The following is a 57,671-nucleotide window of genomic DNA, read 5'->3' on the forward strand; positions in this document are numbered from 1 at the left end:
AGTTTCTTTTGAAGGAACTATTTGTTCCTTTGGATGAAACTTATTCGTTGCCGCCGTGGACCGCAACCCCGCGCAAACCCTTGCCGCCTCCTGGCGATCAGGCATGATCGAAAGCGTTTCCGGCCTTTCACACGACACGACACCGCCCCATGCCGCCATCCCTTGCCAGCGCTGCCCCGGACCACACCCCTGCACGGCAGGACGAAGCGAACTCGGTCTCCGATCGCTCCCTGGCCGTGCTCGATTTCGTGACCCAGGCCGAGGCCCCGCCGGGCCTCATGGACATCGCAGCCGCGCTCAACCTGCCCAAGGCCACGGCCTCGCGCCTGTGCTCCCACCTGGAGGCGCGGCAATGGCTGCTGCGCCATGAGGGTGACCGCAGCTTCTCCCCGGGCCCCAAGCTGCTGAGCCTGGCCGTGCGCGCCCTGCAAGCCGACCCGCGGCAGGCCCTGCGCCATGAGCTGCTGTCCCAGCTGGTGGCCCGTCTGGGCGAGACCTGCAACCTCACCGTGCTGGACGGCACGCGCGTGCGCTACCTGGACCGTGTCGAGACCCACTGGCCGCTGCGCATCCAGCTGGAGGCCGGATCGATGGTGCCCATCCACGCCACGGCCAGCGGCAAGCTGTTCCTGGCCCATATGCCTGCGGCCCGGCGCGCCGCCATTCTGGACAGCGTGGAACTCACCGCCTGCACGGCCAACACGCTGACCACGCCCGAGGCGCTGTCACATGAGTGCGCGCGCATCGTGCGCGAAGGCCACTCCTGCGACCGCGAGGAATTCATGCGCGGCATGATCGCCGTGGCCGTGCCCGTGCGCGATGCCAAGGGCCAGTGCCGCGCCACGCTGGCCGTGCATGCGCCCGAGGCGCGCATGCCGCTGGCGCAGGCGCTGGAGGGCCTGCCGCACCTGAAGGAAACGGCCCAGCGCATGGCCGGCCTGCTCTTCTGAGGCGCTGGGCACCCCGGAAAAAAGGCCCCCACGCTACCCTTGCTGCGCAAGGTCCGCTGCCCACCAGGGGGGCGCTTTATGCCTTGGGGCGGCCAGGCGGCAAAAAAAAGGGCCTCACTCGGAGGCCCTTTTCGTCACTGGAAGCCCAGCGTATGCGGCAACCAGGTGGACAGCGCGGGGATGAAGGTCAGCAGGCACAGCACCACGAAGTGCGCCAGCAGGAACAGCGGCATCTCGCGCGTGAGATCGGTGATGGACACGCGCGTGGCCACCGAGGTCACGAACAGCAGCCCGCCAACGGGCGGCGTGATCATGCCCAGCGTCAGGTTCACGATCACCACCATGGCGAAGTGCGTGGGATCGATGCCCAGGCTGAACGCAATGGGCGCCAGGATGGGCACCAGGATCATCACGCCGGGCAGTGGCTCCATGAAGATGCCGAACACCAGCAGCAGGATGTTCACCGCGATCAGGAACAGGGTGGGCGACAGCTCCCAGCTCACGATCAGCTCGGACAGGTACTGCGGAATGCCCTCCACCGTCAGCACCCAGGCAAAGGCCGCCGAAGTCGCCATCACCAGCAGCACCGAGGCCGTCAGCATGGCCGAGCGCGCCGCAATGCCCGGCAGCGCCGACCACTGCAGTGTGCGGTACACCCACTTGCCGCAGACCAGGGCGTAGAACACGGCCACCACCGAAGCCTCGGTGGGCGTGAAGATGCCGAAGCGGATGCCCACCACGATGAGCACGATCAGCATCAGCGCGGGAATCGCCTTGAAGCTGTTGATCCACATCGTGCGGCCGTCGGGGCGCGGCTCGGTGGAGCGGTAGTCGCGCTTCTTGCACACCCACCAGTTCACGGCGGCCATGGCCAGCGCGATCAGGATGCCGGGGATGAAGCCGGCCATGAACAGCCCGCCCACCGACACGTTCTCATCCTGCAGCGCGTAGATGATCATGCTCACCGACGGCGGAATGATGGGTCCCACGATGGCCGTGCTGGCCGTCAGCGCCGCCGCGTAGGAGCGCGCGTAGCCGGCCTTGTCCATCATCTTGACCATCATCGAGCCGGGGCCGGCCGCATCGGCCAGGGCCGAGCCCGAAATGCCCGAGAACAGCGTCAGCGACAGCACATTGGCATAGCCCAGGCCGCCGCGCAGATGGCCCACGAACTGCGCGGCAAAGCGCAGCAGCACATGCGTGAGCGCCCCGCCCGACATCAGCTCGGCCGCCAGGATGAAGAAGGGCACGGCCATCAGCGGAAAGCTGTCTATGCCCGTGAACATCTCCTTGAACACGATGAGCTGCGGATAGCGGCCCCCCACGAAGACGGCCAGCGCGGCGGAGATCGCCAGCGCGAAGGCCACCGGAAAGCCCAGCGTGAGCAGGACGATGATGGCGATGAAAAGCGTGATACCCATGATGTGCGTTCGAATCAGTTATTCATGGCAGAGCGATGGAACTGACACGCTCCAAGGCAGGAGACACCAAGCAAGGGCCTGGGCCGGCCGCGCCGCCCCGCAGCGAGGGTGTCGTCCCCTGGGGGAAGGCGCGCAGCGACTGCAGCGACTCAGGGGGGTCATATGGATGCGGCTGCGTCGGCATCCATCTCGTCGGATTCGGCGAACGAGCCGTCTGCGATATAGCCGCGCGCAATGAACAGCAGATGCACCAGCATCAGCACGAAGCCCACGGGCATGGCCGCGTAGACGAAGGAGATGGGAATGTCCGTGGCCGCCGTGGTCTGGAAGCGCGTGGCCCAGACGTACTGCGACGAGGCCACCGCCATCACCGCGCAGAACAGGCCCACGCCCAGCACCACGAGGCGGCGCAGCCACTGCGCCTTGCGCGTGCCCACCGAGCGGTGCAGGTTGTCGATGGCCACATGGCCACCGAAGCGCAGGACCAGGCCCGCGCCCAGGAAGGTGACCCAGATCATCATGTGCCGGGCCACTTCCTCGGCCCAGACAATGGAGTCGCCCGTGGTGTAGCGCAGCACCACATTGGCAAACACGATGCAGGCCATGGCCAGCAGCAGCACGATCAGCAGCCAGCGGTTGCAGGCCACAAGGGCGCGTTCGATTCGGTTGAGCATAGGAGTGGGCGAGGGCAGGAGGGCAGGGGCGAAAAAGCCGCAAGAGCCGCGATAGCGGCAAGGGCCGGGCTGCCGCCGGAGGTCAGATCATCGGCGCGGGCGCCGTGCGGGGCCACAGGTGTTGCCCGCAGCAGGTCGCCCTGCATTGCGGGCCGCAGCCCGCAATGCCTCAGGGGATTACTTGGCGTTGGCGATGGTGTCCAGCGTCTTCTGGCCGAACTTCTTCGCGTATTCCTTGTAGGCGGGCTCCAGCGCCGTGCGGAAGGCGGCCTGGTCCACCTTCTCCACCACCTGCATGCCGTGGCTCTTGGCTTCTTCCACGCCCTTCTTCTCCACCGTGTCCACGAACACGCGCGAAGCGATGGCGCCCGACTTGGCGCCCTGCGTGAAGGCCGCCTTCTGGCTGTCGTTCAGCGTGCCCCAGAACGAGGGCGACACCAGCAGGGCCATGGGCGCGTACACGTGGGCGGTCAGCGTCAGGTGCTTTTGCACCTGCCACAGCTTGGCCGAGGCCAGCACCGAGATCGGGTTCTCCTGGCCGTCGATCGTGCCCTGCTGCAGCGCACCGATCACTTCGGGCCAGGACATGGGCGTGGGCGATGCGCCCAGCGTGCGGAAGGCCGTGATGTGCACGGGGTTCTCGGTCACGCGGATCTTCAGGCCCTTGAGATCGGCCACGCCGTTGACGGCGTGCTTGTTGTTGGACAGGTGGCGAAAGCCCTGCTCGCCCCAGGCCAGCGCGACCAGGCCGCGCTTGCTGAACTTGGCCAGCAGCTCCTGGCCGAAGGCGCCGTCCAGCACGGCGCGCGCATGCTGCGTGTCGCGGAACAGGAAGGGAATGTCCACCACGCCCACATCGGGCACGAAGTTGCTGATGGCGCCCGTGGAGACGATGGCCGCCTCCACCGTGCCCAGCTGCAGGCCCTCGATCAGCTCGCGTTCGCCGCCCAGGGCGGACGCGGGGAACTGCTTGAACTTGTAGGCGCCGTTCGTGCCCTTTTCCACCGCATCGGCCCAGGCCTGGGCAGCCGCGCCGTAGTGCGAATTCACGGCCAGGGCGTAGCCCACCTTGACCTCCTTGGTCTGGGCCAGTACGGCGCCAGCCGAGGCAGCCGCCATGGCGGCCACGCAGGTCGAAAGAAGGGTGCGGCGGATCATTTGCATAGCGGCAGTCTCACTTGTTGTGTGTTGGAAAAATGGCCCCCACGCTCTCCTTGCAGGGCAAGGTCCGCGGTCCCCCGCAGGGGGCCGCTTTTCATCCTGGGGCGGCCCGGCGATGAAAAAAGAGCCCCTGGATTGTAGTGACCACTCCCCTTGTGGCGACCACGTACAAAGCGCTCGTCATGTGCGTTGAGGTGCATCTGATTTGGCGATGTCATAGGTGCTGAAATGACAAACGCCCGATGCGCGCAAGCGTCATCGGGCGTCGGGTTCAGGCGGAGCGGGTCAGCTCATTGCCACTCAGCGTGCCCCGATCCGCTCGAACTCGTTCTCCACCGCCGCATGCGCCTTCAGGATGCTTTGCGAAGGCGCAGGGCCCATGCGGCTGACGACCACCGTGGCCAGCCAGGCCAGGATGAAGCCGGGGATGATCTCGTACAGGCCCAGCCAACCGAACTGCTTCCACACCAGCACCGTCACGGCGCCGGTGATGATGCCGGCCAGCGCGCCGCCGCGCGTCATGCGGCTCCAGAACAGCGACAGGATGATCACCGGGCCGAAGGCGGCGCCGAAGCCGGCCCAGGCGTAGCTGACCATGCCCAGCACCTTGGAGTCGGGGTTGCTGGCGATGGCGATGGCGATCAAGGCCACCAGCAGCACCATGGCACGGCCGATCCAGACCAGTTCGATCTGGCTGGCGTTCTTGCGCAGGAAGGTGCGGTAGATGTCTTCGGTCAGCGCGCTGGAGCACACCAGCAGCTGGCACGACAGCGTGCTCATCACGGCCGCCAGGATGGCCGCCAGCAGTGCGCCCGAGATCCAGGGGTTGAACAGCTGCTTGGTGATCTCCATGAACACCGTCTCGGCATTGGCGTTCACGGCGGCCGCGCCAGCGGGGTTGGCCGCGAAGTAGGGGATGCCGATGAAGCCCACGGCCACGGCGCCGGCCAGGCACAGGATCATCCAGGTCATGCTGATGCGGCGGGCCGAGGGAATGGTCTGCACCGACGATGCCGCCATGAAGCGCACCAGGATGTGCGGCTGGCCGAAGTAGCCCAGGCCCCAGGCCAGCAGCGAGACCACGCCCACGAAGCTGGCGCCACGGAACAGGTCGAACTTCTCTGCCGCCACGATGGCGTGCAGGTCCTGGCCCGGCTGCAGATGGCCCTGCACGGCCAGCCAGGCGATCACGGGCGCCAGGATCAGGGCCGTGATCATCAACGATGCCTGGATGGTGTCCGTCCAGCTCACGGCCAGGAAGCCGCCGATGAACACATAGGCGATGGTGCACAGCGCGCCCACCCACAGGGCCGTGCTGTAGGGCATGCCGAACATGTTCTCGAACAGGCGCGCGCCCGCCACCACGCCCGAGGCGCAGTACAGCGTGAAGAACACCAGGATCACCACGGCCGTCACGATGCGCAGCACGCTGGAGTGGTCCTCGAAACGGTTGGCCAGGTAGTCGGGCAGCGTCAGCGCATTGCCGGCACGCTCGGTGTACAGGCGCAGCCGCGCCGCCACCAGGCGCCAGTTCAGGTAGGCGCCCAGGATCAGGCCGATGGCGATCCAGGCTTCCGACAGGCCGGACAGGTAGATGGCTCCGGGCAGGCCCATCAGCAGCCAGCCACTCATGTCCGAGGCACCGGCCGACAGCGCCGTCACGAAGCTGCCCAGGCTGCGGCCGCCCAGGATGTAGTCGGAAAGATTCTTGGTGCTGAAGTAGCCGATGGCGCCGATGCCGAGCATGGCGACCAGGTAGATGGCGAACATGATCGCCGTCGGGTCGTTCCAGTTGAATTGCATTGAAGTGTCCTGCGTTGGTCGTGTTTTTTCGGGTGGTGCGGGGCGCTTGCCAGGGGCCGGTTGTGCCGGCCCCGGCGGTTCAAGCCATGGTCATCAGTTGAGCGTTTCCGCCTGCGGCAGCGGTATTGGTGCTGATGGATTGCTCGTGGAACAGCGCGGCCAGGTCATAGCCGCGGCCCGCGTGCAGCTCGTCGCTGTTGCGGCTTTCCACGCGCACCAGGGCGCCGTCGCGCGCGGCGACCTGGGCGCAGACCTGCAGCAGGGCGTCGCCATCGCCCTCGAACAGCAAGGCCGCCATGGGCGCTGCCGAATCGCCCAGGGAGTCGGCGCTGGCGCTGTGCAGCCATGGCACACCGGCATCGCCCGCAGCGGCGCGCAGCGCCTGCCAGGTGGCGGCGCAGCCGCTGTCGGAGCCTGTTCCGTTGTCGGGCAGTACCGCATGGCAGGCGTTGCCGCTGGCCAGGGCTGCTGCCACCTGGGCCACCAGGCCCAGCGGCGTGCGCGGCAGTGCCCAGACGGGGCCGCGCGGCAGCAGGCGGTAGCGGTTGGATTCGCCCGTGGGGCCGGGCAGCGGCATGGCCGCGTCCAGGCGCGATGCGGAGGCTGCCGCGTCGCAGGCGGCCAGGGCCTGCACCTGCTCGTCGGCGGACATGGCATCCGGCGGCGCCTTGGACAGTGTCTCGCGCAGCAGGCCCAGCAGCTGCAGCGGCGCCTGGGCAGGCGACTCCGCCCGTGCGAAGACCGACAGCGCCGCGCTGGCAGGCCCCTGCACCAAGCGGTGCAGATACAGCGGGCCGCCGGCCTTGGGGCCCGTGCCCGACAGGCCCATGCCGCCAAAGGGCTGCACGCCCACCATGGCGCCGATCACATTGCGGTTCACATAGATGTTGCCCGCATGCACGCGCTGGGTGAGGTGGGCAATGGTCTCGTCGATGCGGCTGTGCACGCCGAAGGTCAGGCCGTAGCCGGTGGCGTTGATGCCATCGACCAGCGCGTCCAGCTGCTCACGCCTGAAGCGGATCACGTGCAGCACGGGGCCGAAGACCTCGCGCTGCAGGCGCTCCGTGCTGTCGATCTCGATGAGGGCAGGTGCCACATAGTGTCCGTTGAGCACGCCGTCCTTGCGCTCCACGCGGGTGACCTTCTGGCCCGCTGCGGCCATCTGCTCTATGTGCTCCTCGATCTGGCGGCGTGCCGCGTCGTCGATCACGGGGCCCACATCGGTGCTCAGGCGGTCGGGGTTGCCCAGCGTCCACTCCTGCAGCGCATCGCGCAGCATGGTCAGCGTGCGGTCGGCCACCTCTTCCTGCAGGCACAGCAGACGCAGGGCAGAGCAGCGCTGGCCGGCCGAATCGAAGGCCGAGGCCAGCACATCGGCCACCACCTGCTCGGCCAGGGCCGAGGAGTCCACCACCATGGCGTTCTGGCCGCCGGTCTCGGCAACCAGCGCAATGGGGCGGCCTGCGGGCGACAGGCGGCGCGACAGCTGGCGCGCAATCAGGCGTGACACCTCGGTGGAGCCCGTGAACATCACGCCGGCCACCAGCGGATGCGCCACCAGGGCGGCGCCCACGGTCTCGCCCGCACCGGGCACCAGCTGCAGCGCATCGCGCGGCACGCCGGCCTCGTGCAGCAGGGCCACCATGGCGGCGGCCGTCAGCGGGGTCTGCTCGGCGGGCTTGGCCAGCACGGTATTGCCGGCAGCCAGGGCTGCGGCCACCTGTCCGCAGAAGATGGCCAGCGGAAAATTCCAGGGGCTGATGGCCAGCACCACGCCCAGCGGGCGCTGCGTGGCGTTGTCGAAATGCGCAGCCACCTGGGCGCCGTAATAGCGCAGGAAGTCCACCGCCTCGCGGATCTCGGCCACCGCGTTGGGCAGGGTCTTGCCGGCCTCTCGCATGATCAGGCCCATCAGCGGCTGGCTGCGCTGCTCCAGCAGGTCGGCGGCGCGGGCCAGCGCATCGGCGCGGGCGGCGGCAGGCGTGCCGGCCCAGATCGGCGCGGCCTGGGCGGCGCGGGTGGCGCAGGCCTCGGCCTCGGCAGCGGTGGCCTCGCGCACCCAGCCCACGATGTCGGACAGCTCGGCCGGATTGCGCATGGCCTGCCAGCCCTCGGCACGCGCCGGGTCGGCAGGCAGGTCGGCCTCTGCGGGCGCGGCCAGATAGGTCTGGCGCGTGCTGTGCAGCAGTGCGGCGGCCAATGAGGCCAGCTGCTGCTCGTGCGCCAGATTCAGGCCCTGGGAATTGGCGCGGGCCTGCGCGTCTTTCTCGCCCTGCCGTGCAAACAGGTCGGCCGGCAGTGCAATGCGCGGGTGCGGCGCACCCAGCCGGCCTTCAACACGGGCGATCTTCATCACCTCGTCCACCGGGTCGGCCACCAGCTCGGAGACCGGCACGGAGGCGTCGCCGATGCGGTTCACGAACGAGGTGTTGGCACCGTTTTCCAGCAGGCGGCGCACCAGATAGGCCAGCAGCGTCTCATGGCTGCCCACGGGCGCATAGATGCGGCAGGGGCGGGCCAGCTTGCCTTCGGAGGCCGGGCCCGTCACCTGTGCGTACAGCGGCTCGCCCATGCCGTGCAGGCACTGGAACTCGTACTGGCCGCTGTAGTAGCTGCCGCCCACAGCCTGGGCCATGTGGTAGATGCTGGCCAGCGTCTGCGCGTTGTGCGTGGCGAACTGGGGGTAGACGGCGTCGGGCGCATCCAGCAGCTTGCGCGCGCAGGCCAGGTAGCTCACGTCCGTATAGACCTTGCGCGTATAGACGGGGTAACCGGCCTGGCCGCCTTCCTGGGCGCGCTTGATCTCGCTGTCCCAATAGGCGCCCTTGACCAGCCGCACCATCAGGCGGCGGCGGCTGCGGCGGGCCAGGTCCACCAGGTGGTCCAGCACCTGCGGGCAGCGCTTTTGATAGGCCTGCACCACGAAGCCTATGCCGTTCCAGCCCTTGAGCGAGGGCGCCGCGCACAGCGACTCCAGCAGGTCCAGCGACAGCTCCAGCCGGTCGGCCTCTTCGGCATCGATGTTCATGCCGATGTCGTACTGCTTGGCCATCTCGGCCAGCCGCAGCACGCGCGGCAGCAGCTCGGCCATCACACGCTCGTACTGCGCGCGGCTGTAGCGCGGGTGCAGGGCCGACAGCTTGATGGAGATGCCCGGCCCCTCGAAGATGCCGCGCCCGTTGGACGCCGCGCCGATCGCGTGGATGGCCTGCTCGTAGGCCTGCAGGTAGCGCTGCGCATCCGCCTCGGTGGCGGCCGCCTCGCCCAGCATGTCGTAGCTGTAGCGAAAGCCCTGCTTTTCATAGGCGCGGCTGTTGGCCAGCGCCTCGGCGATGTCCTGGCCCGTCACGAACTGCTCGCCCATCAGCTTCATGGCGCGGTGCACGCCCTGGCGGATCAGGGGCTCGCCGCCCTTGCCGATCACGCGCGTCAGCGCCGAAGACAGGTTCTTCTCGCTGCTGGTGGATGTGAGCTTGCCCGTCAGCACCAGGCCCCAGGCCGCCGCGTTCACGAACAGCGAGGGCGAGCGGCCCACATGGGCGCGCCAGTCGCCCTTGCTGATCTTGTCGCGGATCAGCGCATCGCGCGTGGCACGGTCGGGAATGCGCAGCAGCGCCTCGGCCAGGCACATCAGCGCCACGCCTTCCTGGCTGGACAGGGAAAACTCCTGCACCAGCGCCGCCACGCCGCTGCCGGCCGGCGCATCGCGCAGGCCCTGTACCAGCCGGGTCGCCAGCTCGCGCACCCTGTCGGCCTGCTGGGCATCCTGGGCGCGTGCCAGCGGCAGCAGCACGGGCAGGCACTCGGGCTCGGGCCGGTGCCAGGCGGCCGTGATCGCGGCGCGCAGCGGCGTCTGCGGCAGGATGGATTGGGCGAATTCCAGAAAGGGTTGCACCTCTTGCGGGCTGCTGGGTTGCGCTTCTTCCAGCGCCACATCGCCCTGGCTGTCGCCCGCGCTGGACAGCCGGATGGTGGTCGCGCCGCGCTCCAGGGCATCGACGTACTGGACAACCGCCTGCTTGATCAGCCAGTGCGGTGTGCGCCCTATCTGCTGGGCGGCGATGCGGATGCGCTCGCGCAGAGCGTCATCAACCTTGATGCCTACGGTGGTGGACATGGTGTGCCAGTGAGGAATGGAAGAGGTGGGAAATGCGAATGGAGATGCACCATGAAGAAGACATGGTGCAACCTTGCTTGGTTGAAATGTCGCAGAGGTTGCGACGTTTTTGGACTGGGGTTAACCCTTTTGTCTCGTGGCCCAAGCCGATACCGCCGTGTTACGGCCGTGCTGCGACCGGCCTACTGGTAGTCGATGGTGAAGGTCGCCAAGGCATTTGCACTGCCACCGCCGCTCACGGTATTCCTGATTTGCCGGTAGCGCGCCTCCAGGTCGATCTGGAAATTTGCCGTGCCCTGCGAAATCGTGCCCGCCTGCCAGCCGTTGGCTGCGCCAAAGCCCTGGATCGCGCCATTTCTCAGCACCTCCACGCCAACGCCGCTGACCTGCGAGCCGGTCAGCGCCAGCACCGAGGGGACTTGCGTGTCCGTCGTGCCCGACAGCGTCACGAAAGGCTTGATCTGGGTGTTCGGGTCGCCGCCGGGGCAGCTCAGCTGGATGGAGAAGGGCACCTTGTCCGTGGTCGCACCCAAACCTGTGAAGCGTGTGTCGGGATGCGTGCCCAGCGGTACGCTGATGCTGTCCGACACCAGCGTGCAGGTGGGATTGATGGGGACCAGGGTGACACCGGAGAAAACGTATTGCGCGGCGAGTGCTCCGGCAATTTTCATTTCCATGTATGGTCCTGCCAGTTGGATATCTCCAAAAATAGTACTGATGGGTCCTGTTTTTATGAATTCTATTGTAATGATGAAATTTTCTCCCTCGGGAATGGGATACGAATTTGTCAGTATGGGCAGTTCGTTGGGAATTGTTCCAATCCCCTTCATCGATATGCGCAATCCTATTCCGGAGACATTGCTGGGGTAGATTCTGACATCAGGTGCTCCGATTCCTGAAAATGAAGGTCTGCTAGCGCCGGAGCAAACCACTTGCGCAATTATTGATGAATGAGTCTTGTTGTTGACTACTGGTTTAATCGGAATTGTTGCAAACACTTTGCCGTTTGGTTCGGAGTTTATGTTGATGGGTAAACTCAGGACCTGATTCACGGGGTAAGATGCAATGTAATGGTTCTTTCCATCAGTGGTCGGATTAGAGTCAGCCGGCATGCAGATTGCTGCATGGGATGCGGAAATGGTGGAAAAAATGATTCCCATGGAAAATGCGAAAAGCTTGTACATATTCATTCTGGTTCTCCATCTGGAATCAAGGCGGCACTTCGAAAGAACAACGTGGCGTCTTGTGCCGTTAGCCCTGGCATGTGCAGGCGCATGGCATCTCTGAGGAGTGCAGCGCCTGCTCCAAGGCCCTCGCAAAGTCAGGCTTGGGATCAGTGGCGGTTGAGCGAAAGCTGGGCGACACTGGAACTTCCCATGACCGGCTTGATGCCTGGCAGTTCATCAGCAAGGCAGGATGGAGCTTTGGCGATCATTTTCGGCAGCCTGCCCTCAGCAGCGGGGCGACCGGAAGAATGGGCGACGGCGGCCGTGGCCGGGTTCTCTGCGCTGAGGCTCGCGGTGCAGAACGGACCGGTCGGAGCGGCGGCCTCACGGTCAAACTGGTATTGGGCGATGACCACGTCGTCGACCTTGTATTGAAGGAAAACCCCTTTGAGGGGCCCTGCCTGTTTGATCGGGCCAATCTTCACCAGATAGATATAGATGGGAGCATCGGACAGTTCCTGGATGGGAAAGTAGCTCTGTATTGCATTGCTTGGGTCGGTCGGAACAGGCATTTTTCTGAAATCTATGCGCAGTCCTATGCCGGGAATGGAGCTCTCATAAGCCCGGTGCTTCTGGTGAAAGGTGCCCACGCCATACCAGCCAGAGGTTTGGTATTTTGCACAGAACATTGCACCCCCTTTCATTCCAGTATATTTCTTGTTGATGATATAAGGGAGAAAGGCGACGCGGCCCACTACACTGCCGATTGCACGAGATTCAATATCAAACGGCAGTGGGACCTCCAGCGTTCTACTGGGCAGGAGGACATAGTGATTTTTGCCATCGTTGATGGAATTGCCGACTCCATCGTTAGAGCAAAAAGCTTGCGCGTGTGCCTGACCTATGGAAAAAATGAAGAGTACTGAGGACAATGCGATGGCACGGGTAATGGTCATGAAAATGCTCCGTTGCTGAATGAAAAGGCGGTTCTTGGATTTCAATATCGCAGGGCAGGTGACCGGCGGACCGCGTGCCGGAAAGGGGGTGGGCACAGCCATGTAACGCGTCGGTTCAGACGCCGACCGAGGCCTGGGCTTGCGTCGGCGAGTCCCGCAATTCACCCACCAGGCTGCGATCGATCCGCAGGCCAGGGCTGTTGTCTGCCTGGCCGTCCGGCACCAAGGGCGGCTGCGCCTGGCCCGTGTACTGCTTCGCATCGGCCGTGGTGCGCAAGACACTGATGCGCAGGCTCAGCCGCAAATCGCCAAGATGCTTCTCGGCCTGGAAGGGCAGGCTGGACTGGCGGATGGCGATGGGGCGCGAGGTCTCGGCTCTGTGTGTCAGCGCGGCCTGATGGGACGGCGCTGCGGCAAGATGGGACGGCACGCAGTGCAGGTCCATGCTGGCTGGCACACGGGAGCCGGTGGAGCGCTCCCGCGCCGGCAGCGAATAGGCCATGCTGCAATGGGCCGTGCCATCTCCGGCCTTCCACTGGGCGTGCAGCTGCCCCTGGTCCGACAGGCCGCGCAGCATGAGCTTGCCGGCCTGGCCGACCATGCCCAGGTCCTTGCCGCTCTCGTCCGAGACGACGGCGCCGAAAGGCACGGGCGACGTGTCCGCCTGTGTCAGGCGCAGCACGGCCGAGCGACTGTAGGCCGTCCTGAACACCACCATGGCGGCGGCACCGGCCACCGGTGCGACGCGCCGGTTGGTTTCCTGCAGTTCCACATCCATGGACATGCCCTTGGGGTCCAGCGACACCTCGTTCATGGCATAGGGTGTCATGTAGGGCACCACGGCATAGCCCCGTGCATCGATGCGTACACCGGGCGCATTGGTGAGGCGCGCGCCCTCGGCATGCGGGGCCTGCACGATGGCGAAGGTCTCGCCCAGGGGCTGCGACAGCGTGACCCCTCCGGGGTGGGCGACCAAGGCGCCGCGCGCGCCCAGTGACAGTTGCTGGCCGGCCCGGCCCGCGCTCACGCTGCCGCTGAACAGCGTGTACGGGCGGCGGTAGAGGGCATTGGCGCCTGCATTGAGGCGCGATCCCTGGTTGCCGCTGCTGCCGTATTCGGCATTCAGGCCATAGGAGAGATCGCTGCCGACCTGCCCGTAGGTGCTGGCCTGCAACTGGTTGCCGCCGCTCGAGTCATGTGTGAAACGGCTCATGACTCTGGGCTTTCCCGCCCCCAGCGGAATCGTCACCCCTGCGTACAGCTGCGTGCTGGGGCGGCCCCAGGCATCGCGCTGGCGCGAGGCCGACAGGTTGTAGGGAACGCCCAGCCACGAGCTGCTGTAGTTGAGCGTGTAGTCCACGCGGCGGCCCGCGCGGTTCCAGTAGTTGTCCATGGAGGCGGAAATGCTCAGGTTGCCGCCTTGCTCGCCCAGGCGCTGGCTCAGTGTCATTGCGGCGCGCGTGCGCGGGCGCGACAGCAGGGGCGGTGCGCCGCTGGCAGCGGGCCGGGTCAGGTCGCGCGCCCGCATGGCCTCGTTGATGCCGAAGAACCCGTTGGTGGAATAGCGGTAGGCAGCCAGGGTGATGCCCGTGCCGGACTCCGGGAAGGTCTTGGCGTAGGTGACTCTCAGGCTTTGTCCTGAGTAGCTGCGGTCATGGGGGATGCGGGTGTTGGCGTGTGTGAGGTCCAGGCCAAAGGCACCCCATGGTGTATTGAACACGGCGCCCAGCGTGGGCGAGAAATAGCCCTTGGCGACCGTGGCGCCGCCATAGGCCGTGAGCATGTTCGAGAGGCCGTACTGCCAGCCTGCCTGCGAGAAGAGCGGAGCGCTCTCACGCAGGCCGCGCACCGCGCCTGCTGTGAGGCTGTAGCGGTGCTGGCCCTCGCGCAGCGAACGAGGAACGGCCGCATAGGGCACCGAGAAGGAACGCACGGAGCCGTCGGCCTCCTCGATATCCACCTGCAGGTCGCCGCCATAGCCGGTGGGGTACAGGTCATTGATCACGAAGGCGCCCGGTGCCACCGTGGTCTCTTGCAGCTTGATGCCGTTCTGGCGGATGACCACCCGAGCGTTGGAATTGGCCACGCCGCGCACCACGGGCGCGAAGCCGCGCTGCGACTCGGGCAGCATGCGGTCGTCCGTGCGCAGCCGCAGGCCGCGGAAGGAGACCGAGTCCATGATCTCCCCGTCGGTGTAGGTGTCGCCCAGGATCAGTTGCGATGACCAGTCGGCGATGTCGCGCTGCGCATAGGCCGAGATGCTCTGATACCGGCTCGGTCCCTGATCGCTCCAACTGAACGAGCCACTGTGCCGGAAATGCCAGCGCGCATAGTTGAAGCCGCTGTTCAGGCCCAGGTAGCCCTGGGTGCTACTGCCCGCTGGCCCGCCGCGCGCATGGTAGGTGTTGAAGTCATAGCCGAGCATGCCGGTCGTCACGCCCGCGTTCCACTGCTCCGGACTCACGTAGCCGCTTGCCACGCGCCGCATCAGGATCTGGGGAATGCTCACATCCAGTCGTTGCAAACCTACGTTGAAGCTTGCGGAAGCGCCGGGGACGACCTTTTCAATGCGCAGGCACGCCGGGTCTCCATCCACAACATCCTCGTTCGCCGGCAGGCTCGCCATGTCAATGTCCATTTGCTCCAGCAGGGACATGTTGAAGCAGGGCTGGGCACTGGCACCCCGACTGCGTTGAGTGAACCGCATCTCGGTGCGGGTCATCCAGTTGCCGTTGACCAGAAGGTCCGGGTTGTAGAGACCCGGTTCCACAGAATTACCCTCTGCAAAACGCAAGACATCGATCCCGTCGCCTCCTCGCAGAAAGCTGCTGTTGAATTCGATGTGCTGTGCGCGTGCGGGCGGCATCCTGCCGGCGGTGTGCTCTGTTTGCGAGGCGCGCATATCCATTTGCCAACAGGCCAGTACTGCCAGCAGCAAGGCATGTAGTGGTTTGGCCTTGAACGCGAAACAGCCTGGCTTCCGTACCCTGTCGGCTTTTTTCTTCATAGCAATCCCTCTCGATGGACATGCCTTTTTTTGCACCTGCTGTGCCGTGCTGCCTACCTCGGCCAGTCACGCGTGACCGGCATGGAGGCTTTCGGTGCTGCGTTAGGGATTCGGCTACCGTCGGCGCCCAAGTTCGACCCTGTGGCCCGCGGCACCACCCCAGTCGTTGAGGCTGGTGTAGACCACCACTGCGTCCGCGGGAAGCTCCTTGGGTAGTTGTTCGTTTTCGGCGGGCTTCTGGAATGCAAACTTTGCCGTTTCTCCTGGCAACACATGTCCTACATTCATCTTGAAACTCTGGCCAGCTGCCTCTACGGCGATATGGCCCAGATTGGCGACATATGCGGTCGGATTACGGGCCTGAAGTACGGCTTGCCCGTCTCGGGTCGTGCTCGCGGACCACTGCAACTGCTCAGGCGCATCCTTCGGTTCGCCCGGAAGGCCCTTGGGGCGATATATCAGCTTGATGCGCGTGCGAAAGGCCAGTGCGAGGCTGCCCTGGGAGCCTTTCGCGTTCTCGGTCTTGGGCGGCACGTCCAGCACGTTGATCCAGAACAATGACTCTCTGTCCTGGAGTAGGGGCTGGCCGGAATGGATGATGCGCAGCATCTGCTGGTCCGAGGCTTCCAGGCGGGTGAGCGACGGCGCGATCACAAAGGGCACATCTATGCCCTCGGGCGCCATATCTCCATCGCCCGTGTCCAGCCATGACTGCACCAGCGATGGCAATTTTCCTTCATTGGAAATCTTGAGGGTGGCTTCCGTCTCGTCGCCTGAAAATATGACCCGTGTTCCATAGAGGACTATGCTGGCATTGGCCGGGAGGACGCAAATAAGCAATGCGGCCATGGCGAAACAATGTGACAGCAGACTGGATCGGCGATTTTTCACCGGCATAGGAGATCCTGAATTTCTGTATATGAGAGAAATGCCACAGGCATTGGAGGTGAATGCGCCAGCCACCAGAAGGTGGCCGGCGCTTCTCTGAGGCGGTGGACTGCCTATTGATAGTTCATGGTGAAAGTCGCTTCAGCATTCGCCTCTCCTGAGGCAAGGGGCACGGCAGCCACGTAGTACCTGGCGATGTAGTTGAGCGTATTGGTTCCTGATTGCAGGTTGACAGGCGCAGACGGGCCGCTCAGATCCCAGATGGCCGTTGTCGAGTTGTTCTCCAGTAACTGGATGTCGGCCGTGGCATTGCTCGTATTGATGCGGCCGTTCCTGATGGGGCCATCAAAACGGACCGTGGCAGTGGTGGGCTGATTGTTCGCTCCTGGGGTTGAGCAGCCATCCAGCCTGATGGTGATCGTTCTCTGATGGGCGGGAAGAGCAACGTTGCCCACGGCACCACCGCCAGACGTGAAACCGCGGTCATTGGGAGGTACGATACCGAAATCGATCTTCTGGTCTCGACTTCCCAGATTGACGATGCAAGTGACAGGAGAAATATTTCCTGTGAATCTGACGATTCCACTCTGAGTGGATTGGGCATGGACAGAACTCAGTGCAAGCAAGGACAAGCCCGCAACCGAAAATTTCAATGCAGAAAATTTCATATTTATGCCTGATGAAATTGAGTTTGATGAATATGGTGGATTGAAGTAATGATCTTGTTTGAAACTTTTTTCTTTGACGCACCTCCATTTTTGATTTGATATTGGATATTTTTGAATGATTCCAGATATCGATGGCTATAGAGTTGCTGCTGCTGAAAGTTGCAGGTAATATATTTTTTTATGCGTCAATTGGGTGTGGCTGAAGAGGCTTTTTGGGAATATGAATTGACGGTGGATTGTTCTCGTTGATGACGAGATTTCGAAGAATCAGATTCTGATTCTTGGCAATTTGTCTGATTGGCTTATTGTCAACACATGCTCGCTGAAATGAAATTGGATAATTCTGAATTTCGCGATTTTCTCTCTAGGAATTTCCTGATTTTTTGAGCGGAGTTATCGGGATTCCCTAGGAATAGTCCTATCTTGTCTTCAATTGCTTACGAATTGGTGATCCGAACTGTGCGTGCGCGGGTCCAGAAATGGCGGGGCAAAGCCTTGTGGGAAGGCTGTCGCCTATGGATTGGGGGGATCTGCGATGCAGCTTATGCCGGCAGACAAGCGGACGATGGTCTTTGCGAGAAGAGCAAGGTCTCGGCTGTGCCGCCCTGCGGCACAAGGCCCGCAGTCAATCTTGCGGGTCTTGATGAACAGCGTTTGGGCAGTGACGGCAAATAGCTGCATGCCGATGGCTACCCGTACCAACGTATCTGCAGTCGGCGCGGGAGTCGGAAATGGAAGCCTGCTGGTGCAGGCAATCAACGTGGCCCTGCATTTGCAGCGGCCCATTTGGGCTGCTTTCCGGTGCTTATGTCTGATCGGCCGATGCCAGGACCCTGATCTTCAAGCTGGGCTGCAGGATGGCCAGCGGACGGTCAGCCCGCAGGGTTTGCTGCGGCGGCTTGTGCTTGCCGGTGCCTGCGTCGTGCCCTGCCGCCACGGGAGTTCTGCCCGCGTTGCTGGTGACTGGCACCGTGGTGGGCAAGGCGCTGATCTTGACGCTCATGCGCAGGCCGTCCAGGTTGCGCTCCAGCTTCAGTGCCTGCTGGCTGTCGCTCGGCTGTGTGGCACGAGCGGGCAGCACTGCAGCCGCAGTGACTGCCGGCGCGCTGGCGACTGCCGTGGCCGGTGCCGTTGCTGCCATGCGTTCCTGGGTGATGCCGGCCAGAGCCACAGCCGACGCAGCGTTGGAGGCCGGGGCGCCTGCCACGGCTGTCTTGGCATTGGTGGTTGCGGTTGAGGTTGCCGCGGTCTTGCCCGGCTTGGCCGATGCCACGTCGGTGGCCGCAGGCAGCAGCTTGTTGCTGGCCACGCAGGGCAGTTCCAGGCTTTGCGGCGGCTGGTGGGTGGTGCTGCGCTTTCTTTCAGGCAGGGTATAGGAGAGGTTGCAGCCCACCATGCCGGTGTCGGTCTTCCACTGCACCTGCAGCTCGCCCTGGTCTGATAGCCCGCGCGCCAGCAGCTTGCCGGCCTGGCCGATCACGCCCAACTCCTTGCCGTCCATGTCCAGCACGCTGGCGCCAAAGGGCACAGGCATGTTGCCGGCCTGCCGCGCGCGGATCACGGCCGAGCGGCCGTAGGCCGTCTTGAAGACCAGCAGCGGCACGGCACCGGCCAGCGGCGCGACGTGCTGGCTGGTTTCCTTGAGTTCCACGTCCGTCGACAGGCCCTTGGGATCGATGGAGACCTCGTTCATCGAGAACGGTGTGAGGTAGGGCACGACGGCATAGCCCCGGCTGTCCACCTTCACTCCGGGCGCGTTGTTGATGCGCGCGCCTTCCGCGTTCTTGGCCTCCACGATGGCAAAGGTGTCAGACACCGATTGCGACAGCGTCACCCCGCCCGGGTGGGCCACGATGGCGCCACGCGCGCCTACCGAGAACTGCTGGTAGCCGCTGCTGGCGCTGACGCTGCCGCTGAGTTCGGTCTGCGATGCGCGGTAGGTGGCGTTGGCGCTGGCACTGGTGCTGCTGCCATTCATGCCACCGGTGTTGTGGTTGGCGCTGAGGCCGTAGGAGATGGCGTTGTCGTCGCCCAGCAGACCGGACAGGTTGGCCTGGGCCTGCACGCGGCCGCGCGAGTCGCGGTTGGTATTGGTGGAGAGCATCATGCCGCGCTCCATGCTGAGCGGAATCGACAGGCCCACGTGCAGGAACGTGTTGGACTGTCCCCAGGCATCACGCTGGCGCGCCGCAGAGAGGTTGTAGGAGATGTTGCGGAACGAGTTGCTGTAGCCAATGGCGTAGTCGACGTTGGAGCCCTGTCGGTTCCAGTACTTGGCAGTGGACGCCGTGAGGCTGAGGTTGCCTCCCCCAGGCCCGAACTGCTGTCCCATGACCAGGGAGGCGCGGTTGCGAGGCCGGTACAGGTCCGTGGAGGGCCGTAGCAGATTGGCCTGATCCCGTGCGCGCATGGCGTCGTTGAGGCCGAAGAATCCGTTGGTGGAGTAGCGATAGGCGGCAATGGCCACGTGGGTGCCGATCTGCGCAAAGGACTTTGCGTAGCTGGCCCGCAGGCTCTGCCCGGAAAAGGAACCGTCGTGGGGGATGCTGGTGGAGGCGTGCGTGATGTCTGCACCGAAGGCGCCCCAGGGCGTGGTGAGCGCTGCGCCAATCATGGGCGAGATATGGCCCTTGGCCAGGGACACGCCGCCGTAGCCTGTCAGCATATTGGTGAAGCCGTGCTGCCACGTGGCCTGGGAGAACATGGGCGAGGTGTTGGGCAGGTGGCGTACCACGCCCGCAGTGAGGCTGTATCGGTTCTGCCCTTCACGCAGCGACAGCGGCACGGCCGCGTAGGGAACGGAGAAGCTGCGCACGGCGCCATTGGCCTCGGTGATGCTGACTTGCAGGTCGCCACCGTAGCCCGTGGGATAGAGGTCGTTGATGACGAAGGCGCCGGGCGCCACCGTGGTTTCGTAGAGCTTGATGCCGTTCTGCGTGATGGTGACTCGGGCATTGGTGTTGGCCACGCCGCGCACCACGGGCGCGTAGCCGCGCTGGGAGTCGGGCAGCATGCGGTCATCACTGTTCAAGCGTATGCCGCGAAACGAGGTGGAGTCCATCAGGTCGCCACCCGTGTAGGTGTCGCCCAGTATGAGCTGGGAAGACCAGTCGGCAATGTCGCGCTGTGCGTAGGTGGAGATGTTCTGGTAGTTGCCCCGTCCAGTGTCCGCCCAGCTGAAGGAGCCGTTGTGCCGGAAATGCCAGCGGTCGATGTTGACGCCGCCGTTCAGGCCCAGGTAGCTCTGCGTGGTGTTTTCTGCGTTGCTGGAGCGCCCGTGGTAGGTGTTGAACTGGTAGCCGAGCAGGCCGACAGGCACGCCGGCGCTCCATTGGTCGGGACTGACATAGCCGCGCACCGAACGGCGTAGCGAGGCCTGGGGCACGCTCAGGTCCAGTCGCTGCTTGCCGAAGTCGAAACTGGTCAAGGCGCCCGCAACGATCTGGTCCAGACGGTTGCAGCCACCGTCGGCCGCCAGCTTCAAGGCGGCCTCGGGCGGCAGGCGTGAGAGGTCGATGCCCACCTTCTCCAGCAGGGCCTTGTCCAGGCAGGGCAGCGCGTCCTGTGAGCCGGACTGGGCCTTGAACTGCACTTCGCGGCGGCCAACCCAGTTGCCGTTGATGTAGATGTCGGGGCTGTAGTTGCCGGGCGTGACCACGTTGGCGCGCGAGTAGCGCGAGACGTCAATAGTCTGCTTGCCGGTGTTCAGAAAGCTGGGGTCGAAGTCGACGGCAGCCGGCGTGGGCTGCCACTGGCCGGTGGACGTGGAGGTCGTGACTTCCTTGACCTGCTGCCCCTGCTGGGCCTCGGACTGCCAGCACACCAGCACGGAGAGCAGCAGCGCATGGCCGGGCTTCAGTTGGAAATATCCGGCAGGGCCTTGGCCTGGCCCCGGCATTGTTCCTTTTCCTTGCCTTGTATGCCGGCTTTTGATTCCCTTTTCTGAATCTGGAAAGACTGGCCTGATCATTTGCTTATCTCCTAATGCTGTGCGCCCGATGCAAAGCGAACGGCCAAGGCCGATGTGCCAGTCCCGGTAAAGAGACCGATGCCGTTTCGCCGGGTATTAACGCTGGGTATCGGTGTGCTGGCCGGGCTGAAAATGCAGTGGCACTAGATAATCAGGCCGGAAAGGACGGGGGATTCGCGTGGCTTTGCTCGCATTGCCCTGTTTATTGGGCGGAATTTCCGATTCTGGCTTCGTGGTTGAGACTGGCGCCCCAATCATTGATGCTGCTGAACATCACCGTGGCACCTGCCGCGCCAGCCATGTTGGCACCCGCAGGTTCCTTGATTGGGAAGGTGGCCACCTGGCCGGGAAGAACGGGCCCGACGCCTGCCTCGAAGGATTTGCCGCCGAGTTGCACTTCAACGCCAGCCACATTGACCACAAAGGCGCTGGGATTGCGTGCTTTCAACACAGGCTGGTTTTTGGCGTCAACGTCTACCGACCATTGAAGCTGGGCAGGAGCCTCCTGGGCATTGCCGGGCAGGTTGCTGGGTCGGTACATGAGCTTGACACGGGTGCGAAAGGCGAACTGGAGATTGTTGGAGTCGCCTTCCATTTCCGCCTTGGGCGGGACGTCCAGCACGTTGAGCCAGAACAGGGATTCCTTGTCGGCAGGCAGTGCTTCGCCCGAATAGATGATGCGCAACGTCTGGCTCTTGCCCGCCTCGATGCGCATGATGGTGGGCGTGATGACGAAGGGAACGTCGATGTTCTCAGGCGATTCCTGGTTGTTGCCCTTGTCCAGCCAGGTCTGCACCAGGGCAGGTTTGCTGCCTTCGTTGGTGAGCTGGATGGTGGCTTCCTTCTCGCCACTGGGGAAGATGATGCGCGTGCCCGTCAATGTCACGCTGGCCTGTGCCGCCGCTCCAAGAAGAAGGGACAACAGGATGGCAGCAAGCCCATATGAACGTTTGATCGTCAGCATCGGAGAACTCTCTGGGTTTTGAGCGAAAGAATGGGGCCAGGCCCATGTCACGAAAGCAGAAGACACGGCATATCGACCACCGCAAGGCGGCCGATATGCCTGAAAGTCAGTGATTACTGATAGACCAGCGAGTAGGTCACCGAGGTGTCGGTACGGCCTGCGGTCACGGGGCCGGTGGCCACGTATTCGGAGGCGAAACGCATGATGGCCCGGCCATTGCCACCGACCTTGTTGTCGATGTCCACAAAGCGCGATTGGGCGGAACCGATCTTCAGGCGCTCGTTGTTGCTGGGATCCACGATGGCGATCTGGACACCGGAGGCCACGGCGGGCGCACCAGTACCGCTGGCCGCTGCGGGCTTGAGCATGCCGGTGACCAGGTCCACGTTGGGGCCGGCTTCGAAGAACACGGCGACCTTTGAGACGGGCGCTGTGGAGGTGGCGGTGGCCAGCTCACAGCCGCTGAGTTCCAGCGAGAACGCCTGGCGGCCGACCGTGGCACCCACGGTGGCCAGCTGGTTGTTCGCCACGTTGGGCAGCTTCACGCCGTCCTTGGCGGCGCCGGCGACCGTGGTGTCCACCTTGCAGGTGGTGGTGACCACCTCGCCCGTGAAGTTGATGGTGCCGTCTGCTGCTTGAGCGGTGTTCATGGCCATCATGACCAGGCCGGCGACCGATGTCAGCAATGCGATCTTTTTCATGGGTATTCCCTCGAGTTGAAGAGATAAATGAAATTCCAGCAGCGATGAATGCGCTGATGGAATAGGAGAGTGTGTGAATGGTTGAGTGGTTAATAAATCATCAGTGTTCCATGTTCACCTCATCAATCCAATGGTTGGTAACTGTCAGCATGGTCAATGATTTGCAGGGGTTGCGATCATGCTGGAATAGGTGGTGGCGCTGACATGGAGAAATTGTTCGGATGAGGGAGCGTTGGCGAGGGATGGGCGAGGTTTGTTTCTCTGGCATGTTTGAAATTGAATTGCTCAAAGACACCAGTGCCCAATGGCGCGGACGGGGTTCAGGAGAGAATATGTCAAAGAAAAAGGCGAAAAAACCTATTCTTTGGGTATGTGATGGATTCTAGGTGTGCGCCGCCGTTATATGAAATAGGGCGCATTCTGATTATTTGAGCCTGAATCTAGGAATAGTCCTAGATTTGCTCTGTCGAATGGGGGAAAGAGGGTGCGCAGCCCGCCTGCGCCGGGCGGTTGCCTGTGCTGAGGGTGATGGTGTCTGCGGAGGGGGCGCGGGTCCCGCAGATCAGGAGGGGTGGTCGAGGGCGAAGGCCTGCAAGGGCAGCACCGGCCCTCGGCCCTGTGGATCAGGGGCGCTGGGACAGCAAATACTGCGCCATTTCGGCAAAGCCGTCGCCGCGCTCGGCCTGCGTGACATGGCGAGGCAGGTGCTTGAGCTGGGGCACGAAGCGCGCGATGTTGGCCACGCCCAGGCTGTGGGGCATGTGCTCGAACATCAGCTGGTCGTTGGTGGAGTCGCCGATGTAGATCCAGCGGTCCAGCGTGGCGTCGAGGTCGATGTCGAACAGGGTGCGCAGGATCCATCGCGCGCCTTCGAGCTTGTTGTGCGCGCCAAACCAGCCGTTGATGTGGATGGAGCTGACGGTGGCGTTCATGCCCGCCGCCTTCATGATGGCCACGCACCGGTCAATGTCCTGCTGGGGCATCTGCGCGAATTCGCTGTGGTCCACGGCAATGTCGCATTCGCGGCCCGCCGAGTCGGTGGCGCGCAGCGCGCCGGGCACGGTGGCCTCGATCTCGGCCAGCACCTGCTGCATCCGCGCGTAGTTGGCAGTGCGTGTGGCCTCGTCCTGCTGGTAGAGCTTGTCCAGCCCGCCCTGCGCATTGCGCCGCAGGGCCACGGCGCCGTTCTCGGCCACGATGGCATCCACGGGCCAGGCTTGGGCAAACGGCTCGCTCCAGCCTACGGGCCTGCCCGTGATCGGCACCACGCGCAGGCCGGACTGCTTGAGCCGGGCGATGGCATCGACGACATGGTCCGGCACCACGCCCTCGGTGGTCAGAGTGTCGTCGATGTCGGTGAGGATGCCGAGCGGCGATGCGGGAGGTGTCCAGAGGGACAGCGGCTGGAGGGTTGTAGGCACGGTCGTCAAAATGCAAAAAGCCGCCCGGGGCGGCTTGTAAAAGGGCAGCGTTTGCACGCACGGACCGTGCGCGCAAGGGCTCCATCCTACTGCCTGGCGAATTCGACGATGGCCTTGTAGAACTTGTCGGAGCCGTCCTTGGGGTTGTCGGGGGACAGTTCCATGCGGTTGACGCCGTGTTCGGCCGCGCCCAGGCGGGCGGGAATCAGCGAGAAGTAGTAGGGACTGATGAAGGTTGCGCCGTTGTCATAGTGCGACTGCATGGCTTTCAGGTGCGCTCCTTCGCGCTTCCACTGCTGCGGGTTGAACTCTGGGACGCCGTAACTGGTGATGCCAATTTGCCTCATGTAGTTGCGCATCCACTCGCTGTTGGTGGTGCCGCCATACATGTTCACGCCGGTTCGCCAGGGTGTATCGCCACCGATCGTCTTGTCGGAGGCAAGCAATTGCGGGTTCCAGGACGAGTTCACATTCGCCACGATCTGATGCGAGTAGATTTTTTCAGCCGGCAGCCCTGCATCTACGGCCTTTTGGTGGAAGGCTTTCAGAAGACCGTACACCTGCGATTCGCGGTAGGTGTTCCAGTCGTGCGCCAACGGGTTGTAGTAGAGGTCTTGCGGTCCGGCCGGCATGTCCAGCCAGGTGCGCACTCCGCGCAGCGTTGAGATCCGCTGCATCCATCCCAGTCGCTTGGGCGGCTGTGCCGATACCTTGCTCTGGTCGCGCGGAACGACCATAAACTCCACATTGGCCAGCAGGTACCGTCGTTCATGGGTTGCGGCAACGACCTGTGCGATGTGCTTTCCTGGCGGCAGGTCTCGATAGTCCAAGTCATGCCGAAAGCCAGTGTTGGGATCGGTGATCGCATCCAAGGCACGGTAGACATCCAGCCTGCCCAGGCCGCGGGCAACAGGCGCGACGAATTTGCCATCCACGTACAGATCCAGCTTTTTCACGGCCTGCTCAGGGTCCCACAGCCAGCCTGCAATCGGCAGCGTGCCACCTGCGAAGGCGTCATAGTGCTCGCCAAAGGAGCTCAGGCGCTCCTTGCGAATGTCCTTGGATGGGGCTGGGACGGCATCAAACGAAGGATAGTCCAGTCCGGTCTGCATTTTCAGCTGTCCCACATCCTTGTACTTGGACTGCAACCAGCGCCGAAAGCCTGCAACGGAATCCGGACTGTAGTCTGTGACTTGGATGGATTGGTAGGCGCCCATGCCGTTCTGGAAGTCAGGGAACATGTGGTGCAGTTCGCCCGGCAGCGTGTAGGCGACGATGCGCTTTTGCACCGCCTCGGGCAGTTCCAGGATTTTCTTTACAACGTACTGCAGAGCCTTGAAGCGGTATTGGTTGACAGGAATGACAGGATCGACCGACAGCGTATATGGCATGACCCGGTAGCCGAAATATCCGAGTTCCAGCGGCTTGCCGTCGCGCAATTGCATTAGGTTGCGAGGGTTCTTGGCAAGCTCGTCGACGATGTCACCAGTGGAGTCGAAATGGTCAGCCATGAGATAGACCACGGCTGGGCGCTCCACCTTGCGGATGACATTCAGGAAACTTTCCACGCGGGTGCCATCAATCTCCCAACCACGGACTGTGTGTCGATACAACGTCAGAAGCGGAAGGGTAAGGGTATAGCCGACCTGCACTGATCCCCGAGGGCCGTCTGGCTCAAGCTTGTCCAGCAGTCCGGCAATGGCCGCAGTTCCATCGAAACCGTGCTGTCTGCAGAAGGTGAAAAGTGCTTCCAGTGTCTTGATTTCTGTATTGGCCGCCGCTTCATTGCAGATGTACCACCCCTCCACCGAAGGAGCCACAATCAGGGGCGGGCGCCTCTGGGTGGGTTCAGGCTGCACGTTGTTGGCGAGTACCGGAGTTGCTGCCAACAGCGTGGCGATGGCACCAAGAAATCGGAAAAAGGCGTTGATCACGGCAGAATCTGGTTTACTTGATTTGTACTGGTCCGGTTTGCCAAGTGCTCCGACCGGCGAAGTGCTCCCTGAGACTCAAATCTCAGGAGGTTGGCCATCATTTATGCGGTGCGATTGGACAAAAAGGCAAGCCGGATTGCAATTTGTCGCTTGAATATATTGTGCAAGGGGAGCTCCATCCATCGATAGCTCAGCCATGAAAAGACCAAGGTCACAAGCAGGGTGGCTAAAGCCCATGCATTCGATGGCATGTGCAAGCTTGCCTGCAATTTGAAATACAGAATACCCATGGCAGCCAACACCATGATGTGGCTGAGGTAGATGCTGTAGGACGCGTCGCCCAAAGACTGCAGCAATTTTCCGGGCGTGATCTTCCTGCGTTCCAGTTCCATGCCGCACGCAACCAAGCACAAGGAGAATCCGCCCAGAAGAATAGCTCGCTCACATGCATGGAAGAAGCCTGCCATGCCACTATGGTTGAGGTTCCCATTGATCTGAAGGTCATAGGCCGTGTAGAGCAGGGCCAGGGCACCCAGGAACCAAGGCAACAGGAGCTGCCGAGGACGGCGATGGATCCACTCTGCCAAAAGAAAGCCGGCAATAAACTCGACGACAAGTGGTGACAGGTAGAAGGGGATCAGCAGATTTTGCTTGGCCTTCGCTTCATTTTCAGGAAGATACATGCCGTTCTTGTAGAACCAGATGTTCAGACATATGACAAGCAGGCCCAGGACGGAAAGGATTAGCGTTGCATGGCGACGCTGCCAAAACACGATGGCTGCCACTATCACGTAAAAATAGAGTTCGAAGCTCAGTGTCCAGGTGATTGGCAGCAGATAGAGCATCAGATCCTGGGGCCAAAGGAAGAATGAACCCAGCAGGCTGACTTGTGGCCGCAGTACTCCTAGAAGCACGGCCGCCACCAGATAGACGACAAAAAACGGCCACCAGCCGATGTAGATACGTCCAAAGCGCTGTACAAGAAAGCGCGTGGCCGGCCTCCATCCTGGCTGCAACATGCGTGTTGTCTCGGCCATGATGAGACCGCTGATCACGAAAAAAAGATCGACTCCGGCGAAACCTAAGCTGGAGATGGCTTCTGGAACCAGGGACAGATTGAATGGCGTGACCGGCGGGGTCATGTGATGGAGCACCACCCAGAGCGCGGCGAAAAACCGCAGGGTTTGCACGTTCTTTAGCATTATTTTTCTACAACTTGATAACAGGGCTCAACCCATGTCGGTGGAGGACAGATCCATGCTCTCCGCAAGAGTGGTGCTCAGCGGCTCTTTAGGAGTGCTGCTTATATCATATTGTAAAAAGGCAATGATGAACTGTATCCCCACCAAAGTGGGCAGAGCCGCGAGCATGACGGTGCCGCTGCTGGCAACTTTGTGTTGCATGCTACTGCTGATCCACTGAGTCATCCCAAAAAACACGCCGAAAAGAAAAAGAATTAGGCCGAATATGCTGTACAAGGAGCCAAGATTGAAGTCTCTCAGCAAGTATTTATAAAAATAGCGTTTGCCAAGCCTGATGAGATGTTTCTTGGAGAACTCGGGGAGAATTTTTCTTATATTGAGATTGGACTCTTCGTCTGCGTATACAGCGTCCATGGGAATGTCTTTTACCACGGCACGAATGGTGTTGAGTCTGAAAAGCATGTCTGTCTCGAAAAAGTATCTTTTTTCGAATTTATCTATGGGTAGCTCTTTTAGTACGCTGACATGTATGGCTGTGTATCCATTTGATGGATCCATGATGTGCCAGTAGCCGCAACTGACTTTTGTAATGAAGGAAAGTGCCGCATTGCCGAATAGTCGTGCCTTTGGCATGCCGTAGCTTGATTCTGGGCGGAAGAAGCGATTTCCTTTGGTGTAATCAGCTAGGCCTTTGATGATTGGGCGAACAAACAGCGGCAAAAGATGTGGATCCATTTGGCCATCACCGTCTATTTTTACAACAATATCTATTCCATCTTGGATGGCCTGTTTGTATGCAGTGCTGACTGCGCCGCCAACTCCCTGATTCTCTGCGTGGAGAATGACGCTGACCCTTGGATCTTTGCAGTTTTGAGTGATCCATTGGCCGCTTCCGTCCGGGCAAAAGTCATCCACGGCGTAGATCTTTGCCACAAAATCCGGTATTTCCTTTATGACACCAAGAACATGCTGCTTGACTTTGTAGCAAGGTATGGCAACTGCTATTTTCATATCAAATCCCATTGATTAGTTGGTTTTTGCTGTAATAGAAATGCCTATGGCAATTATGGCGCCTCCCAGTATGGTCTTTGCATGTAGTGGTTCATTGAGAAATAGCCAGGCAAGCGTGGGGACTAGAATGAACGCCAAACCCATGAATGGATAGGCAAGATAGAGGGGCGCATTCCTTAGAACCCAAATCCATACAAGAGTCGTCAACCCGTAAAGAATAAAGGCGCTGACCAGCCAAGTGTTGAAGGCGATGTCGAAAAAAGAGGGGGATGGCGGAATAGTGGTTGCTGCCTTTTTGAAAAGTAGCTGTCCGATGGATATGCCTATGACGCAAATCAATGCGACAGCGCTTGTGATAAGTGTCATGTGGAACTCTTTTGCTTGTCAAGTGATGCGTGGATGGGCAGGAGCGCCAGTGGGGCTGTGAAGAATGCAAGTAGATATCGATACTCTCCAGCAATGGAGAATATAAACACCGCAATCAGTTGCAGCAGCATAGTGCCTGATATGACAATGGCTGTTTTGTGCCTGGCTATTATTGATTTTCTGAAGGTGGAGATGATGAGGAAAATCCCCAGCCAAGGAGTCCAGAATATTTTTGAATAATCCATCGAAAAATCAAGCCACTTCTGAAAAAAGGAATCTGTGGGTAGATTGTATTCTTCCGGTATGGATCTGGATTTCGTTTGTGGTAAGAAATACTGGGTGCTACCCAGGGAGCCGGGAATACCACCGCTTGCGAACGCCGCGTAAAGAAAGATATTGACTCTGCTGGCCGCGAATGCAGGGAAGTTGTGCCACAAGTTGTATTTGAAAAAATCCTTGATGATGATTTTTTTGTTGGATGAAGACATTGAAAGCAAGGTCGGTCCATCGGGGCGAAATATCAAAGGATCCCAATAATAGTGGTCGTAGAACTGCTGAACCTCTTGGATGCTCTTTCCTGTGGATTCCAGTGCCTGCTGGGATCTTGGCGTGATGCGGGGTTTGTCCATTTCCCACAGGCCCATGGGGCGGTTCTCGAGAAAGCCAACGGTTTCATAAACTGCTAGCGGGAAAACCGTGCCTATGGAGTGTTTGTTTCTGTGAACGATATTTCCGGCAACGGCTAGTGCAGACCAGCCAATGATGATGATGGCAAGCTTGCGCCTGTGGCTGCCCTGTAGAAGATAAAGCAAATAGATCAGTGGGATGAAGTTGGCAATCCCGTTGGGCCTGGAGAATATTGCAAAAGGTATGGTGACAAAAAATATGAAAACTGATATGTTGCCAATGCTACGCTTCTTCGAGCATATCCATATCTCGAGCAGCATGCATGCAAGTGTCGAGGCGTAGATTCCATCGGAATATAGGCTGCCATTATAAAATACCAGGCAAGGGGCAAGCACGATGAATATCAGAGAAAATTTGAATGATTTTCTCAAATTTTGCTCTGCCATCCATGTCAGGGCTCTGGTGAAGATGATCGAGCTTGTCAGCATTTGTACTGCGATAGGGATTTCGACAAGCCGCCACGGAGAGTAGAAGAAATCAACAAAGAGGAACCAGAAAATAGGCTTTCCGGATTGAAATTCTCTTTGAGTCTCGGATTCAAGCATGACAGCGTAGCTGTCCGGGCCTATGACTCCGGGCCAAAAGGATACGAGCCACAGCAGATAGATAAGCGCAATACCCGCCCACAGACAGAAGAAAAATCTATACCTGCTGTATGGTTTTTTAAAGCTAAAGAATTCTCCGTTCGACCGGCTGGGCTTGAATTTGAGTGCCTGTTTCTCGATGGCATGCCACGATAGATATGCGAATGCAATCGTGATGACGAAGGATATAAGAAGGCTGGTGTAGAAGTTCAGACTGTGAGATGCGAAGCTCAGTATCGTCTGCTGCACGGGAAATGCAAAAAGATATATGCCGTATGAAGGATCTCCCCAGCGCCCGAAATTACGAAGGAAAGGCGTGGAAGAGGTTCCCAGAAAAATTGCCATGTAAGGCAGTATCAGCAATACGGCGAGAAATTTGAGCTTCAGATAAATAAGAATAATTGCAGCTGTGCAAAGTGCAAGCAGGATTTTTTTCTTGTGTTTTGACCATATGTCTTGCAGTGCATACAGAGCGGATCCGGAGAGAAAGAAGGCTATGAATTCCTGTTTGGCGTGGATATCTGCTGCAGAGGTAGGGAGACGCTTGAAGGCATACCAAATAAGATAAGCTGCGGCGATGGCCAGCAGGCTCTTCTTGCTATTCAATAAGCCAATGAATCCCAGGCTTCCCAGTAGAATATAGCAGATAACCTCGTATGGTATGGTCCATAAGGAGCCATTGACGGTAGGGAGTGCTGGATTGTTTTGGAAGACGCCCGGCAGGGTGAATCGCGTCTCCATATATAGAAGCTTCAGGTATCCAAGGGTCTCCGGATGGCCAAAGTAATCCTGCATGCTCAGTGTCGTGACGGAGGGGCCAAGAATGAATGTGCAGAAAATAACAATGAATGTCAGTGCTGGCCAGATGCGCAGAATGCGCCGCAAGAAGAATCGTCCAATATGCGGGTCGGCGAACCAGCTTTGAGCAACAAGATAGCCACTGATAGAAAAGAATATTAATACCGCAACCCCTCCCCATGTATACATGCCAAGTAAGCCGGAGGTTGGAAGTCCCGAAAGCGCGTAGTGGTGGCTGTATAGCACCAAGCTTGCGGCAAAGATTCGAAGAAAATCGAAGTTGTTGGATGGATGGCTGTTTTTATCCACGGATATTTCTTTTCTGAAAACACAGCAGGCGCATCAAGCCATAACTTGTGCGCCTGCGGCGGAATTATTTTCTGCTTCTCGTCAAGACTTCAATCTCCATGTCAGAGAATATGTCCTTATTTCAGGTAAAAGGGTTATTTTTTGGCTCATTTGCAAGTAGGTGGTCGCCTGTGTTGCTTTAGGTAACAGCGTTGGGCGGGATCAATTGGCGGCCTGCAAAGCCAACCCCGCATGCTCGCGCAGCGGATGGAAATGGATCTTCGGAAACCGCTCCTGCGCCAATCGCACGTCATAGGGTGACGTGCACAGATAGGCCAGCGTGTCGGCCGCATCGCGCGCCATGCGCAGCGGGTAGGCGTTCTCGAATTCGCGCAGTTCGCCCGGCGTGTCGGCCGTGATCCAGCGGGCGGCCGTGTACTGGCAGCCTTCCAGACGGATGTCGCAGTCGTATTCGGTGTTCAGGCGGTGCTGCACCACTTCGAACTGCAGCTGGCCCACGGCGCCCAGCAGCATGTTGCCGCCGGCTTCGGGCTTGAAGACCTGGATGGCGCCTTCCTCGCCCAGCTGCATCAGGCCCTGCTGCAGCTGTTTGGTGCGCAGCGGGTTCTTGAGCACCACGGTCATGAACATTTCAGGGGCGAAGAAAGGCAGGCCCGTGAATTGCAGGCTCGCGCCGTCGGTGATGGTGTCGCCCAACTGCACGCCACCATGCGTGGTGAAGCCGATGATGTCGCCCGCATAGGCTTCTTCGACGGCTTCGCGGCGCTGGCTCATGAAGGTCACGACCGAGGTGGGGCGCAGTTCCTTGGCGGTGCGCTGCACCTTCATCTTCATGCCGGGCGTGTACTTGCCCGAGGCCACGCGCACGAAGGCGATGCGGTCACGGTGGTTGGCATCCATGTTGGCCTGGACCTTGAAGACCACGCCGGAGAAGCCTTCGTCCTCGGGGTGGATGATCTTTTCCACAGGCTGCTTGTTGACCAGCAGCGAGCTTTTTCGGGGGCTGGGCGGGGGCGACATGTCGACCACGGCATCCAGCACTTCCATGACACCGAAGTTGTTCACGCCGGAGCCGAAGAAGACCGGTGTGAGCTTGCCGGCCAGGAAGGCCTCATGGTCCCAGGGGGCCGAGGCGCCCTGGGCCAGTTCCATGCTGTCGAGCGCGTCGTCAAAGGCCTGCCCGAAGCGCGCACGCAGCTTGTCGGCCTCGGCCAGGGGAATGGCCTCGAAGTCCTGGGGGCGGCGTTCGCTGCCGGGCTGGAACACCGTCATGGTCTGGGTGAGCAGGTTGATGATGCCGCCGAACTGCTTGCCCTGGCCCACGGGCCAGGTGACGGGGCAGCAGGGCATGCCCAGCTCGCGCTCCACTTCGTCAAGAATGTCCAGCGGATCGCGCACTTCGCGGTCCATCTTGTTGACGAAGGTGATGATGGGCGTGTCACGCTGGCGGCAGACCTCGATCAGGCGGCGGGTCTGCGATTCGACGCCGTTGGCGGCGTCGATCACCATCAGCGCCGAGTCCACGGCCGTGAGCACGCGGTAGGTGTCTTCCGAGAAGTCCTTGTGGCCCGGGGTGTCGAGCAGATTGACCACATGGTCGCGGTAGCTCATCTGCATGACCGAGCTGGCCACCGAGATGCCGCGCTGCTTTTCGATTTCCATCCAGTCGGAGGTGGCATGGCGGCTGGCCTTGCGGCCCTTGACGGCGCCCGCGATCTGGATCGCGCCCGAGAACAGCAGCAGCTTCTCGGTCAGCGTGGTCTTGCCCGCGTCGGGGTGGGAAATGATGGCAAAAGTCCGGCGGCGCCGGGTTTCAGAGGCGTATGACACAGTATTGAAAGCGCAGAGGCAGGGCGGTGCCTGCCAGAAAAGGGAGACGTAATGTCTGTCGCGGGCGGCCATTGGGGCATGGAGCCAAGCGAGGCCGCAAATGGCCGCCATTCTACTTTCGCACCGGGAATATCGGCGAACAGGGATGTAAGTCGTGTCCCTGGTTTCTTGATGCCGTCTTGATACGGCACGTCGCAATCTCAATCCGCTTTTGACAGCCCCGGCCCTAGAGTTTTCCCCATCGCAACAACAGGTGCCGCCATGCGGCGCCGATGCGGGAGAAATCCCTATGACCCTGACCGAAATCACCGGATGGCTGGGCGCCCTGGGCGCCCTGGGCGCCCTGGCTGTGTTTGTCTACCTCGGATACGCATTGCTGCGGCCCGAACAGTTCTGAGGTGGCGCAGATGCAAGACCTGATCTTTATCGCCCTGAGCCTGGGCTGCTTCGGGGGCCTGCTGGCCTTCGTGGCGGCGCTGGGCCGGATTTGACTGCCTGAAAGGAGACCTCCATGTGGTTGACCTGGATGGAATATGCACTGGTGCTGCTGCTGATGACGGCGCTGGCCGTGCCCATGGGGCAGTGGCTGGCACGCTGCTTCACGAGTGAGCACCATGCCTGGATCGAGCGGCTGAGCTTTCGCGCCCTGGGCGTGAACCCGGCCGAGCGCATGGGCTGGCAGCGCTACGGGCTGGCGCTGCTGCTGTCCAACGGCGCCATGCTGCTGCTGGGCTATGCGCTGCTGCGCCTGCAGGGCTGGATGCCGCTCAATGCGCTGAGCAATGCGGCGCAGACACCGGACCTGGCCTTCAACACGGCCGTGTCCTTTGTGACCAATACCAACTGGCAGGCGTATTCGGGCGAGAGCAGCCTGTCCAACGCCACGCAGATGGTGGCCATCACCTTCATGATGTTCGCTGGCGCGACCACGGGCGTGGTCGCCGCGGCGGGTGTCATCCGCGGCCTGGCGCGCTCCAGTGCCTCGGACCTGGGCAACTACTGGGTGGACTATGTGCGCATGCTCTGGCGCGTGATGCTGCCGCTGAGCTTTGTGGTGGCCCTGGTCTATGTGTGGCAGGGTGTGCCTCAGACGCTGGATGGCCAGGTCTGGGCGACGACGCTGGAAGGCGCTCGCCAGCAGATTCTTCTCGGCCCCGTGGCCAGCCTGGAGAGCATCAAGCACATCGGCACCAACGGTGGCGGCTTCTTCGGCATGAATGCGGCCCATCCGTTCGAGAACCCCACGCCGCTGACCAACGCATTCCACATCCTGGGCATGCTGCTGATCCCGTCGGCGCTGACCTATGCGCTCGGCTCCATGCTGCTGCGCCGTCGCCAGGGCTGGGTGCTGTTCGGCGCCTGCCTGGTGATGTTCGTGGGCTTTCTGGCGCTGGTGTTCACGGCCGAGCAGGCCGGCAATCCGCTGCTCACGGCCGCAGGTGCCGACCAGCAGATCAGCGCCACCCAGCCGGGCGGCAACATGGAGGGCAAGGAGCTGCGCTTCGGCATCGCCGATACGGCGCTGTTCGTGACCACGACCACGGCCGCGACCACGGGCTCGGTCAATGCCATGCATGACTCGCTGACGCCCCTGGGCGGGCTGGTGCCGCTGGCGCAGATGATGCTCAACTGTGTGTTCGGCGGCGACGGCGTGGGCCTGATCAACCTGCTGCAGTACGCCATCCTCACGGTTTTCCTGGCCGGCATGATGATCGGCCGCACGCCCGAGTTCCTGGGCAAGAAGATCGAGGCGCGCGAGATCAAGCTGGTGATGCTGGCCGTGATGGCGCACCCGATCTCCATCCTGGGCTTCACGGCGTTGGCTGCGGTCTGGCCCGACACCATGGCCAGTCTGACCAACCGGGGGCCGCACGGCTTCTCGGAGGTGCTCTATGCCTATGCCTCGGGCACGGCCAACAACGGTTCGGCCTTTGCGGGCCTGAATGCGAACACGCCGTTCTTCAACACCACCATCGGCCTGGCCATGCTGGCTGGCCGCTATCTGACACTGCTGCCCATGCTGGCCCTGGCCGGCAGCCTGGCGGCCAAGCCCACCGTGCCTGCGGGGCCGGGCACCTTCCCGACGGCCACGCCGCTGTTCATGGGCTTGCTGGTCTTCGTGGTGGTAGTGGTCGGTGGACTGACCTTCCTGCCTTCGCTGGCCCTGGGTCCTGTGGTCGAGCAACTGCAGATGCTGTCAGGACAGGTCTACCCCTGAACACCCCTGAGCCCGTTTTTTTCCTGGCCGCCTGCTGTGCCTGACACAGCAGCGCGGCGGAGGTTTCCGAAATGCAAGTTCAAACACACACTTCCGGCCCGTTGCCGGTGCTGCGCACCGATGCGCAGGTTCCATCCCAGACCGATGCCGGCGGGCTGCGCTCGCTGTTCGGCCCCAGCCTGCGGTCGGCGCTGTTCGTCGCCGTGGTCACGGGCCTGGCGTATCCGCTGGTCACCACGCTCGTGGCCCAGGCCGCGTTTCCCAAGGCCGCCAATGGCAGCCTGATCACGCGCCAGGGCTCGGTCGTGGGCTCGGCCCTGATCGGGCAGGAGTTCGCTTCGCCCCGTTATTTCCAGGGTCGGCCCAGCGCCACCACGGCGCCGGATCCCGACAAGGCCGATGCCACGGTGGCCGCGCCCTACAACGCCGCGCTGTCGGCCGCCACCAACCAGGGGTCGACCCACGCGGCGCTCAAGGAGTCCGTGGCGGCGCGCGTGGCGGCCTACCGCGAACTCAATGGTCTGGCGGCAGATGCCGCTGTGCCTGTGGATGCCGTGACGGCCTCGGCCTCCGGCCTGGATCCGCACATCTCTGTGGCCAATGCCGAGCTGCAGCTGCCGCGCGTGGCACGCGAGCGCCAGCTGCCTGTGGCCAAGGTCCAGGAACTGCTGCGCCAGCAGATGCAGCCGCGCGTTCTGGGCCTGCTGGGTGAGCCGCGCGTGAACGTGCTGCAGTTGAATCTGGCGCTGGACGATCTCTCGGCCGCGACGCTGCAGCCTGCGGCAGCCAATGCCGCCAAGGAGTAAGCCATGTCGCGCAAAACTGCTTTGTCCCTGTTCGATCCTTCGCTGGTGCGCCAGGCGCTGGGTGACTCCATCCGCAAGCTGGCACCGAGCGCGCAATGGCGCAACCCGGTGATGTTCGTGGTCTATCTGGGCGCCATCTTCACCAGCCTGCTCTGGGCCCAGGCCCTGGCGGGCGAGGGCGAGGCGCCTGCGGGCTTCATCCTGGCCATTGCGCTGTGGCTGTGGTTCACCGTGCTGTTCGCCAATTTTGCGGAGGCGCTGGCCGAGGGGCGCAGCCGCGCCCAGGCCGCGAGCCTGCGCAGCATGAAGCGCAGCACGGTCGCCAAGAAGCTGGAGCAGGCCAGCTACCAAAGCCGCTGGCATCCCGTGGGTGCGGAAGAACTGCGCTCGGGCATGTGGGTGCTGGTCGAGGCCGGCGACACCATACCGCTGGACGGCACGGTGATCGAGGGCGTGGCCTCGGTGGACGAAAGCGCCATCACCGGCGAATCGGCCCCCGTGATCCGCGAGGCCGGCGGCGACTTCTCTTCGGTCACCGGCGGCACGCGCGTGCTGTCGGACTGGCTGGTGGTGCAGATCACCGTGAACCCCGGCGAGTCCTTCCTCGACCGCATGATCTCCATGGTGGAGTCGGCCCGCCGCCACAAGACGCCCAACGAACTGGCGCTGACCATCTTGCTGGTCGGACTGACGCTGCTGTTCCTGCTGGTCATCGTCACGCTGCGGCCCTATTCGGCCTTTGCGGTGGAGCTGACGGGCAGCGGGCAGGTCGTGGGACTGACGGTGCTGGTCGCCCTGCTGGTGTGCCTGATCCCGACCACCATCGGCGGCCTGCTGTCGGCCATTGGCGTGGCAGGCATGAGCCGCATGATGCAGGCCAACGTGATCGCCACTTCGGGCCGCGCCGTGGAGGCGGCCGGCGACGTGGACGTGCTGCTGCTGGACAAGACCGGCACCATCACGCTGGGCAACCGCCAGGCCAGCGAATTCCTGCCCGCTCCCGGCGTGACGGCCGCGCAGCTGGTCGATGCGGCGCAGCTGGCATCACTGGCCGACGAGACACCCGAGGGCCGCAGCGTGGTCGTGCTGGCCAAGGAAATGCATGGCCTGCGCGAGCGTGACCTGGCAACCCTGCATGCCGTCTTCGTGCCCTTCACGGCCCAGACGCGCATGAGCGGCGTGGACATGCCGCAGCCCGACGGCGGCACGCGCAGCCTGCGCAAGGGCGCGGCCGACGCCGTGCGCCGCCACGTCGAAGCCATGGGCGGCAAGTTCCCGCCCGCCATGCTCAAGGTGGTGGAGGATGTGTCGCGGCGCGGCAGCACGCCGCTGGTGGTGGCCGATGGCGCCCGCGTGCTGGGCGTGATCGAGCTCAAGGACGTGGTCAAGCACGGCATACGCGAACGCTTTGCCGAGCTGCGCCGCATGGGCATCAAGACCGTGATGATCACGGGCGACAATCCGCTCACGGCCGCCGCCATTGCGGCCGAGGCCGGCGTGGACGACTACCTTGCCGAAGCCACGCCCGAGGACAAGCTGCGCCTGATCCGCGAACACCAGGCCGCAGGCCGGCTGGTGGCCATGACCGGCGACGGCACCAATGACGCACCCGCACTGGCCCAGGCCGACGTGGCCGTGGCCATGAACAGCGGCACCCAGGCGGCCAAGGAAGCCGGCAACATGGTGGACCTGGACAGCAACCCGACCAAGCTCATCGAGGTCGTGGAGACCGGCAAGCAGATGCTGATGACGCGCGGCGCGCTGACCACCTTCAGCGTGGCCAACGACGTGGCCAAGTACTTCGCCATCATCCCGGCCGCCTTCGTGGGCACGTATCCGCAGCTGTCGGCGCTCAATGTCATGGGACTGGCCAGCCCGAGCTCGGCCATCCTGAGCGCCGTGATCTTCAACGCGCTGATCATCATCGTCCTGATACCGCTGGCCTTGCGTGGCGTGCCCTACCACGCCATCGGCGCCTCGGCCCTGCTGCGGCGCAACCTGCTGGTCTACGGGCTGGGGGGCCTGGTCGTCCCCTTCATCGGCATCAAGCTGATCGACATGCTGCTGGTGGCTTTCGGCCTGGCCTGATCTTTGGCGGCAAGCCTGCCCGCCCGGGCAGGCACCGCCTTGCTTTCTCTGTACAAAAACCAAGATGAAATCCGTTTCTTCCATGACGGCCGCTTGTGCCGTCCCCCGTTTCTTCCCCCGTGCCTCGCTGGCTGCACTGTTGTCGCTGGCGGCTGCGTCCTGCCATGCCCAGGCCGAGACCTCCCCAGTCAACGCTGCCAGTGCCGATGCCCAGCAATCGCCCGCACCCGCCTACGCGCTCACCGGCAGCGTGGCGCTGCTCAGCGACTACCGTTTCCGTGGCATCTCGCAAAGCTGGATGGGGCCGGCGCTGCAGGGCGGGCTGGAGCTGTCACTGCCGCGTGGCGCCTACCTGGGCGTGTCCGGCTCCAGCGTGTCGCGCCACAGCTATCTGGACGGCCGCGCGCTGGAGCTGGACCTGTACGGCGGCTGGCGCACCGAGCTGCTGCCGGGCTGGACGGGCGACATCGGCCTGCTGCACTACAACTACCCCGGCGCGCGCGTGCCCCGCGGGGATGACAGCGGCGGCGTGCGCTACGACACCACCGAGGCCTATCTGGGCGTCACCCACGGCGGCTTCAGCGCCAAATGGTCGCTGGCGCTGACGCCTTACTTCGGCCTGCGCGACAGCACGGCGGCCACGGCCTTTGCCGAGGCACTTCCCGGCAGCGGCAGCTCACGCGGCAGCAGCTATCTGGACCTGAACTACCAGCATCCGCTGGGCGACTGGGCGGTGCTGGGCCTGCATGCCGGCCACACGCAGGTGCGCAACTACAGCGAACTGTCGTACGCCGACTGGCGCGTCTCGCTGGCCCGCAGCTGGGGGCCATGGACGGCCACGCTGGCCTGGGCCGGCACCTCGGCCGACACGCGCTACTACCGCGCGGCCAATGCGGCAGGCCAGATGCAAAGCCTGGGCCGCAGCGGCTGGGTGCTGTCGCTGTCGGCGGCGTTCTAGTGTGGGGGCACGCTCTGGTGCTAGGCTGAGAACCATGCCCATTTCGTCCTCTGCCGAGCCGGCGCCGCCCGGTCTGCCGCGCCCCGATCCCGACGCCCTGGTCGCGCGCCTGCGCCATGAGCGGGCGCAGGAGGGGCGGGGCAAGCTGCGCATCTACTTCGGATCGAATGCAGGCGTGGGCAAGACCTACGCCATGCTGGCCGCCGCCCAGCGCGAACGCCAGGGGGGCCGCGAGGTTCTGGTGGGACTCGTGGAAACCCATGGCCGCAAGGAAACGGCGCAGCAGCTGCATGGCCTGGAGCAACTGCCGCTGCGCGAGCTGCCGCACCAGGGACGGACGCTGCGCGAGTTCGACCTGGATGCGGCGCTCGCGCGGCGTCCGCGCGTGCTGCTGCTCGATGAACTGGCGCACAGCAATGCGCCAGGCTCACGCCATCCCAAGCGCTGGCAGGACGTGCAGGAGCTGCTGGACGCAGGCATCGATGTCTGGACCACGATCAACGTGCAGCACCTGGAAAGCCTGAACGACGTGGTGGGCGGCATCGTCGGCATCACGGTGCGCGAGACCGTGCCCGACCAGATCTTCGACGATGCCGACGAGGTCATCGTCGTCGACATCTCGCCCGACGAGCTGCTGCGCCGCTTGAAGGACGGCAAGGTCTACATGATGGAGCAGGCCGAGCGGGCCTCGCGCAACTTCTTCAGGCGCGGCAACCTGCTGGCGCTGCGCGAGCTGGCACTGCGCCGCACGGCCGACCGCGTGGACGAGGACATGCGCGACTACCGGCGCGAGCGCTCCATAGGCACGGTCTGGCCTGCGCGTGAGCGCCTGCTGGTGGCCGTGGCAGGGCACGCGGGCGACGACGCCCTGGTGCGCCAGGTGGCGCGCATGGCACGCCGGCTGGATGCTGGCTGGATGGTGGTGTACGTGGACGCGCCCCAGCGCCAGCACCGCCCACGCAGCGTGCAGGCCGCCGTGCTCAAGACCCTGGCCCTGGCCGCGCGCCTGGGGGCCGAGACGGCCACGCTGCCGGGCGCCGATGTGGCCGAGGCCCTGGTTGCCTTCGCGCGCGAGCGCAACGCCAGCCGCCTGGTGCTGGCCCAGCCGCCGCGCCCGGCATGGTCGCCCTGGCGCTGGTGGGGCCGCAGCCTGCCCGACCGCATCGTCCAGCTGCATCCCGACATCGACGTGCTGGTGCTCTCCGGGGGCTCCAGCGCGGCCCGGACCGAGGCCGCGCCTGCCGCACCGCTGCGGCGCAGGCCGCTGCCCTGGAAGGGCTATGCCGGCGTGACCCTGGCCTGCTTGACCGCCACGGTGCTGGCCGAGCAGCTGCTGCGCATCTTCGACCCGGCCAACGTGGTGATGCTGTTCCTGCTCATCGTCGTGCTGTCTTCGTTGCGCTGGGGGCGTGGCCCGGGCGCCTGGGCGGCGCTGCTGTCGGTACTGTGCTTCGACTTTTTCTTCGTGCCCCCGCGCGGATCCTTCCATGTCAACGACACGCAGTACCTGTTCACCTTCGTGCTGATGCTAGGCGTGGCCCTGGTCTGCGGCCAGCTCATGGCGCGGCTGCGCCACGAGGCGCGCGTGGCGGCCGAGCGCGAGCGGCGCGCGGGCGCCCTGGCGCGGCTGGCGCGCGACCTTTCGGGCGCGCTCACGCAGGAGCAGGTGGTGGAGATTGCGCTGAGCACGGTCTCGGGCGTGTTCGACGCCCAGGCCGGGCTGCTGTTGCCCGATGCCGACGAGCGCCTGCGCCCCGCCGGCGGCGGCTCCTGCCCCATGGACGACAGCATTGCGCGCTGGGCCATGGACCACGGTCAGCAGGCCGGCCAGGGCACGGACACGTTGCCGGCCGCGCCGGCCCGCTACGTGCCGCTGGCGGCGCCCGTGCGCATGCGGGGCGTACTGGTGCTGCAACTGCGTGCGCCCCAGCGCCTGGAGGTGCCCGAGGAGCAGCGCCTGCTGGAGGCGTGTGCCAGCCAGGTGGCGCTGGCGCTGGAGCGTCAGCACTTCGTGGCCGTGGCCCAGCAGACCCAGATCGCCATGGAGGGCGAGCGCATGCGCAACACCTTGCTGTCGGCCGTCTCGCACGACCTGCGCACGCCGCTGACCACCATCCTGGGCGCGGCCGAGGCCGCGCAGCGCCATGTGCCGCCGGGCGGCGCAGCCGACATGCTGGAGCAGGTCCGCATCCAGGCCCAGGCCATGCAGCGACTGGTGGAGAACCTGCTGGACATGGCGCGCCTGCAGCAAGGCGGCGTGCACCTGCAGCGCGAATGGCTGCCGCTGGATGAAGTGGTCGGCAGCGCGCTGCGCCAGATGCGCGCGCGCCTGCACGAGCATCCCGTGAGCACCGACGTGCCCGCCAGCCTGCCGCTGCTGCAGCTCGATCCCGTGCTCATGGAGCGCGTGCTGGTCAACCTGCTGGACAACGCCGCCAAGTACACGCCGGCCGGCACGCCGCTGACCATCCACGCACGCGAACAGGACGGCGAGGTGCTTGTGGCCGTGCAGGATGGCGGGCCCGGCCTGCCGCCACACCTGCCCGTGGAGACGCTGTTCGAGCCCTTCACGCGCGGCACGGCCGAGTCCACCGTCTCGGGCATAGGCCTGGGGCTGGCGCTGGTGCGCAGCATTGTCGAGGCCCATGGCGGGCGCATCGAGGCCGCTGCCGCGCGCCCAGGCCCCGGCACCGTGTTCACGCTGCGCTTTCCGGTGCCGGAGCAGCCATTGCTCGATTAGAGTCTTGCGCCATGAGCACGCCCACCAACCGCATCCTGATGATCGAGGACGACCCCGGCATCCGCCGCTTCGTGCGCCTGGTGCTGGAGGACGAGGGCTGGCAGGTCTTCGAGGCCGACAGCGCGCGCCGGGGCCTGATCGAGGCGGCGAGCCGCCAGCCCGATCTGGTCATCCTCGACCTGGGCCTGCCGGATGCCGACGGCAAGCAGGTTCTCACCGAGCTGCGCGGATGGTCCTCCGTGCCCGTGCTCGTGCTCTCCGCGCGCGAGCGCGAGGACGAGAAGGTGGCCGCCCTGGACGCCGGCGCAGACGATTACCTGGTCAAGCCTTTCGGTGTGCCCGAGCTGCTGGCCCGGCTGCGCGTGATGCTGCGCCGCCGCCAGCAACTGGGGGCCGCAGGCGGCGCAGTTGCATCCAGCCAGGTGCACTTCGGCCAGGTGCAGGTGGACCTGGCCACGCACGAGGTGCGGCGTGCGGGCCAGCCGGTGCACCTCACGCCCATCGAATTCCGCCTGCTGGCGGCGCTGATCGCCGCCCAGGGCCGTGTGATGACCCACCGCCAGCTGCTGCTGCAGGTCTGGGGACCCGAATACCTGGGCCGTGCCCATTACCTGCGCGTGCACATGGCCAATCTGCGCCAGAAGATCGAGGACGAGCCGGCCCAGCCGCGCCACCTGGTGACCGAGCTGCAGGTGGGCTACCGGCTTGTGGGGCTGGGCGGTGAGGCATCCCCGGGATCGGTATAATCAGCGCCTCTCCGAGGAGCGTTGCAGCAGGCCCATTCACCAGATGCGGTCTGCGAGGCTCGGAGTCATACCTGCAACGACGCTCGCCCACGCTTTCTGTGCGGTGAGCTTTTTTTCGTCTCCCGCAGAACGTGGTTTTTCATTCATCTTTTGGAGAAAACCATGAACGCTGCTGTTCGTCCCGTTTCCGCCGACACGGCCATCGCTGACATTTCCCTCGCCGCCTGGGGCCGCAAGGAAATCCTGATCGCCGAAACCGAAATGCCCGGCCTGATGGCCACGCGCGAGGAATTCGCCGCGGCGCAGCCGCTCAAGGGCGCGCGCATCGCCGGCTCGCTGCACATGACCATCCAGACGGCCGTGCTGATCGAGACGCTCAAGGCCCTGGGCGCCGACGTGCGCTGGGCCTCGTGCAACATTTTCTCGACGCAGGACCATGCCGCCGCCGCCATCGCCGCCACGGGCACGCCCGTGTTCGCCATCAAGGGTGAATCGCTGGCCGACTACTGGGACTACACCCACCGCATCTTTGAATTCGGCGCCGCCGGTACCGAAGGCGAAGGCCCCAACATGATCCTGGACGACGGCGGCGATGCCACCATGCTGCTGCACCTGGGCATGCGCGCCGAAAAGGACCTGTCCGTGCTGGACAACCCCGCCTCCGAGGAAGAGAAGATCGCCTTTGCCGCCATCCGCGCCAAGCTGGCCCAGGACCCCACCTGGTACACGCGCAAGAGCGCCCACATCATCGGCGTGACCGAAGAGACCACCACCGGCGTGCACCGCCTCAACGAGATGTCGGCCAAGGGCACGCTGAAGTTCCGCGCCATCAACGTCAACGACTCCGTCACCAAGAGCAAGTTCGACAACCTCTACGGCTGCCGCGAATCGCTGGTGGACGGCATCAAGCGCGCCACCGACGTGATGATCGCCGGCAAGGTCGCCGTGGTGGCCGGCTACGGCGACGTGGGCAAGGGCTGCGCCCAGGCGCTGCGCGCGCTGTCGGCCCAGGTCTGGGTCACCGAGATCGATCCCATCAACGCCCTGCAGGCCGCCATGGAAGGCTACAAGGTCGTGACCATGGAGTGGGCGGCAGACAAGGCCGACATCTTCGTGACCACCACCGGCAACCGCGACATCATCCGCCACGAGCACATGGTGGCCATGAAGAACGAAGCCATCGTCTGCAACATCGGCCACTTCGACAACGAGATCGACGTCGCCTCCATCGAGCAGTACCAGTGGGAAGAGATCAAGCCCCAGGTGGACCACATCACCTTCCCTGACGGCAAGAAGATCATCCTGCTGGCCAAGGGCCGCCTGGTGAACCTGGGCTGCGCCACCGGCCACCCCAGCTTCGTGATGAGCGCCTCGTTCGCCAACCAGACCATCGCCCAGATCGAGCTGTTCACCAAGCCCGATGCCTACGAGGTCGGCAAGGTCTACGTGCTGCCCAAGATCCTGGACGAGAAGGTTGCCCGCCTGCACCTGAAGAAGGTCGGCGCCATGCTGACCGAGCTGACGGACGGCCAGGCTGCCTATATCGGCGTGAGCAAGCAGGGGCCCTACAAGCCCGAAACTTATAGGTATTAAGCACCCCCTGAGGCGCTGACGCGCCTTCCCCCTCTCTACCCGCTTCGCGGGGGAGGGGGACGACGCCCTCGCTGCGGGGCGGCCCTTGCTTGGCGTCCCTGAGTTGGGTCGCGCCGGTTTCGGGCATTAGTCAACTGAGATTTCCTGGAGCGACGCTATGCGCGCAGATGTATTTTTGGTGGAAGCCGGCCATGCGGCCACGCGCTCGCAGGCGCAGCGGCTGATTGCGGGTGGCGTGCAGTGGCGCATGACGCCGTTGACGCCGTGGAAGAAGGTCGCCAAGAACGGTGACGAGATTCCCGCAGGTGCCGAGCTGCAGTTGCTGGACGGGGCCGAGGCCCGGTTCATCTCGCGCGGCGGGCTGAAGCTGGAAGGCGCGCTGGCGGCCACCAAGCTGTCGGTGGACGGCCTGCGCTGCCTGGACGTGGGCCAGAGCACGGGCGGTTTCACCGACTGCCTGCTGCAGGCAGGCGCCGCCCAGGTCATCGGCGTGGACGTGGGCCATGGCCAGCTGCATGACCGGCTGCGCTCGGATGCGCGCGTGATCTGCGTCGAAGGCGTCAATGCCCGCGCGGTGACGGCCGAGGGCTTGCAGGAGGCCTGCGAGGAAGTGCTGTCCGAACGCTGGGAGGAAGATCCCGACGACAACGACACCCAGCCCGTGGCGCCCTATGCCTGGATGCGCAACGGCGGCGTGGTTGACGAAGACTACGACGACAGCGACGACGCCAAGGAAAACGAGATCGAGGCCTTCAAGGCCGAGCGCGCGGCCAAGGGCAAGGCGCGCGATGAGGGCACGGTGGCCACGCAGCGCCGCCGCCGCGCCGAGTTTGCCGACGTGGACATCACGCCGCAGTTCGACTTCGTCACGGGCGATCTGTCCTTCATCTCTCTGACCCTGGTGCTGCCGGCCGTCACGCGCCTGCTCAAGCCGCATGGCCAGCTGCTGATGCTGGTCAAGCCGCAGTTCGAGCTGCAGCCGGGCCAGGTCGGCAAGGGCGGCATCGTGCGCGATGCGGCCCTGTTCACCGAGGTGGAGCAGCGCATTCGCACCTGCCTGGGCGAGCTGGGCCTGGAGGTCAAGGGCTGGATGGAGTCGGCCATCGAAGGCGGCGACGGCAACCGCGAATTCTTCGTGCATGCCCAGCAGGCGGCCGTGGTGAAGGAGCCAGAGCAGCCTGAAACGCAGGACGACGACGAGCCCCGCTCGGCCGTGAAGGCCGCTCCTAAGCCGGCCGCGCCTAAGCGCGTGTCCCGCACCGTGCTGCGCGAGCAGCGCAACGAGCGTGTGATCGACACCAGTACCGAGTTCGGCGTGCCCGGTCCGGGCCGCGCCAAGCTGCGCAAACGCAACGAATGAAACACTGAGCAGCGAGTCTTACATGAGCTTTCCGATCAGCTTCGAGTTCTTCCCGACCAAGACGCCCGAGGGCGCGACCAAGCATGTGCAGGTGCGCAAGAACCTCTATGCGCGCAAGCCCCAGTTCTGCTCCGTCACCTATGGCGCGGGCGGCTCCACGCAGACGGGCACCTTCGCCATGGTGCGTGACATCCAGAACGAAGGCGTCAGCGCGGCATCGCATTTCTCCTGCGTGGGCGCCACGCACGACAAGGTGCGCGCCGAACTGCAGGAGCTGAAGGCCATGGGCGTGCGCCGCATCGTCGCGCTGCGCGGCGACCTGCCCAGCGGCTATGGCCTGGGTGGCGAATTCCAGTACGCCAGCGATCTCGTGGAATTCATCCGCCGCGAGTTCGGCGACTGGTTCCACATCGAGGTGGCTGCCTACCCGGAGGTCCATCCGCAGGCGAAATCCCCACAGTCCGATCTGGATGCGTTTGCGGCTAAAGTGCGCGCTGGCGCGGATTCCGCGATCACCCAATATTTCTACAATGCCGACGCCTACTGCCGTTTCGTTGATGCGGCGCGCGGCATGGGGCTTGATGCACCGGTTGTTCCCGGCATCATGCCCATCACCAGCTCTACGCAGCTGATGCGCTTCTCGGACGCCTGCGGCGCCGAGATCCCGCGCTGGATCCGCCTGCGTCTGCAGGCTTACGGAGATGACACGGCGTCCATTCGCGCCTTCGGCCTCGATGTCGTGTCCCGTCTATGCGAGCAGTTGCGCAGCCAGGGCGCTCCCGGGCTGCACTTCTATACGATGAACCAGAGCGTCGCCACGCTGGAAATCTGCGATCGATTGGGCCTTTGAGCGCGCAGCCACTGCGCCGGCCCCGGGCGACCCTCTAGAACTTGGGAACGGTCAGGCGTTCCCTGGAGGTTTTTGCCCATGGATCGTGGTTTTCGACGCCTGCACTGGCGCTGGCTGGCCATGTGCGCCATCACCGCCACCCTGGCCGGCTGCGCGCCGGCTCCCGTGGCACAAAGCGATGCCGAGTCCGGCGCCCTGACCGCAGGTGCGGCGGCAATGGATGAAGGCCAGACGCCAGCGGCCGTGCCCTCGGCCGGCAAGCGCGGTGGCCGCACATCGCGGGCCGCGCAGCCGGCCAGCAAATCCCCGGATGCCAAGCCCTCCGAGTCGGCCTCGCCCGAAGACAGTGCCGAGGCTCCCTCCAATCCCGACTTCGCCCTCGTGCCCTCGCGCGACAGCGACCAGCAAGGCCTTGCCTCCTGGTATGGCCCGGGCCTGCATGGCCGGCTGACCGCCAGCGGCGAGCGTTTCGACAAGGAAGAATTGACGGCCGCGCACCGCAGCTTTGCCTTCGGCAGCCGCGTCTGCGTGCGCAGCGCCGCCACGGGCAAGACAGTGGTGGTGCGCATCAACGACCGCGGGCCGTTTGCGCCTGGCCGCGTGATCGATCTGAGCCAGGCCGCAGCGCAGGAGCTGGGCATGGTCGGCCTGGGCATCAAGCCCGTGGAGCTGTGGCAGCTCGACGATGGTGAGCAGGAATGCCCCGAAACCCTGGTCACGGCCAGGAAGGCCAAGTCCATCGAGAAGACGCAGCAGGCCAAGGCACAGGCACAGACAACACAGGCACGGACCCGGGTTCAGGCCAAGGCGCCAGTGCGTCCGCGTGTCCAGGCCAAGGCGCCTGCCCCCAGGCCCAATGCACGCACGGCCGTGGCCAGCCGTGCCGTCCCTGCCGCCAAGCCGGTGGCGAAGGCTGCGGCGCCCGCCGCTGCCTCGTCCACCGCAGTGGCCTCTGCGGCCTCGAACGCGCGCTGAACGGGCTCAGCCGCCGGATTCGAGCGTGAAGGCCGCGTTCTCGTCCTGACCGAGCAGCTTGACCAGCTGCGGCATGGCCGGCTTGAGCTGTTCCTTGAGATTGAACGGCGGATTGATCAGGAACATGCCGCTGGCCGGCAGGCCGCCGCGCTCCGAGGTCTTGTTGCTCTTGACCGTGAGCTCCACATGCAGCCAGCTCCTGCCGGCCTTGGTGGTCATGGTCTTCAGGCGGCGCGGCAGATCGTGCGCCTCGGGGCGCGGGATGATCGGATACCAGAACGCATACGTGCCTGTGGCAAAGCGCTTGAGGCTGTCGGCCGCCATGTCCAGCACCTTGGCGTAGTCGCTCTTGAGCTCGTAGCTGGGGTCGCACAGCACCAGGGCTCGGCGCGACGGCGGCGGCAGGAATTTCTTGATGCCCTCGAAGCCGTCCTCGTGCAGCACGGCCACCTGGCGGCCCGCTTCGAGCTGGGCAATGTTGCCGGCCAGCGAGCGCATGTCGGTGGGATGCAGCTCGAAGACCTTGAGCTTGTCGCGCTCCTGCACGCGCAGCAGGGACTGGATGATGAACGGCGAGCCCGGATAGTTGCGCAGCTGCGCTCCCTGGTTGAAGGAACGCACCGATGCGATGTAGGCCTGCAGCACCGGGGCCAGCTCGGACTCCTTGGCCTGGGCCAGGCGCAGGATGCCGTCTGCGGCCTCGCCGCTCTTGTTGGCATAGTCGCCATCCAGACGGTACAGGCCGGCGCCGGCGTGCGTGTCCAGCACCGTAAGGGCGGCCTCCTTCTGGAGGAGGTATTGCAGGGTGGCGATCAGCACGGTGTGCTTGAGCACATCGGCATGGTTGCCTGCATGGAAGGCGTGGCGGTAACTGAACATAGGCGTGATGGTAACCAGCCGCGCTGGCGGGTGGACACCCATGGCGGCTGCAAGGTTGCCCGGCGCTGGCGCCTCGCGGCGAGGGCTGCCGGGGACTTGCGGATCGGGGGGATGGTGCGGTTGCGCCAGTTTTGTATAATGGCGGGCTTCGCAGCGATTTTATGGGTCCCGCGGCGAAGTTTACATCCCCGCCTAAGAGGCTTCCTTTTTGAAGAAGCACCGACCGCGGAAAAGGGCCCGCCAAACCTTTCTTGAAAGAGAAAACTCATGTCTACATTCAGCGCAAAGCCCGCTGAGGTGCAACACGAGTGGTTTGTGATTGACGCCACCGATAAGGTGCTCGGACGTGTCGCCAGCGAAGTGGCACTCCGTCTGCGCGGCAAGCACAAGGCCATTTACACACCTCACGTTGACACCGGCGACTTCATCGTCATCATCAACGCCTCCAAGCTCAAGGTCACCGGCACCAAGAACCTGGACAAGGTGTACTACCGCCACTCTGGTTTCCCCGGCGGCATCACTGCCACCAACTTCCGCGACATGCAGGCCAAGTTCCCCGGCCGCGCTCTGGAAAAGGCCGTCAAGGGCATGCTGCCCAAGGGTCCCCTGGGCTACGCAATGATCAAGAAGCTCAAGGTGTACGGCGGTGCTGAGCATCCCCACACCGCCCAGCAGCCCAAGGCTCTGGAAATCTAAGGAGACCTAGATGATTGGTGATTGGAACAATGGCACCGGCCGTCGCAAATCCAGCGTCGCACGCGTGTTCCTGAAGAAGGGCTCCGGCAAGATTACCGTGAATGGCAAGGACATTCAGGAATACTTCGGCCGCGAAACCTCGATCATGATCGCAAAGCAGCCCCTGGCTCTGACGAGCAACCTGGAAGCTTTCGACATTCAAGTGAACGTCCACGGTGGTGGTGAATCCGGCCAGGCCGGCGCTACCCGCCACGGCATCACCCGCGCCCTGATCGACTATGACGCAGCGCTCAAGCCCGTCCTGAGCCAAGCCGGCTTCGTGACGCGTGACGCTCGTGAAGTCGAACGTAAGAAGGTCGGCCTGCGCTCCGCACGCCGCGCCAAGCAGTTCTCCAAGCGTTAATCCGCTGGCACTGCAGGAAAGTCCCCCGGGGCTTTCCCCAGAAAAAAACCGCCTTTGCCGGCGGTTTTTTTCTGGGCGATGCAAACCTTTCTCATTCAGTGGGCAATGTCCCCACTTGCACTGTCGTCAAGCCGGCAGCCCCGGGAATTCCCGAGCCCTTTGCTGTACCATTCGGGCCAATTGAGAACTTCGGAGTATCCCCATGAGCGCCGTCGCAGAAATCACCGAAACCACCACCGCCGAAATGCCCACCCCGATCGTCTTCACCGACAGCGCAGCTGCCAAGGTGGCCGATCTGATCGCCGAGGAAGGCAACCCTGACCTGAAGCTGCGCGTGTTCGTGCAAGGTGGCGGCTGCTCGGGCTTCCAGTACGGCTTCACCTTCGACGAGATCACCAACGAAGACGACACGACCATGACCAAGAATGGCGTGTCGCTGCTGATCGACGCCATGAGCTACCAGTACCTGGTGGGTGCCGAGATCGACTACAAGGAAGACCTGCAGGGCGCGCAGTTCGTGATCAAGAATCCCAACGCGTCCACCACCTGCGGCTGCGGATCGAGCTTCTCGGTGTAAGCCTTGTCGGCCGCGCTGCAGTGAAGCCCGCAGCAGCCCGCCGCACAACACGCCACCAACCGCCGCGCAGCAATGCGCAGGCGGTTTTTTAACGCCTGCGCATTGCTGCCTTGCCATGATTCCTGAAGACAAAAGCGCTTCCGCCTCCACCACATCCTCCTCGCGTTCGGTGCTCCTATGGCTCGTGGCCATCGGCTTTTTCATGCAGACGCTGGACGGCACCATCGTCAACACCGCGCTGCCCACCATGGCCGAGGCCCTGGGCGAGAGCCCGCTGCGCATGCAGTCCGTCATCGTCGCCTATTCGCTGACCATGGCCATGCTGATCCCGGCATCGGGCTGGATGGCCGACCGCTTCGGCACGCGGCGCGTCTACCTGTGGGCGATTGCGCTGTTCGTGCTGGGATCGGTGCTGTGCGCGATTGCTCCCAACCTGCAGCTGATGGTGGCCGCACGCGTGCTGCAGGGCATGGGCGGTGCGCTGCTCATGCCCGTGGGCCGGCTGGCCGTGCTGCGCGCCTTTCCGCGCGAGCAGTTCCTCAAGGCCATGAGCTTCGTGGCCATCCCCGGCCTGGTCGGGCCACTGATCGGACCCACGCTGGGCGGCTGGATGGTGGAGTACGTGAGCTGGCACTGGATCTTCCTGGTCAACGTGCCCGTGGGCCTGATCGGCCTGGCCGCCACGCTGCGCTTCATGCCGGTGGGCGACCGCTTTGCCGTCAAGCGCTTCGACGGCGTGGGCTATGCGCTGCTGGCCTTCGGCATGGTGGCCGTGTCGCTGGCGCTGGACAGCATGTCGGGCAAGGGCATCCACGGCGCCATGGTCTTCGTGCTGCTGATCTTCGGCCTGGCCAGCCTGGCCGCCTACTGGCTGCACGCGCTGCGCCGGCCCGACCCGCTGTTCGCTCCCGAGCTGTTTGCCGTGCGCAGCCTGCGCGTGGGCCTGCTGGGCAACCTGTTCTCGCGCCTGGGCAGCTCCTGCATGCCCTTCCTGATCCCGCTGGTGCTGCAGGTCTGCCTGGGCTTTTCGCCGCTGCAGGCCGGCATGATGATGCTGCCCACGGTGCTGGCCAGCATGGCCATGAAGCGCCAGACCACCACCCTCATCCAGCGCATCGGCTACCGCCGCGTGCTCATGGGCAACACCCTGGTGCTGTCGCTGATGATCGCCAGCTTCGGCACGGTCTCCACGGCGCTGCCGCTGTGGGTGGTCATCGTCCAGCTGCTGATCTTCGGCGCCACCAACTCCATGCAGTTCACGGCCATGAACACCGTCACGCTCAAGGACCTCGATGCCGGCAACGCCAGCAGCGGCAACAGCCTGCTGTCCATGGTGCAGATGCTGGCCATGGGCATGGGCGTGGCCGCCGCAGGTGCGGTGCTGGCCGGTTTCAGCGAATGGTTCGGCGGCGACACGCCGCAGCACACCCTCAATGCCTTCCGCGCCACCTTCGTCTGCATGGGCGCGGTGACGCTGGCCTCGACCATGATCTTCTCGCAGCTGGGCGACGATGAGGATGTGCGGCCCAAGCCTCTGGAGCCGGCCGAGCACGAGTGAGGGCTGTGCATAGCTTTTGAACCCTGAACCGCTGCAATCCACACTTTTGTTGCGGGTTTACCCTTGTTTTTGGCAAGGATATATGGCAGCCCGCATAGGAAATATCGAGGCCGTCTTATGCGTTTGGGCGGGGCTGGACTTAATCTCGGGTACATCCGCAGGACTTACGCAAGCAAGAACGCAAACACGCCATCGCCACAGGGCCAGCGGCTTTCTTCCTCGGAATTTGCGTAAGTCGTGATCCGAACAGTCCACGCACCAGCAGTTGCCCCCACGAGCATGAGCCAGAGCCCCAGTTCCCAACCAATCCGCTTCTATCACCGCGGCCAGATCGTCGAGGTACAGGGGCCGCATCCCACGCGCTCGGTGCTCGACTGGCTGCGCGGCGACGCGCGCTGCACCGGCACCAAGGAGGGCTGCAACGAAGGTGACTGCGGCGCTTGCACCGTGGTCATCGCCGAGCTGGCCGAAGACGGCGCGCCCGACGCCGTGGGCGGCCTGCAGCTGCAGACGGTCAATGCCTGCATCCAGTTCCTGCCCACGCTGCATGGCAAGGCGCTGTTCACGGTGGAGGACGTCAAGGGCCAGTGCGCCGGCAAGCAGGGCTGTGCCACGGGCAAGCCCGCAGGCGGTGCCGAGCTGCACCCCGTGCAGCAGGCGCTGGTGGACTGTCACGGCTCGCAGTGCGGCTTTTGCACGCCGGGCTTCGTGATGTCGCTGTGGTCGGCCTACGAGCACCACCAGCAGGCCGGCACGCGCCCCTCGCGCCAGCAGCTGGCCGACGAGCTGTCGGGCAATCTGTGCCGCTGCACGGGCTACCGTCCCATCCTGGATGCAGGCCAGCGCATGTTCGACCTGCCCGCCACGCGCATGGCCACTGAACCCGTGGTGCAGGCACTGCAGGGCCTGCGCGCGCAGGATGCCGGCTTGGACTACGCCGCGCCCAACGCCGCCCAGGGCGGCCGTGTGGACAGCTTCCACGCTCCGCGCACGCTGGACGAGCTGGCCGCCGTGTGCGAGGCCAAGCCCCGCGCGCGCCTGCTGGCAGGCTCCACCGATGTGGGGCTGTGGGTGACCAAGCAGTTCCGCGACCTGGGCGACATCGTCTATGTGGGCGACGTGGCCGAGATGAAGCGCGTCGAGGAACGCCGCGGCGCGGGCAGCCTGGACGGCGGCGAGCTGTACATAGGCGCCGGTGCCTCGCTGGAATCGGCCTGGTCCGCGCTGTCGCAGCGCTTCGAGGGGCTGACCGATGTGTGGCTGCGCTTTGCCTCCGTGCCCATCCGCCATGCGGGCACCATGGGCGGCAATGTGGCCAATGGCTCGCCCATTGGCGACTCCCCTCCCGTGCTGATGGCGCTGGACGCGCAGATCGAGCTGCGCAAGGGCGCACGCGTGCGCCGCATGCCGCTGCATGACTTCTATCTGGACTACATGAAGAACCAGCTGGAACCGGGCGAGTTCGTGCAGGCCCTGGCCGTGCCGCTGGACGCTGCACGGCGCCAGACCCGTGCCTACAAGATCAGCAAGCGCTTTGACTGCGACATCTCGGCGCTGTGCGCGGGGCTGGCCATCGAGCTCGATGGCGAGGTGGTGAAGTCCGCCCGCCTGGCCTTTGGCGGCATGGCTGCCGTGGTCAAGCGTGCGGCCCTGGCGGAGGCGGCCATCGTGGGCCAGCCCTGGGACCAGGCCGCAGTGAAGGCCGCCCAGGCCGCGCTGGCCCAGGACTTCAAGCCCATGTCCGACATGCGCGCCAGCGCCGACTACCGGCTCAAGGTGGCGCAGAACCTGCTGCAGCGCCTGTGGCTGGAGACACGTCCGCAGCAGCCGCTGCCGCTGCAGGCCACCAGCGTCTGGAGCGTGATGCCCCACGCAGTGCACCAAGGAGCCTGAAATGAACCGCCCCATCGATCCCTCCCTGCTGCACTCATCCGAGGCCTTTGCGCATTACCTGAAGAACACCGCCTTCCGCGTGGATGAGCGGGCCGAGGCCGGTGCCCACACCCAGGGCCAGCGCGTGGGCATCAGCCGCCCGCATGAGTCGGCCCATCTGCATGTGGCCGGCGAGGCCGCCTACATCGACGACCTGCCCGAGCTGGACGGCACGCTGCACTGTGCGCTGGGCCTGTCGCCCGTGGCCAATGGCCGGCTCAATGCGCTCAGGCTGGATGCCATCCGCGCCATGCCCGGCGTGGTGGCCGTGCTCACGGGCGAGGACATTCCCGGCGTCAACGACTGCGGCTCCATCATCCACGACGACCCCATCCTGTGCAGCGGCGAAATCCGCTACCTGGGCCAGCCGCTGTTCGCCGTGATCGCCGAAAGCCGCGAGGCGGCGCGCCTGGCTGCGGCCCAGGCCAAGGCGGCGGCCGACATCACGGCCGAGCCGCCCGTGCTCACGCCCCAGCAGGCGCATGAGCTGGGCCAGTACGTGCTGCCGCCCATGCACCTGGCGCGCAGCACGAATGAAGGCGGCGCGCGCCGCGCCATGGACGAGGCGCCGCACCGCCTGAAGTCCTCGTTCTACGTGGGCGGCCAGGAGCAGTTCTACCTGGAAGGCCAGATCAGCTACGCCATCCCCAAGGAGGACGGTGCCGTCCACCTGTACTGCTCCACCCAGCACCCCAGCGAGATGCAGCACCTGGTGGCGCATGCGCTGGGCGTGGCCTCGCACGCCGTGCATGTGGAGTGCCGCCGCATGGGCGGCGGCTTCGGCGGCAAGGAGTCGCAGTCGGCCCTGTTCGCCTGCGTGGCCTCGGTAGCCGCGACGCGGCTGCGCCGCCCCGTCAAGCTGCGCCTGGACCGCGATGACGACTTCATGATCACGGGCCGCCGCCACTGCTTCTGGTACGAGTACGAGGTGGGCTACGACGACGAGGGCCGCATCCTCGGCGCCGAGATCTCCATGGTCTCGCGCGCCGGCCACTCGGCCGACCTGTCCGGCCCCGTGATGACGCGCGCGCTGTGCCACTTCGACAACACGTACTGGCTGCCCGATGTGTCCATGCACGGCTACTCCGGCAAGACCAATACGCAGAGCAATACGGCGTTCCGCGGCTTCGGCGGCCCGCAGGGCGCGATCGCCATCGAGAACATCATGGAGACGGTGGCGCGCGAGCTGGGGCGCGACGCGCTCGATGTGCGCCGCGTCAACTTCTACGGCAAGACCGAGCGCAACGTCACGCCCTATAGCCAGGTCGTGACCGACAACATCATCCACGAGCTGGTGGCCGAGCTGGAGACCTGCAGCGACTACCGCGCGCGCCGCGATGCCATCGCCGAGTTCAACGCGGCCAGCCCCGTGCTCAAGCGCGGCCTGTCGCTGACGCCGCTCAAGTTCGGCATCTCCTTCAACGTCAAGCACTTCAACCAGGCCGGCGCCCTGGTCCATGTCTACAACGACGGCTCCATCCTCGTGAACCACGGCGGCACCGAGATGGGCCAGGGTCTGAACACCAAGGTGGCCCAGGTCGTGGCGCATGAGCTGGGCGTGGGCTTCGGTCGCGTGCGCGTCACGGCCACCGACACCACCAAGGTGGCCAATACCTCGGCCACGGCGGCATCGACGGGGGCCGACCTCAACGGCAAGGCCGCGCAGGACGCGGCGCGCCAGATCCGCGAACGCCTGGCCGCCTGCGCCGCCGAGCGCCATGGCGGCCGCGCGGAGGACGTGCGCTTCGCCAACGACCAGGTCCACGTCAACGGCAAGGTGCTGGATTTCAAGGCCGTGGTGGGCGAGGCCTACATCGAGCGCGTGCAGCTGTGGTCCGACGGCTTCTATGCCACGCCCGGCCTGTCGTGGAACAAGGACACCATGCAGGGCCGGCCCTTCTTCTACTACGCCTACGGTGCCGCCGTGAGCGAGGTGGTGGTGGACACGCTGACCGGCGAGTTCAAGCTGCTGCGCGCCGACGTGCTGCACGACGTGGGCCGGTCGCTGAACCCGGCCGTGGACGTGGGCCAGGTCGAGGGCGCCTTCATCCAGGGCATGGGCTGGCTGACCACGGAAGAGCTGGTCTGGCATCCGCAAAGCGGCAAGCTCACCACGCACGCGCCCAGCACCTACAAGATCCCGACGGCCAACGACTGCCCGCCCGTGTTCAACGTGCGGCTGTTCGAGGGCGACAACTTCGAGGACTCCATCCACCGCAGCAAGGCCGTGGGCGAGCCGCCGCTGCTGCTGCCGTTCTCGGTGTTCTTCGCCATCCGCGATGCCGTCTCGGCCGCGGGCGGGCACCGCAGCAACCCGCCGCTGCAATCGCCGGCCACGCCTGAATCCATCCTGCGCGCCATCGAGGCCGTGCAGGCCGCCGGGAGCTGAGCGGACCGGCGCCGCCCCCTCATTCCTTGAATCCGCGCGCAGCGATGCGCGCCACCAGGTCCATGGCCGCCCGGCAGGGCGCCATGCCTTGTGCCGGCCTGGACAGCCGGTGCTCAACCCTGGGCGCTTTCACAACCGTTGCGCCCCGCATGCGAAAACAACACGGAGACAATGCGATGAACTGGATGGAACGGGTGTTCAAGCTCAGTGAGCACGGCACCAATGTAAGAACCGAGCTGGTCGCGGGCCTGACGACCTTTCTGACGATGGCCTACATCATCTTCGTCAATCCCTCGATCCTGGGGGATGCGGGGATGCCCAAGGGGGCCGTCTTCGTGGCCACCTGCCTGATCGCGGCGCTGGGCACGACCATCATGGCGCTGTACGCCAACTATCCCATCGCGCTGGCGCCGGGCATGGGCCTGAACGCCTACTTCGCCTACGTGGTGGTGCTGCACATGGGCTTCACCTGGCAGGCCGCGCTGGGCGCGGTCTTCGTCTCGGGCTGCCTGTTCCTGCTGGTGACGCTGTTCGGCCTGCGGGAGCTGATCATCAAGGGCATACCGCAGTCCATACGCATAGCGATCACCGTGGGCATCGGCCTGTTCCTGGCGCTGATCGCGCTCAAGAGCGCGGGCATCGTCGCGGCATCGCCAGCCACCTTCGTGACGCTGGGCGACCTTCACAAGCCCGAAGTCATCCTGGCCTCGCTGGGCTTTCTGATCATCGTGGTGCTGGACCGCCTGAAGGTGCCGGGCGCCATCCTGATCGGCATCGTCGCGGTCACCGTGGCCTCGTTCTTCTTCGCGGGCAACGAGTTCCACGGCGTGTTCTCGGCGCCGCCCTCCATTGCACCCACCTTCCTGCAGCTGGACATCAAGTCCGCGCTGACAGGCGGCATCCTCAACGTGGTGCTGGTGTTCTTCCTGGTCGAGCTGTTCGATGCCACGGGCACGCTGATGGGCGTGGCCAAGCGCGCCGGCCTGCTGGTGCCCAGCCGCATGGGGCGCTTCAACCGTTCGCTGCTGGCCGACAGCGGCGCCATCTTCGCGGGCTCGCTGCTGGGCACCTCCAGCACCACGGCCTATGTGGAAAGCGCGGCCGGCGTGCAAGCGGGCGGCCGCACGGGCCTGACGGCGCTGACCGTGGCCGTGCTCTTCCTGTGCTGCCTGTTCCTGTCGCCGCTGGCCGGCGTGGTGCCCGGCTACGCCACGGCGCCTGCGCTGTTCTTCGTGGCCTGCCTGATGCTCAAGGAGCTGACCGAGATCGAATGGGGCGAGACCACCGAGGCCATCCCCGCTGCCGTCACGGCCCTGCTCATGCCCTTCACCTACTCGGTGGCCAATGGCCTGGCCTTCGGTTTCATCACCTATGCCGTGCTCAAGCTGTTCACGGGGCGCGCCAAGGAAGTGCACTGGATGGTGTGGCTGATCGGCGGCGTCTTCCTCTTCAAGTTCGTCTATATCGGCGGCTGACGTAGCGCACCGTTTTTGGTGGGGGGCCCGCGCCTGGCAGCAATGCCTTGCGCGGGCCTTTTTGCTGGCGCTGCTTTTCCGCGGTACTCATGCGGGGTGGATGGCGCCCAGGATGCGCGGGCCGCGTGCGCCCGTCACGGCGGGCAGGTTGCCGGGCAGGCCCAGCAGGGCCTGACGCGCCAGCCAGGCAAAGGCGGCGGCCTCCACCTGCTGAGGCGGCAGGCCGCGCGCGGCCGTGGTGTCCACGGCCACGCCAGGCAGCAAGGCGGCGATGCGCTGCATCAGTTGCGTGTTGAAGGCGCCTCCACCGCAGACCAGCAGTTCGCCGCCGCCACGCCCGAAGCGCTGCACGGCACCTGCGCAGGCGCGGGCCGTGAATTCGGTGAGCGTGGCCTGCACGTCGGCGGGGCGGGCATCGGCGGGGCTGGTTGCACTGGCGGACAGATGGCCGGCCAGCCAGTCCGCGTGGAACAGGTCGCGCCCCGTGCTCTTGGGCGGCGGTTGCTGCAGGAAAGGCTCGGCCAGCAGGCGGTCGAGCAGGGCGGGCAGCACCTGGCCCGTGGCCGCCCACTGGCCGCCGTCGTCATAGGACTGGCCGGTGTGGGTCTGGCACCAGCCGTCCATCAGCGCATTGCCGGGGCCGCAGTCGAAGCCCAGCACCGTGCCATCGCCCGCCAGCACGCTGAGATTGGCAATGCCGCCGATGTTGAGCACCAGTACCGTCTCGCCGGGCCGGCCGAACACGCCCTGGTGGAAGGCGGGCACCAGTGGCGCACCCTGGCCGCCAGCGGCCACGTCGCGGCTGCGCAGGTCGGCCACCACGGCAACGCCGCTGAGCTC

41 protein-coding genes and 1 riboswitch (1 of these 42 running past the window's edge) are annotated in these 57,671 nt (G+C 64.0%); of the genes, 19 read left to right on the forward strand and 22 right to left on the reverse strand.

The window, feature by feature from the left end; translation table 11 throughout:
• Nucleotides 1-149: 149 nt before the first annotated feature.
• Nucleotides 150-950, forward strand: coding sequence for an IclR family transcriptional regulator (locus tag AAN986_RS03375; protein ID WP_047218442.1), 801 nt, complete (start codon nt 150-152; stop codon nt 948-950).
• A 134-nt stretch (nt 951-1,084) separates the two neighbouring features.
• On the opposite strand, the gene AAN986_RS03380 is transcribed toward AAN986_RS03375, so the two are convergent.
• The 20 genes from AAN986_RS03380 to AAN986_RS03475 form a co-directional block, all read right to left on the reverse strand.
• Nucleotides 1,085-2,371 carry a TRAP transporter large permease gene (locus tag AAN986_RS03380; protein WP_047218443.1) on the reverse strand — a complete coding sequence of 429 codons (1,287 nt, stop codon included), beginning with the start codon at nt 2,369-2,371 and terminating at the stop codon, nt 1,085-1,087.
• 158 nt (nt 2,372-2,529) lie between these two features.
• Nucleotides 2,530-3,045 (reverse strand): TRAP transporter small permease, encoded by a 516-nt coding sequence (locus AAN986_RS03385; protein ID WP_013800419.1) that lies wholly within the window; start codon nt 3,043-3,045, stop codon nt 2,530-2,532.
• 177 nt (nt 3,046-3,222) lie between these two features.
• Nucleotides 3,223-4,209: a TRAP transporter substrate-binding protein gene (locus AAN986_RS03390; RefSeq protein ID WP_016450058.1), complete on the reverse strand. Its 987-nt coding sequence runs from the start codon at nt 4,207-4,209 to the stop codon at nt 3,223-3,225.
• Nucleotides 4,210-4,506: 297 nt separating this feature from the next.
• Nucleotides 4,507-6,009, reverse strand: coding sequence for a sodium/proline symporter PutP (putP, locus tag AAN986_RS03395; RefSeq protein ID WP_047218444.1), 1,503 nt, complete (start codon nt 6,007-6,009; stop codon nt 4,507-4,509).
• Between the two features lie 79 nt (nt 6,010-6,088).
• Nucleotides 6,089-10,126, reverse strand: a complete 4,038-nt coding sequence (gene putA, locus AAN986_RS03400; protein WP_047218445.1) for a trifunctional transcriptional regulator/proline dehydrogenase/L-glutamate gamma-semialdehyde dehydrogenase — start codon at nt 10,124-10,126, stop codon at nt 6,089-6,091.
• Between the two features lie 182 nt (nt 10,127-10,308).
• The gene (locus tag AAN986_RS03405) at nt 10,309-11,316 is read right to left on the reverse strand and encodes a fimbrial protein (RefSeq protein ID WP_082138090.1); all 1,008 of its coding nucleotides are present in this window, start codon (nt 11,314-11,316) and stop codon (nt 10,309-10,311) included.
• A 143-nt stretch (nt 11,317-11,459) separates the two neighbouring features.
• Nucleotides 11,460-12,248 carry a hypothetical protein gene (locus tag AAN986_RS03410; RefSeq protein WP_156179829.1) on the reverse strand — a complete coding sequence of 263 codons (789 nt, stop codon included), beginning with the start codon at nt 12,246-12,248 and terminating at the stop codon, nt 11,460-11,462.
• 115 nt (nt 12,249-12,363) lie between these two features.
• Nucleotides 12,364-15,255, reverse strand: a complete 2,892-nt coding sequence (locus AAN986_RS03415) for a fimbria/pilus outer membrane usher protein (protein ID WP_047218448.1) — start codon at nt 15,253-15,255, stop codon at nt 12,364-12,366.
• 114 nt (nt 15,256-15,369) lie between these two features.
• A complete protein-coding gene (locus AAN986_RS03420) occupies nt 15,370-16,152 on the reverse strand; it encodes a fimbria/pilus periplasmic chaperone (RefSeq protein ID WP_052862706.1) in 783 nt (260 codons plus the stop codon).
• Nucleotides 16,153-16,256: 104 nt separating this feature from the next.
• Entirely contained in the window at nt 16,257-16,811 is a 555-nt protein-coding gene (locus AAN986_RS03425) for a fimbrial protein (RefSeq protein WP_012207733.1), read from the reverse strand.
• Between the two features lie 805 nt (nt 16,812-17,616).
• Complete coding sequence (locus AAN986_RS03430; protein ID WP_047218449.1) at nt 17,617-20,709, reverse strand: fimbria/pilus outer membrane usher protein; 3,093 nt, start codon at nt 20,707-20,709, stop codon at nt 17,617-17,619.
• Nucleotides 20,710-20,983: 274 nt separating this feature from the next.
• A complete protein-coding gene (locus AAN986_RS03435; protein WP_047218450.1) occupies nt 20,984-21,745 on the reverse strand; it encodes a fimbria/pilus periplasmic chaperone in 762 nt (253 codons plus the stop codon).
• A 113-nt stretch (nt 21,746-21,858) separates the two neighbouring features.
• Nucleotides 21,859-22,446, reverse strand: a complete 588-nt coding sequence (locus tag AAN986_RS03440) for a fimbrial protein (protein ID WP_034363243.1) — start codon at nt 22,444-22,446, stop codon at nt 21,859-21,861.
• A 623-nt stretch (nt 22,447-23,069) separates the two neighbouring features.
• Nucleotides 23,070-23,867 carry an HAD-IIB family hydrolase gene (locus tag AAN986_RS03445; RefSeq protein ID WP_047218468.1) on the reverse strand — a complete coding sequence of 266 codons (798 nt, stop codon included), beginning with the start codon at nt 23,865-23,867 and terminating at the stop codon, nt 23,070-23,072.
• A gap of 86 nt (nt 23,868-23,953) precedes the next feature.
• Nucleotides 23,954-25,801, reverse strand: a complete 1,848-nt coding sequence (locus AAN986_RS03450) for a hypothetical protein (protein ID WP_241150377.1) — start codon at nt 25,799-25,801, stop codon at nt 23,954-23,956.
• Between the two features lie 101 nt (nt 25,802-25,902).
• Nucleotides 25,903-27,003, reverse strand: a complete 1,101-nt coding sequence (locus tag AAN986_RS03455) for an acyltransferase (RefSeq protein ID WP_047218451.1) — start codon at nt 27,001-27,003, stop codon at nt 25,903-25,905.
• 27 nt (nt 27,004-27,030) lie between these two features.
• A complete protein-coding gene (locus tag AAN986_RS03460) occupies nt 27,031-28,014 on the reverse strand; it encodes a glycosyltransferase (RefSeq protein ID WP_082138094.1) in 984 nt (327 codons plus the stop codon).
• A 15-nt stretch (nt 28,015-28,029) separates the two neighbouring features.
• The gene (locus AAN986_RS03465) at nt 28,030-28,380 is read right to left on the reverse strand and encodes an undecaprenyl phosphate-alpha-L-ara4N flippase subunit ArnE (protein ID WP_034363250.1); all 351 of its coding nucleotides are present in this window, start codon (nt 28,378-28,380) and stop codon (nt 28,030-28,032) included.
• Entirely contained in the window at nt 28,377-30,758 is a 2,382-nt protein-coding gene (locus AAN986_RS03470) for an acyltransferase (RefSeq protein ID WP_162233974.1), read from the reverse strand. Before AAN986_RS03470 ends, AAN986_RS03465 begins: the two co-directional genes overlap by 4 nt.
• A gap of 201 nt (nt 30,759-30,959) precedes the next feature.
• Nucleotides 30,960-32,588 (reverse strand): peptide chain release factor 3, encoded by a 1,629-nt coding sequence (locus tag AAN986_RS03475; RefSeq protein WP_047218453.1) that lies wholly within the window; start codon nt 32,586-32,588, stop codon nt 30,960-30,962.
• A 289-nt stretch (nt 32,589-32,877) separates the two neighbouring features.
• Between AAN986_RS03475 and AAN986_RS03480 the strand changes: the two genes are divergently transcribed.
• The 11 genes from AAN986_RS03480 to AAN986_RS03530 all read left to right on the forward strand — a co-directional run bounded on the left by AAN986_RS03480 (nt 32,878) and on the right by AAN986_RS03530 (nt 46,922).
• Nucleotides 32,878-32,985, forward strand: coding sequence for a potassium-transporting ATPase subunit F (locus tag AAN986_RS03480; RefSeq protein ID WP_047218454.1), 108 nt, complete (start codon nt 32,878-32,880; stop codon nt 32,983-32,985).
• A 114-nt stretch (nt 32,986-33,099) separates the two neighbouring features.
• A complete protein-coding gene (gene kdpA, locus AAN986_RS03485) occupies nt 33,100-34,806 on the forward strand; it encodes a potassium-transporting ATPase subunit KdpA (protein WP_016448469.1) in 1,707 nt (568 codons plus the stop codon).
• Nucleotides 34,807-34,877: 71 nt separating this feature from the next.
• The gene (kdpC, locus tag AAN986_RS03490; RefSeq protein WP_016448468.1) at nt 34,878-35,612 is read left to right on the forward strand and encodes a potassium-transporting ATPase subunit KdpC; all 735 of its coding nucleotides are present in this window, start codon (nt 34,878-34,880) and stop codon (nt 35,610-35,612) included.
• Nucleotides 35,613-35,615: 3 nt separating this feature from the next.
• Entirely contained in the window at nt 35,616-37,700 is a 2,085-nt protein-coding gene (gene kdpB / locus AAN986_RS03495; RefSeq protein WP_047218455.1) for a potassium-transporting ATPase subunit KdpB, read from the forward strand.
• An 82-nt stretch (nt 37,701-37,782) separates the two neighbouring features.
• Nucleotides 37,783-38,658 carry a TorF family putative porin gene (locus AAN986_RS03500; protein WP_047218456.1) on the forward strand — a complete coding sequence of 292 codons (876 nt, stop codon included), beginning with the start codon at nt 37,783-37,785 and terminating at the stop codon, nt 38,656-38,658.
• Nucleotides 38,659-38,692: 34 nt separating this feature from the next.
• On the forward strand, nt 38,693-41,398 hold the full coding sequence (locus AAN986_RS03505; protein ID WP_047218457.1) for a sensor histidine kinase KdpD: 2,706 nt from the start codon (nt 38,693-38,695) through the stop codon (nt 41,396-41,398).
• A gap of 11 nt (nt 41,399-41,409) precedes the next feature.
• Entirely contained in the window at nt 41,410-42,144 is a 735-nt protein-coding gene (locus tag AAN986_RS03510) for a response regulator (protein ID WP_016448464.1), read from the forward strand.
• A 7-nt stretch (nt 42,145-42,151) separates the two neighbouring features.
• A riboswitch (S-adenosyl-L-homocysteine riboswitch) is annotated at nt 42,152-42,236 on the forward strand.
• A 70-nt stretch (nt 42,237-42,306) separates the two neighbouring features.
• A complete protein-coding gene (gene ahcY / locus AAN986_RS03515; RefSeq protein WP_016448463.1) occupies nt 42,307-43,737 on the forward strand; it encodes an adenosylhomocysteinase in 1,431 nt (476 codons plus the stop codon).
• Nucleotides 43,738-43,894: 157 nt separating this feature from the next.
• On the forward strand, nt 43,895-45,097 hold the full coding sequence (locus AAN986_RS03520; RefSeq protein ID WP_016452756.1) for a TlyA family RNA methyltransferase: 1,203 nt from the start codon (nt 43,895-43,897) through the stop codon (nt 45,095-45,097).
• Nucleotides 45,098-45,119: 22 nt separating this feature from the next.
• A complete protein-coding gene (metF, locus tag AAN986_RS03525) occupies nt 45,120-45,947 on the forward strand; it encodes a methylenetetrahydrofolate reductase [NAD(P)H] (protein ID WP_016448461.1) in 828 nt (275 codons plus the stop codon).
• A 78-nt stretch (nt 45,948-46,025) separates the two neighbouring features.
• Entirely contained in the window at nt 46,026-46,922 is an 897-nt protein-coding gene (locus AAN986_RS03530; protein ID WP_047218458.1) for a septal ring lytic transglycosylase RlpA family protein, read from the forward strand.
• 6 nt (nt 46,923-46,928) lie between these two features.
• Here AAN986_RS03530 and rlmJ read toward each other — a convergent pair whose 3' ends face one another.
• Nucleotides 46,929-47,801 carry a 23S rRNA (adenine(2030)-N(6))-methyltransferase RlmJ gene (gene rlmJ, locus AAN986_RS03535; RefSeq protein ID WP_017406717.1) on the reverse strand — a complete coding sequence of 291 codons (873 nt, stop codon included), beginning with the start codon at nt 47,799-47,801 and terminating at the stop codon, nt 46,929-46,931.
• Between the two features lie 267 nt (nt 47,802-48,068).
• Between rlmJ and rplM the strand changes: the two genes are divergently transcribed.
• From rplM to AAN986_RS03570, 7 genes are all read left to right on the forward strand, one after another.
• Nucleotides 48,069-48,497: a 50S ribosomal protein L13 gene (rplM, locus tag AAN986_RS03540; RefSeq protein WP_012207711.1), complete on the forward strand. Its 429-nt coding sequence runs from the start codon at nt 48,069-48,071 to the stop codon at nt 48,495-48,497.
• A gap of 10 nt (nt 48,498-48,507) precedes the next feature.
• Nucleotides 48,508-48,900: a 30S ribosomal protein S9 gene (gene rpsI / locus AAN986_RS03545; protein WP_012207710.1), complete on the forward strand. Its 393-nt coding sequence runs from the start codon at nt 48,508-48,510 to the stop codon at nt 48,898-48,900.
• A 202-nt stretch (nt 48,901-49,102) separates the two neighbouring features.
• Nucleotides 49,103-49,477: an iron-sulfur cluster insertion protein ErpA gene (erpA, locus tag AAN986_RS03550; RefSeq protein WP_016448458.1), complete on the forward strand. Its 375-nt coding sequence runs from the start codon at nt 49,103-49,105 to the stop codon at nt 49,475-49,477.
• Between the two features lie 115 nt (nt 49,478-49,592).
• Complete coding sequence (gene mdtD / locus AAN986_RS03555) at nt 49,593-51,035, forward strand: multidrug transporter subunit MdtD (RefSeq protein ID WP_016448457.1); 1,443 nt, start codon at nt 49,593-49,595, stop codon at nt 51,033-51,035.
• Between the two features lie 279 nt (nt 51,036-51,314).
• Nucleotides 51,315-52,928, forward strand: coding sequence for a xanthine dehydrogenase small subunit (gene xdhA / locus AAN986_RS03560; RefSeq protein WP_047218459.1), 1,614 nt, complete (start codon nt 51,315-51,317; stop codon nt 52,926-52,928).
• A gap of 1 nt (nt 52,929) precedes the next feature.
• The gene (xdhB, locus tag AAN986_RS03565) at nt 52,930-55,356 is read left to right on the forward strand and encodes a xanthine dehydrogenase molybdopterin binding subunit (RefSeq protein WP_126313147.1); all 2,427 of its coding nucleotides are present in this window, start codon (nt 52,930-52,932) and stop codon (nt 55,354-55,356) included.
• 176 nt (nt 55,357-55,532) lie between these two features.
• Nucleotides 55,533-56,831, forward strand: coding sequence for an NCS2 family permease (locus AAN986_RS03570; RefSeq protein ID WP_012207705.1), 1,299 nt, complete (start codon nt 55,533-55,535; stop codon nt 56,829-56,831).
• Nucleotides 56,832-56,918: 87 nt separating this feature from the next.
• Here the strand turns inward: AAN986_RS03570 and AAN986_RS03575 are convergent, their stop codons facing one another.
• Nucleotides 56,919-57,671 carry the 3' portion of an anhydro-N-acetylmuramic acid kinase gene (locus tag AAN986_RS03575; RefSeq protein WP_047218461.1) on the reverse strand. The gene runs 396 nt beyond the window's last position, so the window shows 753 of its 1,149 coding nt (coding positions 397-1,149); its start codon lies beyond the right edge, outside the window — the gene reads right to left on this strand; it ends in the stop codon at nt 56,919-56,921.

This window comes from Delftia sp. DS1230 (genome assembly GCF_040112715.1).
GTDB lineage: Bacteria > Pseudomonadota > Gammaproteobacteria > Burkholderiales > Burkholderiaceae_C > Comamonas > Comamonas tsuruhatensis.

Excerpts from the sequence above, each read along its gene's own strand:
- AAN986_RS03375 (WP_047218442.1), top strand. The coding sequence starts at position 150 with ATGCCGCCATCCCTTGCCAGCGCTGCCCCGGACCACACCCCTGCACGG.
- AAN986_RS03380 (WP_047218443.1), bottom strand. The coding sequence starts at position 2,371 with ATGGGTATCACGCTTTTCATCGCCATCATCGTCCTGCTCACGCTGGGC.
- AAN986_RS03385 (WP_013800419.1), bottom strand. The coding sequence starts at position 3,045 with ATGCTCAACCGAATCGAACGCGCCCTTGTGGCCTGCAACCGCTGGCTG.
- AAN986_RS03390 (WP_016450058.1), bottom strand. The coding sequence starts at position 4,209 with ATGCAAATGATCCGCCGCACCCTTCTTTCGACCTGCGTGGCCGCCATG.
- putP (WP_047218444.1), bottom strand. The coding sequence starts at position 6,009 with ATGCAATTCAACTGGAACGACCCGACGGCGATCATGTTCGCCATCTAC.
- putA (WP_047218445.1), bottom strand. The coding sequence starts at position 10,126 with ATGTCCACCACCGTAGGCATCAAGGTTGATGACGCTCTGCGCGAGCGC.
- AAN986_RS03405 (WP_082138090.1), bottom strand. The coding sequence starts at position 11,316 with ATGAATATGTACAAGCTTTTCGCATTTTCCATGGGAATCATTTTTTCC.
- AAN986_RS03410 (WP_156179829.1), bottom strand. The coding sequence starts at position 12,248 with ATGACCATTACCCGTGCCATCGCATTGTCCTCAGTACTCTTCATTTTT.
- AAN986_RS03415 (WP_047218448.1), bottom strand. The coding sequence starts at position 15,255 with ATGAAGAAAAAAGCCGACAGGGTACGGAAGCCAGGCTGTTTCGCGTTC.
- AAN986_RS03420 (WP_052862706.1), bottom strand. The coding sequence starts at position 16,152 with ATGCCGGTGAAAAATCGCCGATCCAGTCTGCTGTCACATTGTTTCGCC.
- AAN986_RS03425 (WP_012207733.1), bottom strand. The coding sequence starts at position 16,811 with ATGAAATTTTCTGCATTGAAATTTTCGGTTGCGGGCTTGTCCTTGCTT.
- AAN986_RS03430 (WP_047218449.1), bottom strand. The coding sequence starts at position 20,709 with ATGCCGGGGCCAGGCCAAGGCCCTGCCGGATATTTCCAACTGAAGCCC.
- AAN986_RS03435 (WP_047218450.1), bottom strand. The coding sequence starts at position 21,745 with ATGCTGACGATCAAACGTTCATATGGGCTTGCTGCCATCCTGTTGTCC.
- AAN986_RS03440 (WP_034363243.1), bottom strand. The coding sequence starts at position 22,446 with ATGAAAAAGATCGCATTGCTGACATCGGTCGCCGGCCTGGTCATGATG.
- AAN986_RS03455 (WP_047218451.1), bottom strand. The coding sequence starts at position 27,003 with ATGCTAAAGAACGTGCAAACCCTGCGGTTTTTCGCCGCGCTCTGGGTG.
- AAN986_RS03460 (WP_082138094.1), bottom strand. The coding sequence starts at position 28,014 with ATGAAAATAGCAGTTGCCATACCTTGCTACAAAGTCAAGCAGCATGTT.
- AAN986_RS03465 (WP_034363250.1), bottom strand. The coding sequence starts at position 28,380 with ATGACACTTATCACAAGCGCTGTCGCATTGATTTGCGTCATAGGCATA.
- AAN986_RS03480 (WP_047218454.1), top strand. The coding sequence starts at position 32,878 with ATGACCCTGACCGAAATCACCGGATGGCTGGGCGCCCTGGGCGCCCTG.
- kdpA (WP_016448469.1), top strand. The coding sequence starts at position 33,100 with ATGTGGTTGACCTGGATGGAATATGCACTGGTGCTGCTGCTGATGACG.
- kdpC (WP_016448468.1), top strand. The coding sequence starts at position 34,878 with ATGCAAGTTCAAACACACACTTCCGGCCCGTTGCCGGTGCTGCGCACC.
- kdpB (WP_047218455.1), top strand. The coding sequence starts at position 35,616 with ATGTCGCGCAAAACTGCTTTGTCCCTGTTCGATCCTTCGCTGGTGCGC.
- AAN986_RS03500 (WP_047218456.1), top strand. The coding sequence starts at position 37,783 with ATGACGGCCGCTTGTGCCGTCCCCCGTTTCTTCCCCCGTGCCTCGCTG.
- AAN986_RS03505 (WP_047218457.1), top strand. The coding sequence starts at position 38,693 with ATGCCCATTTCGTCCTCTGCCGAGCCGGCGCCGCCCGGTCTGCCGCGC.
- AAN986_RS03510 (WP_016448464.1), top strand. The coding sequence starts at position 41,410 with ATGAGCACGCCCACCAACCGCATCCTGATGATCGAGGACGACCCCGGC.
- ahcY (WP_016448463.1), top strand. The coding sequence starts at position 42,307 with ATGAACGCTGCTGTTCGTCCCGTTTCCGCCGACACGGCCATCGCTGAC.
- AAN986_RS03520 (WP_016452756.1), top strand. The coding sequence starts at position 43,895 with ATGCGCGCAGATGTATTTTTGGTGGAAGCCGGCCATGCGGCCACGCGC.
- metF (WP_016448461.1), top strand. The coding sequence starts at position 45,120 with ATGAGCTTTCCGATCAGCTTCGAGTTCTTCCCGACCAAGACGCCCGAG.
- AAN986_RS03530 (WP_047218458.1), top strand. The coding sequence starts at position 46,026 with ATGGATCGTGGTTTTCGACGCCTGCACTGGCGCTGGCTGGCCATGTGC.
- rlmJ (WP_017406717.1), bottom strand. The coding sequence starts at position 47,801 with ATGTTCAGTTACCGCCACGCCTTCCATGCAGGCAACCATGCCGATGTG.
- rplM (WP_012207711.1), top strand. The coding sequence starts at position 48,069 with ATGTCTACATTCAGCGCAAAGCCCGCTGAGGTGCAACACGAGTGGTTT.
- rpsI (WP_012207710.1), top strand. The coding sequence starts at position 48,508 with ATGATTGGTGATTGGAACAATGGCACCGGCCGTCGCAAATCCAGCGTC.
- erpA (WP_016448458.1), top strand. The coding sequence starts at position 49,103 with ATGAGCGCCGTCGCAGAAATCACCGAAACCACCACCGCCGAAATGCCC.
- mdtD (WP_016448457.1), top strand. The coding sequence starts at position 49,593 with ATGATTCCTGAAGACAAAAGCGCTTCCGCCTCCACCACATCCTCCTCG.
- xdhA (WP_047218459.1), top strand. The coding sequence starts at position 51,315 with ATGAGCCAGAGCCCCAGTTCCCAACCAATCCGCTTCTATCACCGCGGC.
- xdhB (WP_126313147.1), top strand. The coding sequence starts at position 52,930 with ATGAACCGCCCCATCGATCCCTCCCTGCTGCACTCATCCGAGGCCTTT.
- AAN986_RS03570 (WP_012207705.1), top strand. The coding sequence starts at position 55,533 with ATGAACTGGATGGAACGGGTGTTCAAGCTCAGTGAGCACGGCACCAAT.